Consider the following 46,707-nt stretch of genomic DNA (forward strand, 5'->3'; position numbering starts at 1 on the left):
GATTGCTAAATGTTCTCTTAAATTTACACCACTTATTTGCCCTAACCCTTTGCTCTGCTGGTAGCCAGACTCCATGATTACTTCTAATTGACACCACATAGCCTAAGTTATATCAATTTTTCTAATGAATTGGCTACTTTCACCATATAAACTATCAGCCAGTACTAATTCAATATTGAACCCTGATTCCATTAATTCTGTAATTATCTCTGATGCTAGCTCTATTTTAGTTTTATATTTATCTGACTCCTTTAATGTTCCTTTTGGTTTAAATACTTTGACGATTAATGGAAAAGTTATATTAGCATAAACTCCATAAGCATTGACTGAAACTATTCCATTATCTATTTCCCCTACGCTTCCTAAATATTGTCTAGCTACATAATCAGTCTTTTTACCTTTTTTCCTATCTCCTGTCTCATCTATTACTAATGTAATTGCACGACCATGCAATTGTTTCTTTAACTTATTTAATCTTCGTTGTTTTAATTTATTTACTGACCAATCTGAATTTGCTAAAAAATGGTGTAATGACTGTGCCGAATTTATGCTCACTACCTTTGCTATCTCTGGTAACGATTTTCGTTTTATCGTTGATATTATCCCCATGTGTAAATATTTGAAGCACTCATAATTCCTTACTTCTTTAAATAAGTCTTTATACTCTGCACAATATTCATCTACGATCTGCGCTTCGCTATCGCAACTGTTGGGTGGGCATCTCTTGCCAAATGTTTCAGGATTTGTAATTCTACATCCATTGCCATACCTACCTGAAGAGAGTTTTTTCTTCTAATCCTTTTATTTAGAATACCCGGAAAGTGACAGAAGAGGGATATTATTGGTGGTGCGGGTAATGATATCCTGACAGGTGGGAGTGGTGACGACACCCTAACTGGTGGGGCGGGCAATGATAAATTTGTTTACAACTTGAGCGACAGCTACTACTCTGACGAGAGTAACACTGATATTATCACCGATTTTGGTGGCGTGGGTAAAGGCTCAAATCCCTCAGCGGCGGTGATTGCTTCTTTAGATACCTTGCAATTTACAGGTTATGTCTTCACTGCCCAAAATCTGCAATTAATTCAAAATGGTAACAACTTAGAAATCACCTTTGAAGGTTTCACTAATAGCAGTAAAATCATTCTGCAAAACTTTAACTTAGAAAACCTGGATAATCTGCCAGCAACTTCTTCACGACCAGCTATTGGCAATATCTTGTTTTCTGGACAAACCAGCATTACTGACAGTTTTGATGTGTTTGATGTCAATTCCACTCAAACTACCCTGTTCAACAGGAACACTGTTACCTTCCTTAATGACCTCGACAACAACATTACGGGTTTTGACAACTCCAATGATGTCATCAATGGTCAGGGGGGTGATGACATCATCGACGGCAAAAGTGGTAATGACCTTTTGAGGAGTGGTGAGGGAAATGATATTCTCATTGGCGGTGCTGGTAGCGATACGTTGAATGCTAGCGGTTCAACAGGCGAGAATCTACTATCTGGAGGGGATGGTAATGACATCCTCACAGGTGGCAACGGTAATGATAGTCTAATTGGAGGAGCTGGTACTGATACTTTTGTTTTCAATACTTACAACGATGGTGTTGACAGTATTTATGACTTTAACGCCACCAATGAATTGATTCAGGTATCGGCTACTGGTTTTGGCGGTGGGTTATCATCAGGTTCACTTTTGACAAGTCAGTTTACCATTGGCACATCTGCAACCACAAGTGAGCAACGATTTATCTATGACAACAGCACAGGTGGACTGTATTTTGACCTTGATGGTAGTGCATCTGGGTCTACTCAGGTAAAATTTGCACAACTTTGGGGTGGTGTGATACTAACCGAAAACAACTTTGTGGTTGTTTAATTGTGATTAGCGTTCTGCGATCGCTCTAAGTACAGGTTGCGAGGCGCTCTTTTGGGCACCTCGCATTCTATTCATTAATGTAATGTGTTAACAGAAAATATGTGTTGGGCTCAATACTGCTCGGTTAAAGGGTAAGGGGAAAAAAAGTGGAAGGCTCGATATATAAGGTTTTTCCCCTTTAACCCTTTTCCTTTTCCCCAAAACCCGACAAGTATTGGTGTTGGGCTTGGTTTATTAATTTTGGGCATGAGTGCAGATGCTTTGCAAGCGTTTTTGGCTAAATTACATTATGTATGCGTTTGTAATTTTAGTAACATATAGCGATTTTTGCACAAATATTGTGGATATTGGCAGGCGTAGACTTAGCCCACCCGAGGCGATCGCTAAAGAAAATATATTTTTTTATTCTTTCTTCAAGCATTCCCGAAGTTAGCTTTTTGGAAGCCTCCATTCAAACTTCTTTGTCAGTGGTGCTTTGTGCGAATCAACTCTTGACCATAAACTCTAAAAATGTGAAGAACATACTAAGATAATATCTTGCCACATAGATTTCTCGGCATATAATGTAAAGAGTATGCAAAGATGGTTCTTCAACTATGGACATCTAAGTAAATATTCAGTATCTAGTTAGTATCAGGTTATTTAGATGTTCTCTATTTTAAGCTAGATATTCAGGGGCAATAGCCCACAACAAGGGTGTAAAAATCCCTTTCCCTATTAAGAGTTAACTATTCCCTATTTTTAAAATAGTAGGACTAGCCCTTTCAAGGTGTTGTGTAAGTTTCAGGCATTTAAGCTTGATTTGGCAAAGCTTTTTTAGCGGTGCCTTGATTGAGATATGCCTATACTATTCTATCAAGGATGGTTAGAAAAAACTTAAAACGACCTGTTTGAGTTCATCCCCTCGGCCATGAATTTGTACATTGCATGAGGTTTTGGTACTTAGATGGTAAGCTGCTAATTGCAAGCTGGTAAAGAAAGTAGGTTTCAGAGAAAAATTACTGTCCTTTAATAGTGACATAAAAGTATGCCGAAAGCGTTAATTTTCGGTGACTTGTTGTGTGATGAAACACCACTAATTTAGGGCTGAAAACTTAAAGTTACTGAAAAACTGATTTAGGAAGGTAAAAGTTATGGCAAATATCATTGGAACCCAGGGTAATGATACTTTACTGGGCAGTAACGACGCGGACACAATCAACGGTAAAGCAGGCAACGATATCATCATAGCCAAGGAGGGTAATGACTTCCTGACTGGTGGCGGTAGCAAGGATAAATTTGTTTACAACTTAGGCGACGGTACTGATAACATCACCGATTTTGGTGGCATAGGCAAAGGCGTAAACCCCTCGGCAGCAGTCATTGCCGAAGTAGATACCATCGAATTTCAAGGTGCTGGCTTGAGCGCCCAAAATTTGCTGCTTACCCAGAATGGCAGCAATCTAGAAATCACCTTTGAAGGGGTGCCTGATGCCGAAGTTATTCTAAAAAACTTTAAACTAGAAAACTTGGAGAATCTGAAGGCTTCTGGTCAAAGATTAGCTATTGGCAATATCCTGTTTAATGGGCAAACTAGCGTCACTGACAGCTTTAATGTCCTAGATGCTAACTCCACTGATACTAGTCTGGGCATCAAAAATATTGTCACATTCCTCAATGACCTCGACAATAACATTACGGGTTTAGACGACTCAAATGATGTTATCAATGCTCAAGGAGGTAATGACAAAATTGATGGCTTGAGTGGCAACGACTTGCTCCGCGGTGGTGCGGGAAATGACACTCTCATTGGTGGCGCGGGTAATAATACTCTCAACGGTGGCGCTGATGACGATAACTTAAGCGCTAACAGTTCAACAGGGGATAATCTATTAAATGGTGGCGATGGTAATGATTATCTCTCCGTCTCTAGTGACGGCTACAGTGAGGTATCTGGTGGTAATAATACCCTCAATGGTGGCGTTGGTAACGATAGCTTGATTGCTGACATTTCAACAGGGCATAACCTACTGAATGGTGACGATGGCAATGATTATCTCTCCGTCTCTAATGACTATTACAATCCTGTAGAATCTGGTAATAACACCCTCAATGGTGGGGCTGGTAACGATACCTTAAGCACTTTATTTTCAAAAGGCGATAACTTATTGGATGGTGGCGATGGCAACGATCGTCTTTCCGTCAATCTTGCCCTTGGTAATAACACCCTTAAGGGTGGCACTGGTGACGATTACTTGAGTGCTAACATTTCAACAGGTGATAATCTGCTCTGTGGTGGTGATGGCAATGATTCTCTTTTTGCCTCTAATTTCGAGGGCTATAGGTTTGATAACACCACTGGCAATAACACCCTCAACGGTGGGGCTGATGACGATTACTTGAATGTTAACTATTCATCAGGCGCTAACTTACTAAATGGGGGCGATGGCAATGATTCTCTCTCTGGTTCTAGCTACGGCTACGGCTACGGAGGATCTTTTTATAACACCACTGGCAAGAACACCCTTAACGGTGGTACTGGTGACGATAACTTAAATGTTGACTATTCATCAGGCGCTAACCTACTTAATGGGGACGATGGCGATGATTATCTTTCCGCCTCTGGCTACGAGTTCGACGATTACAGCAATCAGTACGGCAACGAGTACGGCAGTGAAGGAGTCTATCGCAGGGCATCAGGGGATAACACTCTCAACGGTGGCGCTGGTGCCGATAAATTGATTGTTGATTATTCAACAGGCAATAATCTGCTCTCTGGTGGTGATGGCAATGATACTCTCTCCGCATATAGCGCATTAGGTAATAACACTCTTTATGGTGGTTTTGGCAACGATGTTTTAACAGGTGGTTTTGGTAATGACACCTTCTATGGAAATGATGGTATTGATACCTTTGCCTTCAATAGTTACAACGAAGGACTTGATCATCTTTATGACTTCAATGCTACTAATGAATTGATTCAGGTATCGGCTGCGGGTTTTGGTGGTGGGTTATCTGTAGGTTTACTTCAGAAAACTCAGTTTACCCTCGGAATCTCTGCAACGACAAGCAATCAACGATTTATCTATGACAAAAGCACGGGTGAACTCTACTTTGACCAAGATGGCAGTGCAGGTGCATTTACTCAGGTCAAGTTTGCACAACTTTTGGGTGGTGTGACACTAACCGAAAACAATTTCGTGGTTGTTTAATTGTGATTAGCGTTCTTATATTACTCTAGACACAGAATGGGAGGTTCTATTTTAACCACCTCCTATTCGATTTTTCAATACAAGATATATCTTCGATAATGAATGTAGAAACGTGATATATAAGGTCTCTCTAAGGTTTTTAGGTAACGCATTATTAATTTCTGGAGATGTCTACTTACTGTTAGGTAAAGTAGATAGTGAGTTTAGTTGCTTAACTTCCGGTATAAGTGCAGATGATTTGCAAGTGTCTTTGGATTAGTTTAGCCATGTCTGCGTTTGTGATTCTGGCTTAGATACAATATATCACCATGCGTAGGCATAGCCCGCACTTCTCTAGGAGACACTGTGCGTAGCTTGCTTCCACGTTCGCGTAGCGTCCCATAGGGAAGTGGTACGACAAAGCTCAGTGACTATCGTAGACATCACAGCGTTCAAAAAGGAAAATATGTATTTTTATCCTACTTAAAACATTTGCCTACTGCTCTCTTATTGTTTAAAAGCTGGAAGAATATAAAGCAATACGGTTGGCTTTGTGAAAAATAGTAGGCTGAAGGGGTGACAAAGAGCCTATAAAGCAGACTGGATAAGAGCCATAGCACGTAAACCTTGATGAAAATAAGGTAGTTTACCAGCAGGGCAAACGCATCTAAATTACTCTTGATCACAACGAAGGTTAAGAACCAACGAAAAAATCAGGATTTCGCGCTTGATTATTTTTTAAGCCCCAAAGCGATTTTGTAGTCCCATTTTGCGAGAGGTACGACCAGCTAAAATGGCACAAGTATAAGCAATAGCAATTAATAAAATCACTGCTATTAAGCGTTTACCATCAGCATAAGTAGATTCAAGATTATAGCCACCAGTCTTGCAATCTTTGAACATGGCTTCAATACCGCTTCGCAGCTTAAATACTTTAATGGCATCTTTGAGGCTGTCAAGGTTCGTGAGTAAAAACCAACCAGCAGGCTCCAGTTGTCCACGATATTTCCGCTTGTAATATCCAGCCAGATTAAATTTAGCAAAACCCTTCTGTTTGGTAAATTGAATACCCTCTAGAAAAAACGAAATTCCTGGATTAATCCTAAAGACTGCAAGCGTTGGTATGGCTCATGTTCTTGGCGAATATAAGTGCCTTGTTTTTGGCGTAGCACAAAGTTAATTCTCTTGCTCTGTAACCAATTCGCTAGTTTGATGCTATGAAACTCTCTATCCCCTAGCACCAACATTTGATATCCTTTAAACAACCTTAATAATGGGCGAATTAACTTTTTCTGCTCACAAAGATTGCTACATCCTCTTTTTGGTAACAATAGCCAATAAACAGGTATTGCTCTTTTTTGTTCTATTAAACTGATAACGAACACATTTTCACAACGCCACTGTGTTCTATCAATGGCAAATATCAGTTGTTTCTTTGGCAGTTTTCGGCTGTTTTTTACCCATCGTTTGATTAATGGAAACCAGAGGTATTGAATTGATAACTGCGGCAACAATAAAAATCTTTGTATACTCCGTCTCCGACTTTCAAATTTTATCGGTTGAGGAAACACTGTGGCTAGTTTCTCAATCGTCACAGTTTTGTGAAATTGCAACAGCATAATCAAGATTTCTAGCATCTTGTACTGCGCTGGTGTCAGTACATTTTGAAAGCAGTTTTGGTAGAATTTAGGTAACATTATCATTTGATAGGTCTTGTTGAGAATACCTGACCTATCTTTTTTTACCCCAAAACTGTCACATTCCTCTATTTTCTTGGCTTCAGCCGCTTTGTCACCCCGTCAGAATAGTAGGTTGGGTTGAGCAATAACGAAACCCAACAAATGGTTGATAATGTTAGGTTTTGTTTCTCAACACAACCTACACCACTTTTAGTTTTTACCCTTAACCCAAGCGTATTAGAATATAAAGAATATAAAAAGTTCAGTATTCATATATACATTTATTGGCCAATCATGTGAAGACTATATAAAGATACTTATTTAAGTATAGACATTTAAGTAAAATATTGACTATGTAGTTATTTTGAGGCGTTGAGATATTCTCTAATTTCAAGCTGAGACACCCACGAAGAATAGCTCACAAGGGGGACATGAAAATCTCGTTCTCTATCAAGAGTAAACTTTTGACTATTTTTGGGCTAGTAGAACTTATACGCTGGCAAAAAACCAAATATAAAGGGTAAATTTTAGGCATTCAATGGTCATATTTTTCGATGCTTGTTCAGTAGTTTCTACTTAACAAGAATGATTAAAAAGCTTGAAATGACTAATTATCCTAGAATGCACACGCTATCAATTTTTACAGTGCCTAAGGCTTAGATAGTCCAAGATAGTTACATAAGTGTCTTGTAAAAGCCTGTGAAAGGGTAAATCTTCAATAAAATTTGCTGATTTTCATAGGTGATGTATAAACTATCCCGAAAACCCTAAATCTCGGTGAGTTGTTTGTGCCATTTTTGGGCACAAACAACTGGTTGAAAACTAAAGTTACTGAAAAAATCTCTTAAGGTAGGTAAAAGTTATGGCAAATATCATTGGAACCGATGGTAACGATACTCTAGTAGGCAGTTACGAGGCGGACACGATTAATGGTAAGGCAGGCGATGATACTATCACAACTTTTGTTGGCAATGACACTTTAACTGGTGGAATCGGCAAGGATAAATTTGTTTTTGACTACGATAGTAACGGCACTAAAATCATCACTGATTTTGGTGGGGTAGGTAAAGGGACAAACCCGACAGCAGAAGTCATTGCCGAAGTGGACACTTTAGAATTTAAGGGAGGCACTGCCAAATATTTGCTGCTAACTCAGAATGGCAGCGATTTGGAAATCACCTTTGAAGAGGGAAGTAATACCGATACCACAGTCATCTTGCAAAACTTTGCTCTGGAAAACCTGGATAATTTGAGCAAATCTAGAGGAGCTACTGTAAACTCAGGCAATATCCTGTTTTATGAGCAAACTAGCACCACAGATAGCTTTGATGTCTTCAATGCCAACTCCACCCAAAGCACTATCTTCAACTTGAACACAGTTACTTTTCTTAATGACCTGAACAATAATGTTAGCGGCTTTGACAACTCAGATGATGTCATCAATGGCCAGGGGGGTGATGACATCATTGATGGCTTGAGTGGCAACGACATGCTGAGAGGCGCTGCTGGCAATGACTTCCTGGTTGGTGGTGCGGGGAATGATACTCTCATTGACGGTACGGGGAATGATACTCTCGTTGGTGGTGCTGGTGACGATCGCTTGAATGTTGGCTCATCAACAGGCGATAACCTACTTAGTGGTGGCGATGACAATGATTATTTACTCGCCTCTCGCTCCTTCTACGCAGGATTCGCCGCTTCTGGCAATAACACTCTCAATGGTGGTGCTGGTGACGATACATTGAATATTGACTATTCAACAGGCAATAGCTTACTCAATGGTGACGACGGCAACGATCTTCTCTCCCTCTCTGGCTTCGATTACTACAGTTACTTTGGTGCTTCAGGCAATAACACCCTTAACGGTGGCGTTGGTAATGATAGGTTGACTGCTGACTATTCAGCAGGCAATAACTTACTGGATGGTGGCGTTGGTAGCGATAGCTTGAATGTTGGCTCATCAACAGGCAATAACCTACTTAATGGTGGCGATGGCAATGATTATCTATTCGCCTCTGGCACAATTACCAGATACGGCACCGATCGCTCTTTAGGTGATAACACCCTCAACGGTGGTGCTGGTAACGATACATTTAATATTGACTTTTCAGAAGGCGATAACCTACTCAATGGTGGCGACGGCAATGATTCTCTTAGCGCTTCTGGCTACACAAATTACTTATACGGAGGATTCTTCGCTTCTGGCAAGAATACTCTCAACGGTGGCGCTGGTGATGATACATTGAATGTTAACTATACGCCAGGCAATAACCTTCTGGATGGAGGTGATGGGAATGATTCTCTTAGTGCTTCTGGCTACTACCAAGAGGGGTCAGGCGACACCGAAATTATTTATCCTCTCACATCAGGCAATAATACCCTCAACGGTGGCGCTGGTGACGATACATTAAATATTGACTATTCAACAGGCAATAACCTTCTGAATGGTGGCGATGGCAATGATTATCTCTCCGGCTCTGGCATCCTCTATAATGACTCCGAGGGGGAAGATATCGTTACATCAGGCAAGAATACCCTCAACGGTGGCGCTGGTGACGATACATTAAATATTGACTATTCAACAGGCAATAACCTTTTGGATGGGGGCGATGGCAATGATACTCTATCTGCGGATGGTGCATTAGGCAACAACACTCTTTATGGTGGAAATGGTGATGATATCCTCATAGGTGGTCTTGGTCAAGATACCTTTGCTTTCAATAATTACAATGAAGGCATTGATACTATTTATAACTTCAATATCACTAATGAATTGATTCAGGTATCGGCGACTGGTTTCGATGGCGGGTTATCAATAGGTTCACTCTTAGCTAGTCAGTTTACAATTGGGGCATCTGCAACGACAAACGAGCAAAGATTTATCTATAACAATACTACGGGCGCAGTGTCTTATGACCAAGATGGCAGTGCTGGCGCATTTACTCAGGTAACATTTGCACAAATCTCAGATGGATTGTCACTAACGAAAAACAATTTTGTGGTTTTTTAATCGTAATTGTAGACATCACTACTTACTAATACAGCGACCATCCAGCGAAAGTATTAGCCCAAAACCAAGCGAATAAGTACTAATGACTTGATACTCTGAACAAAGATGTTGGGGAAAGGTTAAAGGGAAAGGGAAAATTCCATTCCTCTCCCCCTTACCCTTTCCCCACTTCTGCAAGAAAATCCTACTTTCCGGCACTTACCTCGTTATCTGGGATTCCGTAAGAAAAGCAAAAATCAGGTTGCGCCAAAAATCTTAATCAGTCAGCCAACGGCTAAAGTACTTCCCAAGAAAGATCAGCCTTTTTTAATATTGTGGCAGGATAATTTTGACGGCGATGTCTCGATTAAGTTGTACGATGGAGACAAACTTATCCAAGACATTTTTTCCCGTACTGCTAGCGATGGAGTTTATGAGTGGACACCACGTATTTCCGTCACAGAAGGCTATTTAATTCGTATTTCTAGCTGGAAAGACCGGAATATTTTTGGGCAGTTGCAATTCTAGCAGAATGGGAAAATGAAATGGATAACTAGCTAAACGCAAACCTCTCAACAAGGTTGACGGTGTGGCAGTGATTGGAATTGTCATCGTTTCTCACAGTAAACAACTAGCTTTGGGTGTGCGGGAACTCGCCGCGCAGATGGTTCAGAACCAAGTTCCCATTGCTGTTGCAGCAGGTATTGAAGATCCGGAAAATCCATTGGGTACAGATCCTATTCAGGTTTATGAAGCGATCGCTTCTGTCTATTCTGATAATGGTGTCTTGGTGTTAATGGATTTGGGTAGTGCTTTGCTGAGTGCAGAAATGGCAATTGAGTTTCTACCAGAAGCACAACAGCAAAAAGTATATTTGTGTGAAGCACCCCTAGTAGAAGGGGCGATCGCTGCTGTAGTAGCGGCGGCGGCTGGTAGAGATATTCACCAAGTTATGGCGGAAGCACGCGGCGCACTCCTAGCAAAAGCAACTCAATTAGGTGTTGTTAGTAGGCCGTTGTCACTTGTCACCCCAACAACAACCAATGTAGAATCACCAACCAGAGAAATCCGGCTGATTGTCAGCAATCGCTTGGGATTACACGCCCGTCCCGCAGCACAGTTTGTGGTGACAGCAACCCGGTTTCAATCGCAAATTTTCGTGCAAAATTTAACGAGAAATACTGAGCTAGTCAGGGGTGACAGTATTAACCAAGTTACAACTTTAGGGGTGCGTCAAGGACACGAACTGGTGATTACTGCTACTGGTGCAGATGCAGATGAGGCACTAGCGGCATTACAGGCATTATTCGCTAATAACTTTGGTGAAGATAATGTTGCCTTGAATTCTCCACCAGCATTTCACCATGAATTTACCCCAGGAACTCGTGGAGAACTTGCGGGAATTGCAGCTTCTCCAGGAGTAGCGATCGCACCCGTTGTTCATTATCAACCCACTCACATTTCTATTACGCAATACCACGTAGAGAATGTAGAATTAGAGTGGCAAAGATTACAGGCGGCAATTCACATCGCCAAACAAGAAATTCAAGCAGTTTTCTCACAAGCATCCCTGCAAATTGGTGACGCTGAAGCCGCCATTTTTGATGCCCAATTACTATTTTTAGAAGATCCAGTATTGTTGGAAGCAGCTAAAGAGCGCATCTTCAAAAACCATCTAAATGCTGAAGCCGCTTGGCAAGCCGTAGTTGATGAAGTAGCGACTTCTTACCGCACACTTGAGGATTCTTACTTGCAAGAGCGAGTTGATGATGTTGTCGATGTGGGGCAAAGAGTGCTGCGATTACTAGTTGGAAATGCAGATGCTAACCTACATCTGGAGGAACCAGCGATTTTAGTGGCGACTGATTTAAGCCCATCAAATACCGCTAGATTAGATCCGAAAAAGGTTTTGGGAATTTGTACTACTTCTGGTAGCGCCACCTCCCACAGTGCAATTATAGCCCGGACGTTGGGTATTCCCGCAGTTTTGGGAATAGATGCCCAAGTGTTGCACTTGGCAGATGGTACACTTATGGCACTTGATGGTGAAAGTGGCAGAGCTTGGGTAGAACCAGAATCACATATCCTAGATTTACTGACAGCAAAGCAAGAAGCTTGGCAAACTGCCCAACAGCAAGCACAAGCAACGGCACACCAGCCAGCGATTACTCTTGATGGTCGGCAAGTTAGCGTCTTTGCCAACATTGGTAGTATAAGTGATGTGCAAGTTGCTGTAGCTAACGGTGCAGAAGGTGTGGGGCTTCTCCGCACTGAGTTTCTTTATCTTGACCGGACAAGCGCCCCGACTGAAGAAGAACAATTAGCAGTGTATCAGGCGATCGCCCAAGTTTTAGATAATCGTCCGCTAATTATTCGTACCTTAGATGTCGGTGGTGATAAACCACTTCCTTATTTGAGAGTAGGTTTTCCCGAAGCTAACCCTTTCTTAGGTTGGCGGGGAATTCGTTTCTGTTTAGATCATTTGGATTTGTTCAAAACTCAGTTACGGGCAATTTTGAGAGCTAGTGTCGGACACCAAATTAAGATCATGTTGCCGATGATTGCTAGTGTAACTGAGGTACGTGCAGCTAAGGTAATTTTGGGTGAAGTGCAGGCTGAACTAAATCAAGCTGGTATTTCCTTTGATGCCGGGATGAAAGTAGGGATTATGGTAGAGGTTCCGGCAGCAGTTGCGATCGCAGATCAGTTAGCAGCTGAAGTAGACTTCTTTAGTATCGGGACTAACGACCTGAGTCAGTACGTCATGGCTAGCGATCGCACTAATCCCCGCGTGGCAAATTTAGTTGATGCGCTACATCCAGCAGTGCTGCGAATGGTGCAGCAAACTATCCAAGCTGCTCATGCGGCGGGAATTTCAGTAGGATTATGTGGAGAATTGGCAGCAGATACTTTAGCAACAACAATTTTATTAGGTTTAGGGCTGGATGAGTTGAGCGTGAATCCTCAAAGTATACCTGGAGTGAAACAAGCGATCGCTCGATTAAATATAGTTGAAAGTGAAGCGATCGTGGCATCAGCATTACAACAAGATTCCGCAGAGGATGTCAGAGAACTAATCTCAACTTCAGTTATCCCCCCTGCATAATTAATTCGTAATATCATGTTCGACTTAATACTTATGTCATTGCGAGCGTAGCGCGGCAATCCCAAACCTTTGCGATTGCTTCATTCCACTTCGTTGCATTCGCAATGACACATTATAAGTGATTTGCCGAACATGATATAATTCGCAATTCTTAATTCGTAATTGAATTACTTAGAGTCTAAATTCCTCACTAATTCAAGACCACCAATAAATACAATTACGCATGAGTATTTCGCCAATAATGATGTTAACGAGTCCGCGAACATCATTACAAATTACGAATTACGAATTACGATTTACGATTTAGTTAAAATCTTATTCCCAGCTGCCCGTTAAAGCCACGAATAGAATTGTAACCAGCACCAACAAAAACGTTATCAGTAGCACCTACCTGAACACCACCCGAAACTGCAACACCTTTATCCTCTGAATAAAGTCCAACTCCTACATAAGGTGAAATGACAGGCAAACTGATAAATCTCAAAACATCTACTCCCGTAGCACCATCAGGGCCAACTCCTACCTCAATCCCGAAATCTAAAGCCCTAGCACCTACAGCATAGGTTACATCACCATCTTTTCCACCGACTGAAACCCAAGGTTGCGGTATAAGTTGAGCCGATGCTTGACTTGGGGCAAATAAAGCTAGCAAACCGATGGATGTAATAAATGTTTTCGTAATAATCCCTATTTTCACGTTATTCTCCTCCACTAACTGCTGCATTTTAATTTTTTTCTCACAACTACCCTTGCTTCTGCACTATTCTTAACTAGGGTTTGTCTATGATGGCTAATCGTGACGGATTGAACGTCATTTGAGTGCCCAATGATGTCGCCAAACAAGCAAATGCTGTCGCCAAACAAGCAAATGGAGTCGCCCAACAAGCAAATGCTGTCGCCAAACAAGCAAATGGAGTCGCCAAACAAGCAAATGCTGTCGCCAAACAAGCAAATGGAGTCGCCAAACAAGCAAATGGAGTCGCCCAACAAGCAAATGCGATCGCCAAACAAGCAAATGGAGTCGCCCAACAAGCAAATGGAGTCGCCAAACAAGCAAATGCGATCGCCGAACAAGCAAATGCGATCGCCAAACAAGCAAATGCGAATGAGAAAGATATGATTAAATTATTAAAAACTTACTCAAAGGTGGATATATCCCTCAGCAAACTAGGAATTTCCCCTTGAGAGAAAGGAAACTCCAGCAAGGTTTCTCTAAGACCCAGATACCCAGATTCAGCAAACGACAAAAGCATTCGTGAAAGTGCTAGCCAAACCTCCGGTTCGTATTCCCAATCACGATAACGCGAAGCTTTACCAGCAATTGAACGTAGCGCCCAGAAATAAGAGTTCCGCACCACCGAACCACCCTTCTTAAACTCTGGCACATCTTCGTGGTGGATAAAAAGTATTTTATTTTCGATTCTGGCTCTCATGTCAATTTTAGATTTAAATGTCAAGTAGGGTGCATTTAGGCTTTAGCCTAACGCACCATCTTGAACGGCAGTGCATCGTCTTTGCCAAAAAGATCCTCTTTTCTCTGTGTTCTCTGTGCCTCTGCGGTTTAAAAGTTTTTTATTGAACCACAGAGGCGCAGAGAACACAGAGAGAAAATCAGAGATTTTACACCTAAAAATTAGCGCTTAAACCCACACGGAAAGTAAATCCAGGGCTGTATATGCGATTAACTCGCTCATATTGCTCACCCAGTAGATTTTCTAAATAGACTGTCAATCCTAAATTGCTAGTTAAAGGTACACGACCGGTCAAATCTAAATTCACGAAAGATGGTGCAAAATCTGTACTCTTATTATTGGCAGCGAAGATGGATCTACGAGCGCCACTATTGTAGGTAACATACAAGTTAGCCTGCCATCCCGCATTTTCATAACCTACACCAGTTTGAAGTACAGAGTAGGGAATTAAACCTAACTGTAAACCTCTCTCTGTACCTGTTTTTATTTGAGCATCTGTATAAGTGTAGTTAAGGAAAGTTGACCAGCCTGGGGCAATTCTTAATTGCAAAGCTGCCTCTAAACCATTGGTATCCACTAGTCCAATGTTTTCCCATCTGTTGGCGATGACTCCCAAGCGATCGCTTATACTACTACCAAAGTAAGTAAACTGTCCAATTAGATTTTGAGAAAAATTAACATCTACTCCTGCACTCCAAGTAGAGCCAGTTTCCGGGCTTAAATCAGGATTAGGTATCCAATTATGAACTGTATCATAAACATACAACTGATCTAACCCAGGATTGCGTTGTGCCCCTGCCCAACTTCCACGCACTGCTATTATTGGTGTGACAGCATAACGTAACCCAAGACTAGGGTTGAGATAATTTCCAAACTGGCTATCAAAGGTTTGCCTCAACCCTAAATCTATCAGAAAATTATCGCTAATATTCCAAGTATTGACAGCAAATAAAGCCGTATTAAACAAACTCCGATCTTCCTTTTCGTTTCCCGCAATCCTATTAGGATCTGTACTCAAAACATCACCGATTAAATCGGTGTTTTTCAAATCTAATCCCCAGCGCAATTTATTATTAGAAGTAATTTTCCACTCATGATCGACTCTGGCTGTAAGTTGTTGTGTATCTAAAGACCCTCTCCGATAAAATGATGCTCCTGTAGGGCCATAAGTACTAAAATAATCTTGGTTATAACCAATTGAGGTTGTCAGATTAGAGCTTTCGCCATTACCTAGTCGAGTTTTCCAAGATAAGCCAATGTTTAAACCATCGTGGTCTAATCTATCTCTTTGGAGAGGAAACCCAAAATAAATTAAGCCGCGACGACTGCTGAGTACAGTAACATCTAAATTCAAAGAATTTTTCTGATCTAAATCTACTCCAATGCTACCAAAGTAGGTACTTGTAGCTGTGTCTGCATTGAATAAAAATCCCTGTTCATCACGATTTGCTGCACCTAGAGGGACGCGGTAACGGTTATCTATAAAGAATCTTTCAAAGCTAAAGTTGTATTTGACATTATCAGATGAACCACCATAAGTTACTTGTTGATTATTTAAACTTAATGAGCCAAATTCTGCACTAGCGTTCAATTTAGGTTTGCCATAACCTTCTTTGGTGATAATATTTACAACTCCCCCAAAAGCAGAGGAACCAAATAGAGCGGAGGCAGTACCGCTATATAATTCCACTCTTTCAATCGCCTCTACAGGAATACTATTTAAATCAGTGCCACCATGATAAATGTTGACATTATTGTTAATTGGTCTGCCATTAATTAAAAATACAGATTGATTAATTGAAGCTCCCCGATAGTATGTACCTGTGTGAATATCTGCACCATGACCTACATCATTGATTGCAAAACCAGGCATTCGTTTCAAAATATCGGCTAAACTTGCAGCGCCTTGCTTTTTAATTTCTTCTTGATCAATTACGTAAGTTGGAGTAGATTGAGGTAGGTTATCTGGTTCTGCGATCGCTTCTATAATAATGTCTGCATCATCTGTAGAATCTGGTGTTTCTACCTGAGTTTCTTCTGGATTAACTTCAATCGGTACAGATTCTTGAGTTAATAATTCGGCATTAGTAGCGGGTAGCTCAACTTCACTCAAACTCGGAATATCTAAAATGACTTCGGTCAATTTATCAGTATTTCTCTGCTCAATTTCACTCTCAGCAGCAAAGCCAGGGAACGCTATCAGTAAACTCCCAAAAGCAACTGTTAGCAACAAAAAATCCTTTTTCACGTTCTCTTTCACACCAAGTAAAAACAGTCACCACGTAGCATTGTTGCGGTAATGGTAAAATCGTGTCAAAAGACACGCTGTCATATTTCCCCAGTTAAGATGAGACTGTTGGTCAATTCACTATGTGTTAAACCCCAGAGCGATCGCATTGGAACAAGGCTAAGAGGCAAGAGAAAATTCGACCCCTAATGATTTAGAGCCATGTAAAGAGCTTACGCTGTGGAAAGCTGAGGCAACAGTGAGGGTTTAAAATCCTTGCTTTTTAGCGTTAGTGCATCCTACTATAGATATAGTTGCCTTCTCCGTTAAATTTTTCAAACTAAAGGAATAGAGATTTCTATTACTAATGATAGAGCAGATAATATTAGTAAAAGGTTAAATTATAATATTGATGATTTTAACGAATTATTAGTAACTTCAAATTTTAACTAATTATTCAAAAAAATCAAAGTCAATTATTTACCAAAAAACTAATTATTCAAGATTAACTTATGTATGTAGCTTTATGGCCGGGGAATGTATATCCTTTAGGCGCAACTTGGGATGGTAAAGGGACAAACTTTGCTTTATTTTCGGAAAATGCAACAGGGGTAGAGCTTTGTTTATTTGATAACGATGACGAAGAAATTCGTATACCTCTGACAGAAAAAAACAATTTTGTTTGGCACGGTTACTTACCAGGAGTTGGCCCAGGTCAAAAGTATGGGTTTAGGGTGCATGGGATGTGGGCACCGGAGGTAGGTCATCGATTTAATCCAAACAAACTATTAATTGATCCCTACGCTAAGGCAATTGACGGTGAGTTTAGTAACGATCCAGCTGTCTTTGGCTACTCTCTAGATGCTGAGGAAAAAGACTTAGTTTTTTCGGAACTAGATGATGCCAAAATAATGCCCAAGTGTGTTGTCGTCGATCAATCTTTTGATTGGGAAGGCGATCAACTGCTTGGTACACCTTGGTATAGAACTGTTATTTATGAAACTCACGTCAAAGGTTTTACTAAACTACATCCAGCTATTCCAGAAGAGTTGCGCGGCACTTATGCCGGGTTAGCGCATCCTGCTGCAATTCAACATTTACTGCAATTAGGAATTACAGCAGTTGAGTTGATGCCAGTACATCACTTTCTATCTCATCCGGGACATTTAGAAGGAAAAGGATTAAGCAATTACTGGGGCTACGATTCCATCAACTATTTTGCTCCCTATTCTAGTTACAGTGCTAGTGGGACTGTGGGAGAACAAGTCACTGAATTCAAGCAAATGGTCAAAGCACTACATTTTGCCGGAATTGAAGTGATCTTAGATGTAGTCTACAACCACACTGGCGAAGGAAATCATTTCGGGCCAACGCTATCTTTACGAGGTGTTGATAATTCTGTATATTACCGTTTGGTAAAGGATGATCCTCGCTACTACATGGACTTTACAGGCTGCGGTAACTCTCTGAATGTGCGTCATGCTCAAGTTCTGAAGTTAATCATGGATAGCCTGCGCTATTGGGTAATAGAAATGCATGTAGATGGTTTCCGCTTTGATTTGGCCTCGGCGCTGGCGCGGGAATTATATGAGGTAGATAACCTATCAGCTTTCTTTGATATTATTCATCAAGACCCAATCTTGGCAGATGTGAAGCTTATTGCTGAACCTTGGGACTTAGGAGAAGGTGGCTATCAAGTCGGGAATTTTCCACTGCGTTGGTCTGAGTGGAATGGTAGATATCGGGATACAGTTAGAGATTTTTGGCGTGGTGTAGATGATAGTTTAGGACAATTTGCCTATTGTTTTACCGGTAGCCCTGACCTATATCAAACAAACGGGCGCAACCCAAATGCAAGTATTAATTTCATCACTGCTCATGATGGTTTTACATTAAATGATTTGGTCAGCTACAACGAAAAGCATAACGAGGCAAACGGGGAAGACAATAGAGATGGTGAAAGCCATAATAGATCATGGAATTGTGGAGTAGAAGGTGAAACTGACGATCCAGAAGTAATACGTTTGCGTGAACGGCAACGACGAAACTTCTTAGCAACCCTAATGCTATCTCAAGGTGTCCCAATGCTATTAGAGGGAGATGAAATTGGCTGTAGTCAAAAAGGAAATAATAATGTCTACTGCCAAGACAATGAAATTTCCTGGCGGCATTGGGACTTGCATAAAGCAAACGCGGATTTACTAGACTTTACACGCGAACTAATTAATTTTCGCCATCAGCATCCAGTATTTCGACGACGTAAATGGTTTCAAGGTCGCCCCATTCACGGTTTAGGCATTAATGATATTGCTTGGTTTAATTCTGATGGCAGTGAAATGACAGAGAAGCAGTGGCTAGTTAGTTATGCCAAAGTAATGGAGATTTTCTTGAATGGGCAAGGAATTTCCACTCCAGGCGATCGTGGTGAGCGGATTATTGATGAAAGCTTTTTGCTATTTTTTAATGCTCACTACGAGTTAATTGAGTTTGCTTTACCCAATGAATTTAAAGATAAGATATGGGAAATAGTAATTGACACTAATGAGCCTCGCTTCTTAGATCGGGGAAAATTAGTTTCAGGCTCTCAAACTGTGCCAGTCACAGATCGCTCTTTGATGCTGTTACGCCTTATTAGTTAAGTTAATGGGCGTAAACTTGCAAATGAAACGGAGCAATCCTAGAGACTTTGCACTTGCTTCGTTTCGCTCGCAATAACATCTTATATTTAATCATGTCTACCTACTTAACTTGTATGTTTAAAAAACGCTATAACGATTTTTATCGCCTCTCCTCATTGCCATAATTTAAGTTCCTATATGAGCATTTGTTAGATTTAAATACAAGTATTCAGTTTAACCGAGATGAACTCGTTGAAGTGTGATCTCGGTTCTATTGGTAATATGATCTCAATCTGGGTTGAGATATTTTTTAATCTGCTTCAGACACTCAAATTTCCATAAGTGCGCTCTTTAGGGGCTAGATATATTCGGTTTCATAAGCAATTTAACCTCCCAAAGGTGAAAGGTAATAAGCCTCAAAGCAATTACGAATTAAGTTAGCATTGAGAAAACTGGAAGCTTTGCAAACACAATAGAAGGCAATAATTTATGATCCAAGCCTTACGCAAACTAGTTACATTTGATGAATTTGTTGCTAAATATCCTGACAACACAGGAGAACGTTATGAGTTGCATGATGGAGTAATTGTAAAGATGCCGCAACCTACAGGCGACCATGAAGAGATAATTGTATTTTTAGTCCAGAAATTTCTTCTAGAATATAGTCGCATCAGTCTACGCTACGGCATCCCGAAAACAGTACTAGTAAAACCGCTTGAAAATGAATCTGCTTACTCACCAGATGTGCTGATATTAAATCTTCCCAATTTAATAAATGAACCTCTGTGGAAAAAACAATCTACTGTAAGCCAAGCGGAGTCAATACCTTTAGTAGTTGAGGTAGTGAGTAGCAATTGGCGTGATGATTATTTAAAAAAAGCTGCTGACTATGAGGCTGTAGGCATCCCAGAATACTGGATTGTAGATTATGCTGCTTTAGGCGGTAGGCGATTTATTGGCAACCCCAAACAACCAACTGTCTCGCTCTACACTTTAATTGAGGGAGAATATCAAGTTAGCCAGTTTCGAGGTAGCGATCGCATTATCTCACCAACTTTCCCCGAATTAAATTTAACCGCCGAACAGATTTTTCAAGCAGGTGCATACTCTGTATAGCTTTGACAGTTATAGACGATATTTGTGATCGCAATCTCTTCAGTAAATCAAAACTTTTTTCGTCGGCAAATCTCTTTCTTTGGTTCTCATTTTGCAAATACTCTTAATCCAAAGCCGATATATCAGCATCCTATTTGATAATTTCAACAAATATAAAATTAGCGGGACAAAAAGCCCCACTAATTGTTAATTTTGGAAACTAGATTTTAGTTTACTTCCAATCCTTATCTGCTTGTGAAAGCACATAAGCAGTTACATCTTCAATCTGGTTAGCTTTTAAACGATTGCCAAAAGCAGGCATGGCATTTTTACCTTTTGTAACTTGAGCGATAATCGCCTCCTCTGAGTACATACCATACTTTTCTAAAGCTTCCTTCTTCAGGTTTTTCGGAGCTTGAACCAGATTTTTACCTCCTGCGTGACAAGAGGCACAATTAGCACTAAATACTTTAGCTCCACTAACAGCATCTGCTGCCAATGCGGGACTACTGAAGGCAAAGGTGAAGATTGCTATGCCTAACAGCATGATTGTAATCATTTTTTTCATTTCGTGTTCTCTCTGCAATAACAGCTTATTCAGTGCAATATCTATCCTCCATAATTGTCAGTTGAGCCGCTGCCATAGTCAAATGACAAGTTGTCAAAGTTTGCTTTATTAAATAAAGTTTTTGGATTTTGAATTTTTGGGGTTTAAATTTAGTGTTGTTACTTAGTAGCAATATCTAACAAGGTGCTTCTCTACGAAATATCAAGACTTTCCTAAATCAGTCGTGAATAATAAGATCCCCGACTTCTTTGAGAAGTCGGGGATCTTAACTTATCGATTTCTACAACTTATTTAGGATTGCTATATAAAGAATTTTAGAAAAATAAAAAATAAAAATTTAAGGATGAAATATTAAAGAATAAAATTGTCCTGTTTCATCCTTTATACTTCATCCTTTGTTTTTATTTAACAGTTCCTAATTGAATAAGCGCATCTTCTGTAACGCGACAAATTCGCCAATCATCTAATATTGATGCTCCCATACTACGGTAAAATTCTTGGGCTGACTCGTTCCAATCCAAGACACTCCACTCTAACCGCCCACAATCACGTTCTACAGCTATCTGGGCTAATCTAGTCAGGATAGCTCTACCAATACCTTGTCTGCGATATTCTGGTAAAACAAATAAATCTTCTAGATAAATTCCTGGCTTAGTCAGAAATGTTGAATAATTATGAAAAAATAGGGCAAAGCCAACAGCTTGACCTTCAGATTCTGCTAAGATTGCCTCTACATACCTCCGTGAACCAAATAAATGCTCCTTAAGTGCCAGAGCATTACCTGCGATCGCGTGAGATAATTTTTCATACTCTGCAAGCCCCTCGATTAGTTTAAACAGTACGCTGTAATCAGCTGGTTCAGCAAAACGCACAATCAAATTGCTACCCGAAGTCATTAGTCTATAGTCCATAGTTTATAGTCCATAGTCTATAGGCAACTGGGCAATTTTTCTTGAGAATGACTAAACTAAGGCCGAAACAAAGTACAAAACACCCGGCTTTTGCGAATTGCAAAGCTAATTAAATCAACGAATTCTACCAATTTTGGATTTTAGATCGCACTTGAGTGCGGTGAAAGCGCAATTTGGATTTCGGATTAAATGTCTTTGCTAAAGACTGTTCCATAAATCTCAAACAATACTACTTATCCTAATTTGGTATTATCAGTGATTGTGGGGTTAAATTTTTAGATTAACCAACCTTTTAAACGTTTAGCTATGTGAGGACGACGCAATTTCCGCATAGCTTTGCTTTGAATTTGACGGACTCGCTCACGAGAAAGATTGAACATATTGCCAACTTCCTCTAAGGTACAGGGTTCGCTGGTTGTCAAACCATAGCGCAGAGAAATCACATCTTTCTCCCGTGGAGTTAACACGTCACCCAAGACTTCCCAAATCTCCTGACGCATCATGTTTTCATTCATTTTTGCTTCTGGAGACAAGTTGTCTTCATCTTCTAGCAAATCCATCAATTCTGTGTCTTCTTCTTTACCGACACGGTGATTGAGAGAAAGTGCTTGTCGCCGTAATTGTTGTAGTTGACGTAGTTGTTGAACACTTATTTCTAAAGCTTCTGCCATTTCACCTTCGGTAGGATTGCGACAGAGTTTTTGCTTGAGTTCCCGTTGTGCTTTTTTCAGCTTGTTAAGCTTTTCAACAATATGAATAGGTAGCCGAATTGTTCGCGCATCGTTAGCTATAGCTCTGGTAATAGCTTGTCTAATCCACCAATAAGCGTAAGTAGAAAACTTATATCCTTTATCGGGATCAAACTTTTCTGAAGCGCGATTTAAACCCATTGCTCCTTCCTGAATTAAATCCAGAAAAGGCACTCCCCGATTCAGATAGCGCTTGGCAATAGATACTACCAATCTCAGGTTCGAGCGAATCATTTTGCGTTTCGCTACTCTGCCTTGATACAAGCGACTTTCTAGTTGCTTTTCTGTCATTTCTAGCTCAGAAGCAACTTCTAGTTTACTGGGTTCCTGTCCCAGTTTTAACTCTAAAGCAGCTTGTATTTCTCTGACTTCTTCTACAAACCTGACTCGCCGCGCTAACTCTACTTCTTCATCAGCTTTTAACAACGGATAACGTGCCATTTCCTTAAAAAATGCGCCGACAGCATCATCATGCTCGGTTTTGTTATATCCCGAAGGACGAGCCGCCGCCATGTGATCTCCATCACGTTCGTCTGATTCCAGGTTTTCTACTACAATTGGAGCTTCTTCTTCTGCTACTGCATTTAGACTATCGAGTGATGGTTCTTCAATATCAGCAGCATTCTCCAGTATTTCCATTGTTCCGAATTCAACAATATTCATAGCTTCCTTTAGGGATTGTTGCTTTGTTTGGTAAATAATTTAGTTGCACCTACTCGTTTGAGGCTTGGTAGTTTTCCCTAATGGACGATGCACTAGTTTATATAGCGAAATACAGGCTGAGACTAATTTATCTACATAAAAAAATTGGCATCTACCTAGGATATATGGGTTGCGGTTAGATACAACCTATAATGAAACTGGTCTTAGCACCTAACAAAACTTTATTCTCAGACTCCCAACAGATATATTCTTCATTTTTTTCTGAATTATCAAATATGTCAAATCCCCCTCAACCTTTCTCAACCTTAACAAATATAAAAATCTCAGCTAATCATCGCTTTTTCTTAAACTTTCATATATTTTTCTAAATATTTATAATCTCTTAGGTGTTAGAAATCACTAATTAAAACTAAAACTTCCTACTGCGGTTATGCATTTCTGATTTAAAATTATCGACATAATACAAATTACAAGAATAGCAGCTTAATTTCCGGATGTTCTTATTTGTATAAAAGCATCTCATATACACAAAGGGTTGAATATCTACCGATAGGCGGAAAAAGGCTACTCCCTATTTAGTAGATAGAGTAACTGTTACAGCAAGAGCCGACATCCTTTTATTTGTATAGTGGGTACCAAATATTTATTGCATTTATAGTTGATACGAATTTGTCTAGTAGATTACATAAGAGGAAAATTATCAAGTATTATGAAGGATAACAGTATTGAGAAATACCATTTAAGTCTAAAGAAGCAAAAAATTAGAGTTTAGTTAGCTAGGCTCATATTGACCAGCTTGGTGAGGGAAATATCTAATTATAAAGTCAGAAACTATGTATATTAATGACGTAAATTTATCTCCTTTAGTGGTGGCCCAAGCTAGTGAATCATACCATTTAGATACAACTCTTAATCGGTGGGTTGAAGTACTGGTAGACTGTCCAGGAAGTACAGGACTATTTACTTATCGGTTGCCAGCCCAGTTAGAAATAAAACCAGGGGATATTTTAAGCGTGCCATTTGGGGCACAACAATTAGGAGCGATCGCTATTCGGTTACTGGCACAACCAAATTTTAATTTACCACCAGAAAAAATCCGGGAAGTAGAAGATATAGTCAGTGTTGGGTTTTTTCCTAGTGCTTATTGGGAATTACTCAATCGAGTTGCTGCATATTACTATACGCCCCTGATTCAAGTAATCCGGGTTGCGCTCCCACCAGGGTTGCTGGGGCGATCGCAGCGTCGTATTCGCCTTGTTGGAGATAGAGGGGCAGGGGGACTCGGGGCCCCCTCTGGGGATAGGGGGAAGAGGGGGCAGGGGGCAGGGAAAAGTAGCTATTTATTGGTATCTCCTGATCCTTCCGCTTTTTTGACTCCAACTGCGCGGCAAGTTTGGGAACTTTTGCAAGGGCAAGCGGCGGGGGATTACAGTTTTATCTACCTCCAACAAAAAGTTAAATCTGCTTATCGGGGAATTCGAGAGTTGTTGCGATTTGGTTTAGTAGAAAGCTATTTAGAACCGCCACGACTAACTCGGCCAAAGCTACAAAAAGCAGTTACCCTCACAGGTACAATTGATGACGACTTAACTAATCGCCAAAAAGAGATTTTAGAAGTGCTGCGACGACATAATGGGGAGTTGTGGCAAACTGAATTGTTGCAAATTTGCAATGCTAGTTCTTCTATCCTCAAAACGTTGGCACAAAAAGGTTACATTGTTGTTGAAGAACGGGAAATATTGCGAACAGAACAAGGCCCAGCTTTAGTAGGTGATGGTGCTAAATCTTTAACTACTGCTCAAGCTAGCGCTTTACAAACAATCCAGACACTAGATGGATTTGCTCAAGTTTTATTGCATGGGGTGACAGGTTCAGGAAAAACCGAAGTATATCTGCAAGCGATCGCACCCCTGCTCAATCAAGGCAAATCCGCTCTGGTTTTAGTCCCAGAAATTGGACTTACACCCCAGCTAACCGATCGTTTTCGCGCCCGTTTTGGCAACAAAGTCAGCGTTTACCACAGCGCCCTCTCCGATGGTGAACGTTACGACACTTGGCGGCTTATGCTCACGGGAGAACCTCAAGTTGTAATTGGTACTCGCAGCGCCGTTTTCGCCCCTTTACCAAACTTGGGTTTAATTATTTTAGATGAAGAACACGATAGCAGCTTTAAACAAGATTCACCCATACCCACCTACCACGCCCGCACCGTTGCCCAGTGGCGAGCCGAATTAGAAAATTGCCCCTTGGTGTTGGGTTCCGCGACACCTTCGTTGGAAAGTTTGGTGAGCGTGAGGGAGTTAGGAGGGAAGGGGCAGGGGGCATATTATTTAACTTTGCCTGAGCGTGTCAACTCCCGCCCTTTACCGCCCGTGGAAATAGTCGATATGCGGCAAGAGTTGCAGCACGGAAATCGCTCTATATTTAGTAGATCGCTGCAAGCAGCTTTGCAAGAGTTGCAAGAAAGAAAACAACAAGGAATTTTATTTATTCATCGCCGGGGACACAGTACTTTTGTATCTTGCCGTAGTTGTGGATATGTGATGGAATGTCCGCACTGTGACGTATCGCTGGCGTATCACCACACTGAAGAAAAAGCGCCGGAATTATTGCGGTGTCATTATTGTAATTATGTGCGATCGCACCCCAAATTCTGCCCTGATTGTAGTTCCCCTTACCTGAAATTTTTCGGTAGCGGTACTCAACGAGTAACACAGGAACTAGCGCGACAGTTCCCACATTTGCGCTTGATTCGTTTTGATAGCGATACCACCCGCAATAAAGGCTCACACCGGACTTTACTCACCCAGTTTGCCAACGGTGAAGCAGATTTATTAGTCGGTACGCAAATGCTTACCAAAGGTTTAGATTTACCACAGGTGACACTTGTGGGCGTTGTCGCCGCCGATGGATTGCTAAATCTATCAGATTATCGCGCCAGTGAACGGGCATTTCAAACCTTGACTCAAGTCGCTGGACGTGCTGGTAGAGGTGACGATCCAGGTAGGGTGATTGTGCAGACTTATACTACAGAGCATGCAGTAATTGCCGCAGTGCGATCGCACGATTATCAGTCTTTCTCTCAAGCCGAGTTAGAACAACGCCAAGCACTCAATTATCCCCCTTATGGGCGGTTAATTTTATTGCGTTTAAGTAGTCTCGACCCCATTCAAGTGCAAAATACGGCGCAAATTATTGCTACAGCCTTGAATACAGAAGAAGAATTTGAGATATTGGGCCCAGCACCAGCGAGTATTTTACGGGTAGCTAATCGTTATCGCTGGCAGATATTGATTAAATTTGCTCCCGAGGCATTGCCACAATTGCCAGATTGGGAAGAAGTGCGATCGCTTTGTCCTTCGTCTGTGAGCTTAACTATTGATGTAGATCCCATCAATATTATGTAATGCCTAGTACCGCAGGGCAAAAGTCAAAAGTTTTGTATATCTAGGCTTTTCAAGTTTTCAAATAGTAGCTTGATTTCCGCCGTGCTGTACTAGTGGTCTGTCCCATTGATTTTGAGGGATAAAAGAACGAACCGCATTCGCGTAGCGTCTCGTTAGAGAAGGACGCAAAGAACGCAAAGTTAAGAGGTAGAGAAGAGAAATTTAAAACTGATTCAGCTATCAAAACTTTTGCGACAGACTATGAGCGATTCTGTTTTAGTACAACTCATATTTCATTAACTGACAGGGTAGAGTTCCGTTGTAAACTGCAATTCGCTTCGATGATTTTAATCCAATCGATTGAGACAGTTCCTTGTTGCCACTTAGAACAAATGCAGTCCAGCCTTTGAAGCGTTGTTTTAACACATCACCCAAAAGTTTATAGAACGCCCCTAAATCAATATCTTGTCCCAGTCGTTCACCATAAGGTGGATTGCAGAATAAAACCCCACTGTCTGCGGGGGCGACAACATCGGCAAGTTCCATTTGAGAAAACCATACATGATTATCAACGCCGCAGTTTTGAGCGTTGTTAATCGCTTGCTCAATTACATTTTCATCGCGATCGCTTCCCCAAATAGGCACAGGCAGGATATCTAGTTGACTATCCTTAGCTTCTTGGAGCAGCTTTTCTAAAAGGGGCAGATCAAAATCAAGCCAATTTTCAAATCCAAAGGACTCCCGAAATAGCCCTGGTGCTATGTTAAGTGCCTTTAAGCTAGCTTCTAAGGGTAAGGTGCCAGATCCACAAAGAGGATCGTAGAACATTTGGTCTGGTTGCCAGCCCGAAAGTTGAAGAAGCGCAGCAGCCAGAGATTCTTTCAAAGGCGCGGCTCCAACAGCAGGACGGTAGCCTCGGCGGTGCAGACTATTTCCAGAACTGTCGAGTTTAACGGTACAAAAGTCGCGTTCAATATGAACATTAACCCGCACATCTGGTTCATGAAGCTCTACATTTGAACGTTCACCCAGATTTTCTTGCTGCTGATCAACGATCGCATTTTTGACTTGGAGAGATGTGAAGTGGGTGTGGTTGAGGTGATCATTTTTGCCCGTGGTATTCACTGCCAGCGTCATTTCTGGTGTGAGATAGTTTGCCCAATCAATGGTTTGAATGCCGCGATAGAGATCCTTAGCATCAAGGCATGGAAACTCATGGATATGCATCAAAATTCGGAACGGTAGCCTAGCCCAGATGTTGACGCGATAAAGTAGGGTGCGATCGCCCTCAAAGGCTACACCGCAAAACCCAGGCTCCACAGAATGGGCACCCAGTTGCTCTAACTCCTGAGCCGCGAGGGTTTCTAATCCGCGAGCAACCGTTGCAAAATAATTCATAATTCGTAATTCGTAATTCGTAATTAATGGCTACTAGTAACTAAATTTATTGGTGGAGAATAAAAAGATTATGCCTTTTTCAGAGCAAGCGATTTTTTGAACTAAAGATTAATCTAAAAATTTCTAAAATCAATCATCGTCTGGCGATAAGTATCTGGCAAACCTGTATCAAAACACTTTCCTTTAACAACATATCCTGTAATTCCCTCTTCCTGACACAATCTATCAAGAGAAGATGTTAACTGAAATTCGCCTCGTTCTCGTAAATTTTGGTTGATGTGTTCTGCTAAAAAGTCAAATATTTTCGGGCTAAGTAAATACAAACCAAATATACATAAAAAATCGTTATCTGCCATTCCCTCTACACGCAAATGTTGTTGTGCATACTCAATCGTAGGCTTTTCATAGAGTTGTGTAACTTCTAAAATCGAGTTTAACTTTTGCCAAACTCCTGTTACACACCCGGCTGTATGAAGAATTTCTGCTGGTTTTGTAGTTAAGCTAACAACGCTTTGATTAACTTGTTCATAAACATCTAAAAGTTGACTAGCACAAGATTTTTGAATATCAGATGCATAAACATGATCGCCCAACATTAGCAAAAACGGTTCATCTTGTACCCAATCTTTGGCACAAAATACTGCATGACCATAGCCTAATTGTTCCTCTTGCAATAAAAACGTAATTTTGCTACCCAAATCTTCGAGATATCGGCTATATTCTTGATTTTGCGGTGAAAGTTTCTTTAGAAGTTCTTTTTTAGGTGGTTTTTTCAATAAATCTTCAAATATTTCTCGATCGTGCGGCTGTACCACAATCCCGACTTCTGTAATTCCAGCACTAATTGCTTCTTCAATAATTGCGATAATCACAGGTTTTGCCCGACCATCTCGATCAATAATCGGGAAAAGTTCTTTTTTCACAACTTTAGTAGCTGGAAACAACCGAGTGCCAAAGCCAGCTACCGGAATCACAGCTTTTCTAACTTGATTTTTTTGCATAAACCCTCAACCTTCATCAGCTTAAAATCTCCCCTGCCCCCTGCCCCCTGCCCCCTGCTAATCACCCCAACTTCTCAAACAACTCCGCCAACACCACATTAGAAAACAAAAACCCTTGGGGATCAATCAAACGCAACCTTCCCCCTACAACTTCCACCCAACCTCGATCAAAATACTCTTGTAAACACCTGCAAATTTCCTCCACCTTCTCTTCGCCAAACACCTCCGCCAACGCCGCCAAACTCACACCCTCCGCCAAACGCAACCCCAACATTAACGTTTCTAACAATACTTCCTTTGAGGGAGTTACATCACAATCAATCACACCGCCAGCTTGTACCCATTGATAATACTCATTAGTTTTACGCGGACGAGTGAAGCGCTTTCCTTTAACATAACTCGCCGCACCCATACCAAAACCATAGTAAGGGCGGTTTTCCCAATACACTCGATTATGCCGACACTGATGACCAGGTTGAGCATAATTAGAAATTTCATAATGCTCGTAACCTGCACCAGTCAAAACTTGCTGCCCCATCTGGTACATTTTGACTGTGGCTTCATCCGTAGGCAAAGGAGTATCACCAGGTTTGTAGTAACGACCGAAGGCTGTACCTGGTTCGATGGTAAGATCGTAGATGGAAATGTGAGTGGGGACAAGCGCTACCGCTTTTACTAAGGAATCCTGCCATTGATCCAAAGACTGATGCGGCAACCCAGAAATTAAGTCTAAGCTAAATTCGGGAATCTCGACTTGGTGGATTAGTTCCACAGCTGCAAAGATATCTTCAACTGAGTGCGATCGCCCCGCCCTCTGCAATAATTCTGCTTGAAAGGCTTGTACACCCAAACTTACCCGGTTCACGCCGACAGTGCGATAGCCTACTATTTGCGCTAAATCAAAGGTGGCTGGGTCAATTTCCATAGAAATTTCTGCCCCAGATGCAATACCAAAATGCTTCTCTAGCTCTGTTACTATTCGTTGTAACTGCTCTATTGATAGCAACGAAGGAGTACCACCACCAAAGAAAATTGTCTTCAAGGGTTGACCAAATGCTGGTGTAATGCCGATTTCTTGACATAGCACCTCAACATATTGGGAGATACTACCAGATGTTTCACCCCGCAAGCGATCGCCCACAACAAACACCGGGAAATCACAATAAAAACACCGCCGTCTGCAAAAGGGAATATGCACATAAGCAGAACTCGCAATTTCAGAAGTACTAAATTTTTGACTCATTTTGAGAAAGAATGAAGTTAAGCCAACTGCGAATTAGAGACAATGAAAATGAGGAAAGAATTCAGGAGTCAGGAGTCAGGAGTCAGAATAATTGTAAAATCAAGCGTCCAATCACTTCTTGATTTTATTAAAATTATTAAGTTTGGGTATCAAAGTCTTCTTAATTCTGGATTCAGAATTCTGAATTCAGAATTCTGAATTCTTACAAAATGAGTAGTTTATTTACAGATTTTTGTCGTTTTACAACGAAACAATGAAAAATATTAAGATAAAAGCCTTTGGTTATAATAATTGCAGATATTGTCCTACTAAACCCTTAGTGTAAGTCAATATTGATGAGTTTATCTTACCGATGAAATAAAGAATACTTAATTTTATCGGTTAACACAGTTGCAGGAAAACAAGACAACCATGCTTGACGCCATTATTATTTTTTCATTTATCCTAGCAGCGTCGGGAATAGGGTTCTACAGCATTGAACTGCTACCCAATGGCACGCTAGATCAGGTGACAAACCTTGAAGCTTTACGCTTAGTTGTTGCCGTCTTTGCCGCTATTATTGGTGGTGCGATCGGACTGAGTTTCCAGACGACATATCGTCGCGTAGAATCACAAATCAAAGAAATGCCTCTGGAAGTGATTTTAACTCGTGCGATCGGCTTAGTTATTGGGCTATTACTAGCTAACCTGATGCTAGCGCCACTATTTTTGCTACCCATCCCGGCAGATTTTGGGTTTATTAAACCATTAGTGGCAGTTGTCGGTAGTATTATCCTCTCCGTCACTGGCATGAATTTGGCAGACACCCACGGGCGAGGCTTATTGCGATTCATTAATCCCAACACCGTCGAATCGATGGTTGTGGAAGGAACGCTAAAACCAGCCAATACGAAAGTTTTAGACACCAGTTGCATTATTGATGGTCGCATTGAAGCCTTACTAGAAACAGGGTTTCTGGAAGGACAAATTCTCGTACCGCAGTTTGTCTTGCAAGAACTCCAACAAGTAGCGGATGCTAGCAAAGATCAAAAGCGGGTGCGGGGAAGACGAGGACTAGAAATTCTCAACCGCATTAAAGAAGAATATCCCGATCGCATCCTGATTAATGGAATTGACTACGACGATATTCCCACAGTCGATGCCAAGTTAGTACGCTTCGCCCAAGAAATCAGCGGTACATTGCTAACCAACGACTACAACTTGTCTAAAGTCGCCAGTGTTCAGAAAGTACCTGTTTTAAATGTGAATGATTTAGTGAATGCTGTCCGTCCCAGTTATTTACCTGGCGACAACCTTGATTTGAAAATTCTCAAAGAAGGCAAAGAACCCAGTCAAGGTATTGGCTACCTAGATGACGGCACAATGGTAGTTGTTGAAGAAGGTAGCCCTTATGTGGGTGGTGAACTGCGAGTAGTAGTTACCAGCGCTTTACAAACTACAGCAGGAAGAATGATTTTTGCCAAACCCCAAGCTTCAGCATTGGCGTGAAACAATGGGATGTTCAATTCGAGTCACACTTAGTAATCGGTGCAGGTTGACTGCACCGATTATTTATTTAGGAAGAATTCTAGAAGAGCGTTAAATTCTTAAAACGACAAACCTTTAAAAGATGGTTCATATTTGAAGAGTCATTTAGATGCGGCCGCCCTCCCTGCCTTGCTAACTGTGCTTATCAGAAAGGTGTGCAAAGCACTTAGCCTATTGCTTAGGAATCAAAAATGTGCCAGTCGGCAAATACAGCATTTTGCGGCCATTCTGCTCAAACGCCACTTCGTCAACCAAGGAAAGTAGTTGCTGATTCAACTCGGAAGAAGCGTTACGTAAGTTAGCCTGAAAGAGGAAATCCATCAACACTCTACCTTCTTCCGAATTCTGCTCAAAACAAGCAGAAGCATCCAAATATTCGGGATAAGTTTCAAATTTATACGACAGACCGATGTCATCTATGGTTTTACGTAACTTATTTGCTTCTACGCATGAAGACTCTTGCCAGTATTCCTGATTACCAACTATTTCTACATATTGTTCCATCAATTTGAATATCACTGCTTCTTCTGTTTCTAGAGTGATGACAAGTACTCCTCCGTCTTTAAGCATATTAAGTGACTTAAGGATTAATTGCCTCTCTTGATTGGGCATGTGGTAAAGAGAATGCGTGTAATGAATACAGTCGAACTGCTCATCTGTATGAAAATCCTCAATAGTAACTGGATGCATTTCTAAGTCCACTTCACCAAGACCAGCAGATTGCATCGTTGCTTCAAATATCTGCCGATGAACATGATTAGGCTCTACTGTCACATATCTTAAAGTTTGCCCTTTAGGGACATATTGCTGGAGGAAGTGGATAAGTTGCTTATCGAACTCTCCAGGGCCAGGGCCAACACTTAGCACCGATGAAACTTCCGGTTGCTTAGAAAAGTTGCTTTTAAGATGCTTCTCAAGCATATCTAAAGCTGCTTGTCGCTGGATTTGCCAATTCTTTAAAAAAATGGCATACGACGAAGCATAAGCCTCATACATCTGCTGCTGTGCATCAATAGATGTTGACATTGTAGACTTCCTAATAACTTGAGTACAGCAAAAACTTGGTAAAGTATAGCAAAATTGGAGTAAGTAAGTCGGTGAAAATAAACCTAGCTATGTAACAGAATGTAAAATCGACATAAGCATTGCGATTGCTTCATTACACTTCGTTTCATTCGCAATGACATAGCGTCAATTATTTAAGCTGTTCTACTTAAAATATTTGTAACCTTTTAGAGGATTTCAAACGTTAGCGATAAATTTAGGTACATAGAGATGGTGGATTAAAAAGCATGGATAAAAACTGCCTTTAGCTAATAATTTGCAGATATTATCAACATTTACAAATATTTTTCCATTACATAGTTTTGAAACCAGACTCCCCGTCGTTCTACTTGCTGTTCTCTGACTACGCTAAATCCCTTCTTTTCAAAAAAGGGCTTTGCAGTAATACTTGCTTCTGTATATAGTCGTTTAATCCCTTGTAATTTTGCAGTACTTTCTATATGAATTAAGAGTTTTGAACCAATACCTTTCCCTTGATATTTGCTATGACAATAAAAACAATCAATGTGACCATCCGCTTCTAATTCTGCGAACCCAACTATCTCACCATTATTTTCTGCAACGTAAGGAAGCTTGGCTTGTAATCTTTTGTGCCAAACTTCATAATCCATATTTACAGGTGCCCAAGCATCAACTTGTTCTTGAGTGTAATCGCAAATATTGATTTCATGAACTGTATCATAAAACAGCTTCATGATTAGCTTAGTATCAGACAGTTTGTATTCTCTAATAATCATACTGAATCTTAATTCTCATAAATCTCTAATGGTAAATTATCAGGGTCTTTAAAGAAAGTAAATTTTTTATTTGTAATTTCATCAACTCTGATATTTTCTACCTCTACTCCTTTCGATTTTAAATAAAAAACAGTTTCCTCAACATCATCAACTTGAAAAGCAAGATGTCTTAAACCACAAGCCTCTGGTTTACTGGGTCGTTCTGGAGGATTTGGGAAAGAGAATAGCTCTATTTGAGCATTTTTTCCAACTCGTAAATCTAATTTATAGGAATTTCTTTCGGTGCGAAAAGTCTCTTGAATAATCGAAAAGCCTAAAGTTTCGACATAAAATGTTTTGGAGCGATCGTAGTCAGAACAAATAATAGCAATATGATGAATGCCAGTGGTTTTCATGTGTACTTTTCAAGTTACCAATTATTTACCTGTAGCACTTTTAGTAAAATTTTACTATAGTAATCCTAAATTATTGGTGAGAAAATAAACCGCTGAAATACTTATAGCTACTACTGTATGCTTACGCATTTTGTAACGTTTTAATTTGGATTGCTATAGTAGGCTGTAACAGAAGTCTACCTAGCTTTAACAAGGTAAAAGGTGCTTTTTATAAATTAAATTCATCAAATCCTAGTTAAAATAAGAGTTAATCTGACTGAGCAAATTACTAACATTCTTTTTGACCGACTCCTAAATTTTAAGAAGTCGGTTTCTTCTGTTGATTTCCCGTTGCAAGGAAGGGATCGCAGATATTACCGCACAAAGAAGTTACGCCATCGTTCCTAACCTTATGAATGCATGACAATCCGTTTATCAAACTTGATAAAAGAAGACCAAATTTATCCCTTGCAATTAGTTGAAATCACTTACTTTGAAAAAAACTTGTTTTATTTGTTTTGGAAGATAATTCCTTTTTAAATGAATATTAATGTTTCCATAACTTTTTATTTACCCAAGCTTAAACTTTGCAATTTTTTGCAATTTAATATAATTACTCATGGTTATAAAAAAACAGGCTAAAAAATTGTAAAAAACAAAGTCAAGAAAAGTAAAGTTCCTGTTTCAAGTTTTTATAATTACCAGATAGCAAATTATGATTTACATATTGATCATACACTATATATGTCAAGATGTAAGTCATGTTTAGTAGCCTTTTGAGAGCTAGATTTTTTTTTATAAATAATCTCTAAAGACCAAAATCTGCACTGTAAAACACTAATGTTATTAACTAGATTTTGACATTTTTGCGAATGTGATCGCTTAATTTCTAGTGCAAAAATTTGGAGTTTAATGCAGAGATTATTGATTCTATTTTGGCTTGTAGCTGAAATGTTGCCAAAAGCCAAAAAGTTGATATTAAATACGCTCACTTGAAAAGGGCTAGTTAAAGCAAGGATTGAGTAAATTACTCTGTCCTCAGTTTGCTTCTGCAACACAACCATTCATCCCGAAAGATATCCTTCATCTATATATTCTGCAAGAAAATAATACAAACTCATGGCATCTCAGCTAAATACGATCTTCCACTTTCTTTCGTTCTCTATCAAGAGCGTGGTAACTGCATCTGTAATTGGTACAGCGTTTATCCCAGCAGCTTATGCTCAGACAACCAAGCCAGTACCAGATATCCAAATCAGATTTAGTAACAGTAAATTTCAGAGACCTACACTGTTAGGGGAAGCAGTTAAACAGGGTCAATTTAACCTAATTGTTACTAATAACGGCACAGCAATTTTTCAAGGAGCTTTAAATCTCAAGATATACGTGTCCCCGGATTCAATCCTCGATAAAAACCCCCTCAGTACCCCTAGAGTCATCACTTTAGTATCGACTTTGGGTACCACATCAAATTCCCCTTTGGTGGGCACAGATGAACTGCTCGGGACTCAAAGCCTTCCAAGTGTTAGCTTATCTCCTGGTGCTTCCCAAACCGTCACCGTGGACTTTACTAGTTCTGCTTTCCGTAGTCCAAGTGTTGTAGCACCTGGAGCGTACCAGCTGATTGCTGAGGTTGACACCACCATCCCCCAAGCTACTACAAACGGTAAAGTAGTCAGTCAGTTGGTTAATGCTGGTGATCCCGTAATTGTTTGGAATGCAACGCTTCTGAATTCCATCCTTGTCTCAGGAATTTCCCGTGATGCAAATGGCGTTCTTACAGCCAGAGGTGGGACTGCACCCCCAATAGGAGCACGCAATCAGGCGATCGTTCACTTGGCAGTTTATGATGCTGTAAACGCCATTAACCGGATTGGTCGGCCTTACGCTGTGAGGATAAGTCCCTCTGATCCTCGGCTTACGGGCGGTGCGTCGGCACCAGCAGCATCTGTCCAAGCAGCGTATACAACGTTACGCAATCTATTCACTGTTGCAACACCACAAGATTCAGCGCAAACTCAAGCAGCTAAAACAGCTATAAGAAATCTACTCGACCAACAGCTAAAAACCTCTTTGGCAGCAATACCGAACGGTACGGCTAAGAGCAACGGTAGGTCTATAGGAAGAGAAGTTGCTGGGATAATACTAGCCTTGCGGAGAAACGATGGCTCGGCTCAGGCGCAGATACCTTACACAGGAGGAAATAGCGCAGGCGAATGGCGACCAACTTTCCCCGATTTTACACCTGCATTATTGCCAGGGTGGGGAGCAGTTCTTCCCTTTTCACCTGATATACCCGATCGCGACCCAGCAAATCCTAGACCTCGCCTGCTACAGTTCGGACTGTCTGGCCCCACACCATTTGGTAGCCAACAGTTCGCAGACCAACAGAACCTTATCCGGCAGGTAGGGGCCTTCTCGAACACTAGCGCTACTACAATTACTCGCACTTCTAACCAAACGAAAAATGCTATCTTCTGGGCACTCGATCGCCCAAATACCTTCAGGCCTCCCGGTCAGTGGAACCAGTATGCACAACAAATCTCTTTGAATAGGGGCAATAATCTATCTCAGAACGCCCTCTTGTTTGCTCAGTTAAACCTTGCACAAGCTGATGTGGGTATTCTAACGTGGGATTCTAAATATTTTTACAATCAACTACGACCGATTCAAGCAATCCGCCAAAACAATAGCCTCGACGTGTCAGCAGGAGTAGTTCGTGATGTGAACTGGCTACCCCTGCTATCGTATCATCAGCCTGAAAATTTCTTTAATACTCCTTTAACCCCATCGTTCCCAGACTACAACTCAGGACACGCTGCATTTGGTTCGGCAGCAGGTCAAGTATTGATTAACTTCTTCGGGGACAACACACCTTTCACAGTTCCTTCGCAAGACTTACCAGGTCAGGCTTTGACGTACAACACCATTTCTGAGGCAATAGAGGACAATGCCGCAAGCCGCATTTTCGGCGGGGTTCATGTCCCATCCTCTGGAGTAACTCAGGTACCAGTAACAAGCAAAACACCTACAACCCAAAATGCTATAACCATAGACGGTAAAGTAACGCGCAATACTGTCACTACTTCTGAAGGTAGTTTTGCTATAGATCCCACAAAAGATCCCGATATCCAATTAGGTAGGCAAGTGGGTAACAGCGTAATTAAATCGTTCGCTCCTGAGGTAAATCAGACAATAAACCAACCTTTGATTTTGATAGACCAATCTTCGCTCAAGCAATCTTTGATAGATGAACCTTTGTTAGCTGAACCTTCGTTAGCTGAACCTTCGTCATAGCAACGCACTGGTTCCCCTACAAGGAAGGGGAGTAAGACTCAAACTCCTCTCCTTATAGGAGCTACGGTGTACACACAAGTCTTTTAAAGTTGCAATGCGATTGTTTCGGTTAACAATGCGATTGTTTCGATTGACAATGCTCACTTTTCACGGAATCTAGAAAAGCTCACTTCCATTCCTCTCTCCTTTTAAAAGGCTACAGTGTACACACAAATGATTTAATCACCCCAAATCATCTTTTGTAGGGTGTGTTATGCCGTAGGCTAACGCACCATTCGAAATTTTTGGTACGTTAGCACTAAAGCGTGGCTGCACCAGTGCGATCGCCTTGTTGCAATTTCGCCTCGGCTAACTGGGTTTGATGATACTTCGCTGAGTTATCAAGTTTTAGTGTTTTCCGCACCTAACCGCTATGAAATTGTTGCCCCGTCGGGGATTACCACTCTCTGCGGCAGCATTGCTACGTAATGCAGGGATTGACACTATCCATCTGGGTGAAATTGAGATGTCTGAAGTTGAAGATGCAGAAATTATTCAGAGAGCTAGAGAAGAGAGAGGTGTTGTCTCAACACATTAGGAAACGCCATAATCTAATACGGTTCGGATAAGCATTTTTCACAATCGAGTGTGATTTGGGGAAAGGATGTATTCAAAACATGAGTCCCTTTCCCCTTTAACCCAATACGCTTGGGGCTAAAACTCTGTTATCCAAGTCAATTTTTTAACGAACCGCCAACGCGTAGCGTCTCGTAGAGAAGGCGCAGAGGACGCAGAGAGAAGAAAGAGAAGGAAAAAATTGCTTAACTGAACTGTATTGCGCTAAAATCGGGAATTTGCTTATACAATTGGGCGCAAGTAAGAAACAAAAATAAGCAAGGGAACTTCTAACTCGCTTCAAAGTTTTATTTATAAGGTTTTTCAGCAGCCATTACTTCGTACTTTTGTTGCATAGAATAGACTCAAAAAATCCGTTTTGGCACAGTGACCCCATGTGTGCCATCAAAGATCGCCCTGCTCAAACTCCCCCCTTTGTGCCGTGGTTATTTTTTAAGTCCAATTGCTCCCTGTATATATGTATCCGTCAGGTCAGTACCCGTAAGATTTGCACCGCGCAGGTTTGCACCGCGCAGGTTTGCACCGCTCAGGTTTGCACCGCTCAGGTCTGCACCGCGCAAGTCGGCACCCTTGAGGTTAGCACCTTTGAGGTTAGCACCACCCTGGTAAGCACCCCGCAAGTCGGCACCACTTAGATCGGCATCCTCTAAATTAGCGTCTAGTGTTGCACCACCCAGTCGGGCATTGTTGAGTCGGGCATGGGTGAAGTTGACACCACTCAGGTTTGCACCGCTCAAGTTGGTACGGATGAGGTAAGCACCGCTGAGGTTTGCACTTCTACCGAAGAACGGGAGGTAGCTCAAGCTGGCACCGCTCAGGTTGGCATCGCTCAAGTTGGTACGGCTCAGATTAGCATTGGTTAAAAAGGCATTACTCAGGTTAGCACCACTCAGATTGGCACCGCTTAAATCAGCATTGACCAGATAGGCGCTACTCAGCCTGGCATCGCTCAAGTTACAATTTGGACATTTGTTAGAAATTTGCAACCAAAAAGCTTCCCTACCTCCATTCATTTGAGTTACTGTCCATCCCAGCCAAAAGATCAACCAACCCCACCACAATAATTTTCTAAATTTGTCCAACTTAGCTCCTTTACCGCGAATCTAATATTATTGGCTGTCGCGGCGGCTGTACTTAGCTTATAACGCACTATTCACACACCAAGCAACCTGCGCCTAATTGCATGAATGGACAACCCTCTATTCGTAATCTTTCAAGTTCAATTTCATCAACGTTTACGAAGTTGCAATCCAGCAGCGATCGCTCGTTGTCAGATCGACCATAATTTTTTGGCTAAGGGTGTTTGTGGCACAAAATCAGATTCGGGGGGTGTTGTTTCTGACTCACATTTGAGTAGTTCAACAAACTCCAAAACTTTTTGTTGCTTTTGGGGTGTGAGTTCTCGCCAGTGATTGAGTTATTAGCTACCTACCCTAATCGAGAAGAACTGCGCCAGGAGTTTCCCGAATTAGAAGATGAAGATATTCAGCAAGCCTTAATTTTTGCATCGTCCTACTTGGGCGATCGCATCATTGAACTACCTAACCGCTATGAAGCCGTTACAGTTGAGCCAAGCCATATTCGTATCCGTTGTTTACCATTTTTGCCTGATGTCTAAACTTTCGCATATTTAACTTAAATTTATATTCAATCAGCAAAAAGCCATATTACTTTCTCAAAACTTCATATTTAATAAGCAGAAAGCCATATTACTTTCTCAAAATGCCGTTTTACTTTCTCAAACCCCAGTTTGCTTATTTATTTAAGTAATTCGCGCATTGATTTTGGTATATAGTTGAGCCGAACTTAGGTTATCTGTAAGGGCGCAATCGCAAACTGCTTGGTGGGACTTAAGATTAGAGTATGTATACTAACCAAGATGTTATGGGAAAAATGCAGGATAACATCTATGACTACATAGCGAAAGCTGCCTTTGTACAATATGATATGGCTCAAGGAGAGCGTTATTTTTTAGGTAATAGTGGAAGCGTAACCTTCTGTATAAAAACACAAGCGGAAAAATTTCTTCTCCGTATTCATCAACCAATATCTAAGCTACAAGGTGATGTATGGCAAAGACCACAGGTGATTGAGTCAGAACTTTTGTGGCTTACTGCCTTGCGTCATGACACAGAGATTGTTGTGCAGGAGCCAGTAAAAAATCTACAAGATAGATGGCTCACTCAAGTTTTGGCAGATGAGACCGGAGAAATGTTTTATTGCTCACTGCTGCGTTGGATTGATGGCAACAACCTCAACGGAGAACGAACTCCAGAACAAGCTTACCAACTCGGTTTGTTGCTAGCTAGATTGCACCAGCATAGTAGTCAGTGGCAACTGCCAGAAAACTTTGTTCGCCCAGCATACGACAAGAATCGGCTGCAAGCAGCACTTTCGGCACTTTATCCAGCAGTATTACAAGAATTGATTTCAGCAGAAGATTACAAGATCCTCGAAGTGTCGGCTTGTCAAGTTCAAGGAATGATAGAAACACTGGGTCAAACACAAAATGTCTGGGGACTGATTCACGCTGATCTTCATGAGGGCAACTATTTATTGCACAACGAGGAATTCTGTCCAATCGATTTTGCTCACTGTGGCTTTGGATACTATCTTTACGATATTGCAAGTTCGCTTCAATATTTACTTCCCACTGTCAGACCTTCCTTTTTTAAAGGCTATCAAGCTATTCATAAGCTACCTGAACATTACTTACAGATTACAGAAGGTTTCTTTATCATGGCGCTGATTGAAGTACTTTCTTTTCATGTAAATAATCCACAAGAGCATAAGTGGATTTCGGAAACCGTGCCGTATATCGTCAAAGAACACGTTCATCTGTATCTTCAGGGCGAATCATTTCTGCTTGATAAATACTAAGGCTCCATAGCCATCAGTGACCAACCATCCCACAAACGCCTCGCTTATCAGGTGCAATAATTCCTCTTTCCGACGACTACCAATGTGGAAAACCGCTATTGTACTTGTGATTGCTACCCATAACCACCGAGATTTTCCTCTCTCATACCAGGGTGTTTCATCAAGGTGGATTATTTCTGCCGATTGTAATTCAACAATAAGTTCCTCGACTACCGCCGAACAAGCTATTCCTACTTCTCGAATGCATCTGTCGATTGTTCCCACCGAAAGCGATACCCCAACCCAATCATTCAACAATTCCCTAATTTTGGGTCGAGACATTCGATTTTACATTACCACACGATTGTCACCCCTACTTTTACCTACACTGCAAACTCTTGTTTTAGGGGGGAGAGTGAAAAACTACGAGTTATCTGGTTCAGAACCATTCATAGGTAGGAATTTATTATATGTTTATACGTAATTCTGAATTCTGACTCCTGAATTCTTTCTTGTTAAATTCATTTGTTTGCCAGAATTTTTTGGTAGGCTTGGATTGTTTGCTTTGCGATCGCATCCCAGCTAAAATTTTCCAAGGCATATTTTTGGGCGTTTAATCCCCGTCGTTGGCGTTCTGCGGGGTTTTCCAAAGCTTCTTGTAGTAAATTTACCAGTTCTTGTACATCTGTTGTACCCACCCAACCCGACTCGCTATCACGTATCTGTTGACAAATATGTACTTGATCAGAAATGACTACGGGTACACCTGCAACCATCGCTTCAGCTACAGCAATCCCAAAGTTTTCGTAGTAGGAAGGTAAGACAAATAAATCAGCAGCTTGTAGTAAACTAACTTTTAATTCACCAGTGACAAAGCCAGTAATTTTAGTGTGCGATCGCAGTGGTGAATTTTGAATTTGGGATATTATCTTTTGTTCGTAATCTGGATCTTGAGGATTAGTACCGGCTAAGACAAAATGAAACTTATAACCAATCGCTAATAACTTTTCTAGCGCCGGAATCAACAAATTTAATCCTTTTTTTGGATCAATTCGTGACATAAACAACACCAACGGTATATCCTTTGGTATTTCTAACTGACTACATACATTTTTAATAGAGGATTGAGGTGGAATCACACCCAAGGGAATCACTAAATCTGGCGTAGATACTCCAAATCGTTCTGATATTTTAGCTTCTTGATCGCTAGTAAAATGAATAGCCGCCGCGCCAGCTAAATTTTGGCGTTCTATAAGTGCAACATAAAGCTGTTTTAATTGCTTTTTTTTCCGCAAATCAGCCGGATCAAGAGTACCCAAAGGACGGAAAATATAAGGTAGCTTTTGCTGACGACACACCATAGCAGCAGCACTACTTATAGGGGAGAATAGAGCATGAATATGTGCTATGTCAAACTTGTGAGCATGAAGTTTTAGCCAGTTTAATAAATCGAGTGAAAATTTGTAGCGACGAAACGGGGCACAAGGAAAGTAAATTATTTCATAGCCATCTTGTTTAATTGGACAATTTAAAGGAACATCCAGAGGCGTTTGACCATTATCGCCATTACTATCAGTTGTGAGAATTGTAACTTCTACTCCTTCTTTTACCAACGCTGGAGCTAGCCCTAGCACCATTTGGCTGGGGCCACCGTAAATCAAAGAAATTGAGGGGACAATTTGTAATATTTTCATTTTTTTATCATTTGTCCTTTGTTATTCACTAATGACCAATGACTAATGACTATTAACCAATTCTTGATAGAACTCTAATTGCTGTTTAGCCAAAGCTTTATTTGTATATTTAATCATTGCTTTTTGATAACCCATTTCACCCAAAGTATGAGCAAAATCTGGTTTATCCATTAATTGAACTAAGCAATTAGCAAGGGCTTGAGCATCACCTTCGGGAAATACTAAACCCGCATCACCAATTACATAGGGAATTTCACCAGAATCAGAACCAATCACAGGAACTTGGCAAGCCATTGCCTCAATGATCACATGACCAAATTGTTCTTTCCAGCCAACAGAAGTTAAGGTTTTAAACTTGTAAGTTGTTTCTGAAGGTAGTACTAAAGTACTCATTAAATTGATATAGTTTGCAACTTCGTCATGAGGGACACTTTCTACCAAAATTAATCTGTCTTCAATATTGTTTTCTGTGGCTATCTTAATTAATTCTCTTTGTAACTCTCCTCGTCCAAGTAGCAGTAATTTCCAGGGTTTCTCTTTCAACTTGACTAAGGCATCTAAAAGCGTTAATAAACCCTTTTCTTGCACAAACCGCCCAACAAAGCCTACTACAAAGTCTTCTTTTTTAATGCCAAATTTAGCTGCTAGTTCTGATTGCAGTTTGGGAGTAAATAGGCTTTCATCTACGCCTAGTTGTGGCATGACCTTAATTGTCCCCTGATATCCCCTTTGTCGTAAAACTTCTGCTCCATCCTGATTGCCAGAAATGATACCGTGGCTGTGATTGAGGTTATATTTTTCTAATAAAGCAATTGGCAATTTGAGATTATATGGTAGGTTCCACCAAGTAAAAAATACATTTTTTGCCTTAAGCCCTAATAGTTTATTTAAGGCAATCATCTGAGTATAAGCCAGTCCTCTAGATCCTTGTTCTACTTGGATAACTTGAGGGCGGAATTGTTTTAGCAAAGATATTAAATCAGCACCAAAGGTAAGCAGTCCCTGATGATTTTGACTGAAATTAGAAATGGGAACTATTCTAAATGTGCCTTCATCGCGGTATTCAGGTTCAATAATTCTATTTTGCACGCCGCCTGGTTTCCAGCGCTTTGGAACTACAACTGTTACTTGAATTCCCGGTTCGAGTTGAGATAAAGCACGTAATTTTTCACAGTTGAGGTCTACGATATAAGTATGACTAGCAACTAAAATTCTCATTTTTCATTTATTTTTTGTTATTCACTAATGACCAATGACAAATGACTCATGCCTAAACTTGTTCATCCAAATGAGTGTAAATTTGACCATCGTTCCATAGTGATTGGATGACAGTACCCAAGGCTTTGAAAAAACCCAAAATGTAGAAAATAGCGCGAGTAGCAATTTTAATGGGGGAACCGCTTTTGTGACAAGGTGGACGTCCCAGTACGTGACAATCAAATAAACGGGCGTATAGGCGTAAAGCTTGAGTCGCAGTGAGGTTTTTCAGCCCCAGCAAGAAATGGTTGTGGTAAAAGGTGAGTTGATATTTGAGCGATCGCATACTAATATCATGACAACCCCCCGTTTCTTCGCCTAAATGCACCAAATGGGCTTCTGGGTCGTACCAAATCTTATACCCTGTCTGTCTCACCCGCAAACAAAAATCTGACTCTTCGCGCACTGCACTACCGCGAAACCTCTCATCAAACCTCAATCCGTATTTAGTAAAAATTTCGCGGCGAAATGACATATTGCAACCCCTCGCTGTCAATACTTGCTGGGGTTTGGTGGTATGAACTAAATCAATATGATACCAAGCAATTCCTGGATCCATAGCTTGAGGGGGCAAATATTCAATTTGTAAATCTCCCCCAGAATCACCTAATTTCATTCTGTCAAATACCCGTCCAGCCACAGCCCCCACCTCTGGGTTTTGCAAATAATTTTTCGCATGGGCTGCTAATAATCCAGGGGTTAGCTGAACATCGTCATCAATAAATAATATTATTTCACCAGAAGATCGGCGGATAGCATAATTCCGCGCCCCTGGCAAACTTGCCCAATCTAAACGCAACCATTTAATTTTACCGACCTCCGCCATTTTCTCTAGGTAGGCTTGAATTTCTGGTTGATGTTTTGGGGTTTGGTCTACAACTAAAACTTCAAAATTTGGATAGTCTTGTTTTAAAACATCCACAATGCTATCTTGTAACGGTTCTTCCCGCCCGTAAGTCGGGATTATTACACTAATTAATGGCCAATCATTCATAATTTTTATTAAGTAATTTTATTACTTTTATAATAGCCTTGTAAAAATTAGTTTTCATGAAGCTTAGTAAGCAGCCATTGCTTTTATTTACACTCAGTCAATTGTTTACGCTGCTGCATAAAGATTATCAAATAACTCATTTTGCTTTTCAGAGTTATGCAACATTTGTGCTTAAGCTAATGCTCCCGCACTTAAAAACTCATAATGTTCTCGTTTACCATTTCTATCTAAAAATTGGCTGATTTGTTGCAATGCTTGCTCTGCCAAATACTTATGTGTGCTTTTGACAATTTGCCAATATTCATTTGTTTTACTTTTTTTTTCACGATCATCTTCAAAGGTGAGAAACCAAGGTTTTTTGTATATAAAATTCTGTTGAAAGAATGAATTGCTTGGTATCTTATGCACACAGGTTGCCATGCGATAAAGCTGCCTAAAGGATACCAAATTTTTTCTATAGGATATCTACCTCTGGGAAAAGGCTTAGGGCGGATGAGTGTATGCCGAGAATTTAGAGGTAGGTTTGGAATGCTGAGGTGTTGTTGACCTCCTATAATAACTTTTGCCATTTTTATTTCATTTAAATTGTTTTTAGACGTTTTTTCTTGTTTTTTTGCTGAGGATCGGCATCTTCCTTGTCTTGTTTCTCCAGTTCTGGCAGTTTAAAAAGAACTCCCGCATAAAACCAATAATAGACAGCAACTGGATCAACATCCAAAGGATAGTAGTAGGTGTTGTAGCTAATAAACAATATAAACACCCACAAAGCTGCTCCGTAACTGCGGAAATTACGGTTCTTTATGGAGCGATAGGTTTTAAAGCCAAGAATTGTTAAAGTTGTTACCAAACTTAGAAACGCAAGTACTCCAAAAATTCCAACTTCATAAAGTACTTTGGGGTAGTAAGTTTCCACAAGCTTAGTTTTACCCATTGCACGGGTAGAGTTAGTTGCTCGACCTAAGCCACTTCCTAGTGGCCCATCTACGTTTTTCCAATTCTCTTCAAATTGCTGGACGATAAAATCTTGAGGTGGTGAAGCCTCCCATCGACCTGTAAAACTCTCGGTTCTCTGTTGCACGACATCAGGGTTAGTCACCATTGCAATTCCCAGAACTAGGGCAAGCCCTACCCCTATGGGGATAAATCGTTTAAGGTTGCCAAGTTGACCAGTGAGCAATAGCAAAATCACGAAGCAGATTGGTACTAAAGCTAAAGCAATTCTTTGTCCAGAGATTACAGCATTGATAAAGACTGCCGCTAAAGAACCTAAACCGATCAACCGCCATATTGGGTAAGGATCAGTGAAGGCGGTGGCAAATGTAAAAAAGGTGCTGGAAATTAAGAACCATGCCCACTGCCAAGGAGCTACAAACGTCCCTGGTAGGCGAATGACTCCTTCTTCAGGACTATATACTAGTGCTCCACCAAAATAACACCTAGCTTCGAGTGTTGCTCTAAATAAGGCATCTCCTTCAAGACCTCTAGTGCCTTGACACACACCAGTTAGTAATAAAAGGTATTGTATAAATCCCAGCACACAGCAAACCAGTATGAGGGCAATCTGGAGGCGCGATAAAAATAGAAAATCCCGCTTATCTCGAATTAGATAGTAGGCACAACCAATCAGGGGGACATAGCCTAAAAATACTTTCAGTCCCAGAATGCCCATACCTAATGGTATTTCTTGGGGTGCTTTTTCCAATAGTCCCACACTAGGCGGGTTAAACTGCTGTCCACCATTGATAAATAGCAGCGTTAGCAGACTGCAAGCCAAAACAAGATAGAGTGGTATTTTTATCCCTTGCGGAATAATTATCGGTAGTCCCTGTTTACGACACGTCTGCCAAAGCCCAATTAGCGCTGGAACATAAAAGGCATCTTTAGCTAATTGGAGTATGGGACTATTGCCCAAGTAGTAGGTAATAGTACCTCCAATGGGTACGTAAATGATGAAGGCATATAGGGCTTGGCGTGGGTATTTGTAGGAAAGGGATATGACAAGTATCCCTAAGAGGGTGTTTGAAAAGTTTTAGGGAGTCAAAATTTAAGCAAGTCGCCTCACCATAATACGGATCATGGAAAGGTAGATAAAAGTCTCAGAGGTTTCGGGCAATAACTCATAA

Annotated in this window: 33 protein-coding genes and 4 pseudogenes; 15 read left to right on the forward strand and 22 right to left on the reverse strand. The window is 40.8% G+C overall.

Annotation, left to right across the window (positions count from 1 at the left end; genetic code table 11):
• A pseudogene (locus H6G97_RS22810) lies at positions 1–761 on the reverse strand (IS701 family transposase); the annotation flags it as partial.
• A 79-nt stretch (positions 762–840) separates the two neighbouring features.
• Between H6G97_RS22810 and H6G97_RS56050 the strand changes: the two are divergent.
• From H6G97_RS56050 to H6G97_RS22820, 3 genes and pseudogenes are all read left to right on the forward strand, one after another.
• Positions 841–903, forward strand: a pseudogene (locus H6G97_RS56050) (hypothetical protein); the annotation flags it as partial.
• A gap of 27 nt (positions 904–930) precedes the next feature.
• Complete coding sequence (locus tag H6G97_RS55450; RefSeq protein WP_422394216.1) at positions 931–1,890, forward strand: calcium-binding protein; 960 nt, start codon at positions 931–933, stop codon at positions 1,888–1,890.
• A 1,133-nt stretch (positions 1,891–3,023) separates the two neighbouring features.
• On the forward strand, positions 3,024–5,081 hold the full coding sequence (locus H6G97_RS22820; RefSeq protein WP_190942929.1) for a beta strand repeat-containing protein: 2,058 nt from the start codon (positions 3,024–3,026) through the stop codon (positions 5,079–5,081).
• A gap of 717 nt (positions 5,082–5,798) precedes the next feature.
• On the opposite strand, the gene H6G97_RS52800 is transcribed toward H6G97_RS22820, so the two are convergent.
• A complete protein-coding gene (locus H6G97_RS52800) occupies positions 5,799–5,963 on the reverse strand; it encodes a hypothetical protein (RefSeq protein WP_242055113.1) in 165 nt (54 codons plus the stop codon).
• Between the two features lie 170 nt (positions 5,964–6,133).
• Complete coding sequence (locus H6G97_RS52805) at positions 6,134–6,763, reverse strand: hypothetical protein (protein ID WP_242055115.1); 630 nt, start codon at positions 6,761–6,763, stop codon at positions 6,134–6,136.
• 838 nt (positions 6,764–7,601) lie between these two features.
• Between H6G97_RS52805 and H6G97_RS22830 the strand changes: the two genes are divergently transcribed.
• The 3 genes from H6G97_RS22830 to ptsP all read left to right on the forward strand — a co-directional run bounded on the left by H6G97_RS22830 (position 7,602) and on the right by ptsP (position 12,834).
• Positions 7,602–9,749 carry a beta strand repeat-containing protein gene (locus H6G97_RS22830; protein ID WP_190942930.1) on the forward strand — a complete coding sequence of 716 codons (2,148 nt, stop codon included), beginning with the start codon at positions 7,602–7,604 and terminating at the stop codon, positions 9,747–9,749.
• A gap of 312 nt (positions 9,750–10,061) precedes the next feature.
• Positions 10,062–10,256, forward strand: coding sequence for a hypothetical protein (locus H6G97_RS22835; protein WP_190942931.1), 195 nt, complete (start codon positions 10,062–10,064; stop codon positions 10,254–10,256).
• A 67-nt stretch (positions 10,257–10,323) separates the two neighbouring features.
• Positions 10,324–12,834 (forward strand): phosphoenolpyruvate--protein phosphotransferase, encoded by a 2,511-nt coding sequence (gene ptsP, locus H6G97_RS22840; protein ID WP_190942953.1) that lies wholly within the window; start codon positions 10,324–10,326, stop codon positions 12,832–12,834.
• 307 nt (positions 12,835–13,141) lie between these two features.
• On the opposite strand, the gene H6G97_RS22845 is transcribed toward ptsP, so the two are convergent.
• Entirely contained in the window at positions 13,142–13,558 is a 417-nt protein-coding gene (locus tag H6G97_RS22845) for a hypothetical protein (RefSeq protein ID WP_199349558.1), read from the reverse strand.
• Between the two features lie 95 nt (positions 13,559–13,653).
• Here H6G97_RS22845 and H6G97_RS22850 point away from each other — a divergent pair, with 95 nt between their 5' ends.
• Positions 13,654–14,019 carry a hypothetical protein gene (locus H6G97_RS22850; protein WP_190942932.1) on the forward strand — a complete coding sequence of 122 codons (366 nt, stop codon included), beginning with the start codon at positions 13,654–13,656 and terminating at the stop codon, positions 14,017–14,019.
• On the opposite strand, the gene H6G97_RS22855 is transcribed toward H6G97_RS22850, so the two are convergent.
• Together H6G97_RS22855 and H6G97_RS22860 are read right to left on the reverse strand one after the other, a co-directional pair.
• Positions 13,971–14,267, reverse strand: a complete 297-nt coding sequence (locus tag H6G97_RS22855; protein ID WP_190942933.1) for a hypothetical protein — start codon at positions 14,265–14,267, stop codon at positions 13,971–13,973. The two genes, H6G97_RS22850 and H6G97_RS22855, sit on opposite strands and share 49 nt — an antisense overlap.
• 193 nt (positions 14,268–14,460) lie before the next feature.
• Positions 14,461–16,554: a TonB-dependent receptor domain-containing protein gene (locus tag H6G97_RS22860; RefSeq protein ID WP_190942934.1), complete on the reverse strand. Its 2,094-nt coding sequence runs from the start codon at positions 16,552–16,554 to the stop codon at positions 14,461–14,463.
• Between the two features lie 491 nt (positions 16,555–17,045).
• Here H6G97_RS22860 and glgX point away from each other — a divergent pair, with 491 nt between their 5' ends.
• Together glgX and H6G97_RS22870 are read left to right on the forward strand one after the other, a co-directional pair.
• Positions 17,046–19,172 carry a glycogen debranching protein GlgX gene (gene glgX, locus H6G97_RS22865; protein WP_190942935.1) on the forward strand — a complete coding sequence of 709 codons (2,127 nt, stop codon included), beginning with the start codon at positions 17,046–17,048 and terminating at the stop codon, positions 19,170–19,172.
• 468 nt (positions 19,173–19,640) lie between these two features.
• Positions 19,641–20,267: a Uma2 family endonuclease gene (locus H6G97_RS22870; RefSeq protein ID WP_190942936.1), complete on the forward strand. Its 627-nt coding sequence runs from the start codon at positions 19,641–19,643 to the stop codon at positions 20,265–20,267.
• Between the two features lie 211 nt (positions 20,268–20,478).
• Here H6G97_RS22870 and petJ read toward each other — a convergent pair whose 3' ends face one another.
• From petJ to H6G97_RS22885, 3 genes are all read right to left on the reverse strand, one after another.
• On the reverse strand, positions 20,479–20,814 hold the full coding sequence (petJ, locus tag H6G97_RS22875; RefSeq protein ID WP_190942937.1) for a cytochrome c6 PetJ: 336 nt from the start codon (positions 20,812–20,814) through the stop codon (positions 20,479–20,481).
• A gap of 401 nt (positions 20,815–21,215) precedes the next feature.
• A complete protein-coding gene (locus tag H6G97_RS22880; protein ID WP_190942955.1) occupies positions 21,216–21,710 on the reverse strand; it encodes a GNAT family N-acetyltransferase in 495 nt (164 codons plus the stop codon).
• A gap of 290 nt (positions 21,711–22,000) precedes the next feature.
• Positions 22,001–23,173, reverse strand: coding sequence for an RNA polymerase sigma factor, RpoD/SigA family (locus H6G97_RS22885; protein ID WP_190942956.1), 1,173 nt, complete (start codon positions 23,171–23,173; stop codon positions 22,001–22,003).
• A gap of 797 nt (positions 23,174–23,970) precedes the next feature.
• On the opposite strand from H6G97_RS22885, the gene priA reads away from it, so the two are divergent.
• On the forward strand, positions 23,971–26,544 hold the full coding sequence (priA, locus tag H6G97_RS22890; RefSeq protein ID WP_190942938.1) for a primosomal protein N': 2,574 nt from the start codon (positions 23,971–23,973) through the stop codon (positions 26,542–26,544).
• Positions 26,545–26,799: 255 nt separating this feature from the next.
• Here the strand turns inward: priA and H6G97_RS22895 are convergent, their stop codons facing one another.
• The 3 genes from H6G97_RS22895 to hemW all read right to left on the reverse strand — a co-directional run bounded on the left by H6G97_RS22895 (position 26,800) and on the right by hemW (position 30,165).
• Positions 26,800–27,921 carry a THUMP domain-containing class I SAM-dependent RNA methyltransferase gene (locus H6G97_RS22895; protein WP_190942939.1) on the reverse strand — a complete coding sequence of 374 codons (1,122 nt, stop codon included), beginning with the start codon at positions 27,919–27,921 and terminating at the stop codon, positions 26,800–26,802.
• Between the two features lie 113 nt (positions 27,922–28,034).
• Positions 28,035–28,922, reverse strand: coding sequence for a sugar phosphate nucleotidyltransferase (locus H6G97_RS22900; protein ID WP_190942940.1), 888 nt, complete (start codon positions 28,920–28,922; stop codon positions 28,035–28,037).
• A gap of 61 nt (positions 28,923–28,983) precedes the next feature.
• A complete protein-coding gene (gene hemW / locus H6G97_RS22905; protein ID WP_190942941.1) occupies positions 28,984–30,165 on the reverse strand; it encodes a radical SAM family heme chaperone HemW in 1,182 nt (393 codons plus the stop codon).
• Positions 30,166–30,576: 411 nt separating this feature from the next.
• Here hemW and H6G97_RS22910 point away from each other — a divergent pair, with 411 nt between their 5' ends.
• Positions 30,577–31,653: a PIN/TRAM domain-containing protein gene (locus H6G97_RS22910; RefSeq protein WP_190942942.1), complete on the forward strand. Its 1,077-nt coding sequence runs from the start codon at positions 30,577–30,579 to the stop codon at positions 31,651–31,653.
• A 210-nt stretch (positions 31,654–31,863) separates the two neighbouring features.
• On the opposite strand, the gene H6G97_RS22915 is transcribed toward H6G97_RS22910, so the two are convergent.
• The 3 genes from H6G97_RS22915 to gloA2 all read right to left on the reverse strand — a co-directional run bounded on the left by H6G97_RS22915 (position 31,864) and on the right by gloA2 (position 33,889).
• Positions 31,864–32,718: a methyltransferase domain-containing protein gene (locus tag H6G97_RS22915; RefSeq protein WP_190942943.1), complete on the reverse strand. Its 855-nt coding sequence runs from the start codon at positions 32,716–32,718 to the stop codon at positions 31,864–31,866.
• A gap of 314 nt (positions 32,719–33,032) precedes the next feature.
• Positions 33,033–33,494 carry a GNAT family N-acetyltransferase gene (locus tag H6G97_RS22920; protein ID WP_190942944.1) on the reverse strand — a complete coding sequence of 154 codons (462 nt, stop codon included), beginning with the start codon at positions 33,492–33,494 and terminating at the stop codon, positions 33,033–33,035.
• A gap of 8 nt (positions 33,495–33,502) precedes the next feature.
• Positions 33,503–33,889 (reverse strand): SMU1112c/YaeR family gloxylase I-like metalloprotein, encoded by a 387-nt coding sequence (gene gloA2 / locus H6G97_RS22925; protein ID WP_190942945.1) that lies wholly within the window; start codon positions 33,887–33,889, stop codon positions 33,503–33,505.
• Between the two features lie 1,152 nt (positions 33,890–35,041).
• Between gloA2 and H6G97_RS22930 the strand changes: the two genes are divergently transcribed.
• Positions 35,042–37,165, forward strand: a complete 2,124-nt coding sequence (locus H6G97_RS22930) for a vanadium-dependent haloperoxidase (protein ID WP_190942946.1) — start codon at positions 35,042–35,044, stop codon at positions 37,163–37,165.
• Positions 37,166–37,577: 412 nt separating this feature from the next.
• Complete coding sequence (locus H6G97_RS22935) at positions 37,578–37,742, forward strand: DUF5615 family PIN-like protein (RefSeq protein ID WP_190942947.1); 165 nt, start codon at positions 37,578–37,580, stop codon at positions 37,740–37,742.
• A 463-nt stretch (positions 37,743–38,205) separates the two neighbouring features.
• On the opposite strand, the gene H6G97_RS22940 is transcribed toward H6G97_RS22935, so the two are convergent.
• Complete coding sequence (locus H6G97_RS22940) at positions 38,206–38,862, reverse strand: pentapeptide repeat-containing protein (RefSeq protein ID WP_242055119.1); 657 nt, start codon at positions 38,860–38,862, stop codon at positions 38,206–38,208.
• A gap of 326 nt (positions 38,863–39,188) precedes the next feature.
• Here H6G97_RS22940 and H6G97_RS22945 point away from each other — a divergent pair, with 326 nt between their 5' ends.
• The gene (locus tag H6G97_RS22945; RefSeq protein WP_338421828.1) at positions 39,189–39,398 is read left to right on the forward strand and encodes a DUF433 domain-containing protein; all 210 of its coding nucleotides are present in this window, start codon (positions 39,189–39,191) and stop codon (positions 39,396–39,398) included.
• Positions 39,399–39,643: 245 nt separating this feature from the next.
• Entirely contained in the window at positions 39,644–40,660 is a 1,017-nt protein-coding gene (locus tag H6G97_RS22950) for a phosphotransferase enzyme family protein (protein WP_242055121.1), read from the forward strand.
• Here the strand turns inward: H6G97_RS22950 and H6G97_RS22955 are convergent.
• From H6G97_RS22955 to hpsL, 6 genes and pseudogenes are all read right to left on the reverse strand, one after another.
• A pseudogene (locus H6G97_RS22955) lies at positions 40,655–40,984 on the reverse strand (IS66 family transposase); the annotation flags it as partial. The gene H6G97_RS22950 and the pseudogene H6G97_RS22955 sit on opposite strands and share 6 nt — an antisense overlap.
• 176 nt (positions 40,985–41,160) lie before the next feature.
• The gene (hpsP, locus tag H6G97_RS22960) at positions 41,161–42,333 is read right to left on the reverse strand and encodes a hormogonium polysaccharide biosynthesis glycosyltransferase HpsP (RefSeq protein ID WP_190942949.1); all 1,173 of its coding nucleotides are present in this window, start codon (positions 42,331–42,333) and stop codon (positions 41,161–41,163) included.
• A gap of 42 nt (positions 42,334–42,375) precedes the next feature.
• On the reverse strand, positions 42,376–43,551 hold the full coding sequence (gene hpsO, locus H6G97_RS22965; protein WP_190942950.1) for a hormogonium polysaccharide biosynthesis glycosyltransferase HpsO: 1,176 nt from the start codon (positions 43,549–43,551) through the stop codon (positions 42,376–42,378).
• 52 nt (positions 43,552–43,603) lie between these two features.
• Positions 43,604–44,584 (reverse strand): hormogonium polysaccharide biosynthesis glycosyltransferase HpsN, encoded by a 981-nt coding sequence (hpsN, locus tag H6G97_RS22970; RefSeq protein WP_190942951.1) that lies wholly within the window; start codon positions 44,582–44,584, stop codon positions 43,604–43,606.
• A gap of 171 nt (positions 44,585–44,755) precedes the next feature.
• The gene (locus H6G97_RS52810; RefSeq protein WP_242055124.1) at positions 44,756–45,004 is read right to left on the reverse strand and encodes a hypothetical protein; all 249 of its coding nucleotides are present in this window, start codon (positions 45,002–45,004) and stop codon (positions 44,756–44,758) included.
• Positions 45,005–45,164: 160 nt separating this feature from the next.
• A pseudogene (hpsL, locus tag H6G97_RS22980) lies at positions 45,165–46,598 on the reverse strand (hormogonium polysaccharide biosynthesis protein HpsL); the annotation flags it as partial.
• Between the last annotated feature and the right edge of the window lie 109 nt (positions 46,599–46,707).

Origin of the sequence: Nostoc flagelliforme FACHB-838, from assembly GCF_014698065.1 — a bacterium.
In the GTDB taxonomy this organism is placed as follows: Bacteria; Cyanobacteriota; Cyanobacteriia; order Cyanobacteriales; family Nostocaceae; genus Nostoc; species Nostoc flagelliforme_B.

What these genes read in the sequence shown, in the direction of transcription:
- H6G97_RS22820 (WP_190942929.1), top strand. Translation starts at nt 3,024, where the DNA reads ATGGCAAATATCATTGGAACCCAGGGTAATGATACTTTACTGGGCAGT.
- H6G97_RS52800 (WP_242055113.1), bottom strand. Translation starts at nt 5,963, where the DNA reads ATGTTCAAAGATTGCAAGACTGGTGGCTATAATCTTGAATCTACTTAT.
- H6G97_RS52805 (WP_242055115.1), bottom strand. Translation starts at nt 6,763, where the DNA reads ATGATAATGTTACCTAAATTCTACCAAAACTGCTTTCAAAATGTACTG.
- H6G97_RS22830 (WP_190942930.1), top strand. Translation starts at nt 7,602, where the DNA reads ATGGCAAATATCATTGGAACCGATGGTAACGATACTCTAGTAGGCAGT.
- H6G97_RS22845 (WP_199349558.1), bottom strand. Translation starts at nt 13,558, where the DNA reads ATGCAGCAGTTAGTGGAGGAGAATAACGTGAAAATAGGGATTATTACG.
- H6G97_RS22855 (WP_190942933.1), bottom strand. Translation starts at nt 14,267, where the DNA reads ATGAGAGCCAGAATCGAAAATAAAATACTTTTTATCCACCACGAAGAT.
- glgX (WP_190942935.1), top strand. Translation starts at nt 17,046, where the DNA reads ATGTATGTAGCTTTATGGCCGGGGAATGTATATCCTTTAGGCGCAACT.
- H6G97_RS22870 (WP_190942936.1), top strand. Translation starts at nt 19,641, where the DNA reads ATGATCCAAGCCTTACGCAAACTAGTTACATTTGATGAATTTGTTGCT.
- petJ (WP_190942937.1), bottom strand. Translation starts at nt 20,814, where the DNA reads ATGAAAAAAATGATTACAATCATGCTGTTAGGCATAGCAATCTTCACC.
- H6G97_RS22880 (WP_190942955.1), bottom strand. Translation starts at nt 21,710, where the DNA reads ATGACTTCGGGTAGCAATTTGATTGTGCGTTTTGCTGAACCAGCTGAT.
- priA (WP_190942938.1), top strand. Translation starts at nt 23,971, where the DNA reads ATGTATATTAATGACGTAAATTTATCTCCTTTAGTGGTGGCCCAAGCT.
- H6G97_RS22895 (WP_190942939.1), bottom strand. Translation starts at nt 27,921, where the DNA reads ATGAATTATTTTGCAACGGTTGCTCGCGGATTAGAAACCCTCGCGGCT.
- H6G97_RS22900 (WP_190942940.1), bottom strand. Translation starts at nt 28,922, where the DNA reads ATGCAAAAAAATCAAGTTAGAAAAGCTGTGATTCCGGTAGCTGGCTTT.
- hemW (WP_190942941.1), bottom strand. Translation starts at nt 30,165, where the DNA reads ATGAGTCAAAAATTTAGTACTTCTGAAATTGCGAGTTCTGCTTATGTG.
- H6G97_RS22910 (WP_190942942.1), top strand. Translation starts at nt 30,577, where the DNA reads ATGCTTGACGCCATTATTATTTTTTCATTTATCCTAGCAGCGTCGGGA.
- H6G97_RS22915 (WP_190942943.1), bottom strand. Translation starts at nt 32,718, where the DNA reads ATGTCAACATCTATTGATGCACAGCAGCAGATGTATGAGGCTTATGCT.
- H6G97_RS22920 (WP_190942944.1), bottom strand. Translation starts at nt 33,494, where the DNA reads ATGATTATTAGAGAATACAAACTGTCTGATACTAAGCTAATCATGAAG.
- gloA2 (WP_190942945.1), bottom strand. Translation starts at nt 33,889, where the DNA reads ATGAAAACCACTGGCATTCATCATATTGCTATTATTTGTTCTGACTAC.
- H6G97_RS22935 (WP_190942947.1), top strand. Translation starts at nt 37,578, where the DNA reads ATGAAATTGTTGCCCCGTCGGGGATTACCACTCTCTGCGGCAGCATTG.
- H6G97_RS22950 (WP_242055121.1), top strand. Translation starts at nt 39,644, where the DNA reads ATGTATACTAACCAAGATGTTATGGGAAAAATGCAGGATAACATCTAT.
- hpsP (WP_190942949.1), bottom strand. Translation starts at nt 42,333, where the DNA reads ATGAAAATATTACAAATTGTCCCCTCAATTTCTTTGATTTACGGTGGC.
- hpsO (WP_190942950.1), bottom strand. Translation starts at nt 43,551, where the DNA reads ATGAGAATTTTAGTTGCTAGTCATACTTATATCGTAGACCTCAACTGT.
- hpsN (WP_190942951.1), bottom strand. Translation starts at nt 44,584, where the DNA reads ATGAATGATTGGCCATTAATTAGTGTAATAATCCCGACTTACGGGCGG.
- H6G97_RS52810 (WP_242055124.1), bottom strand. Translation starts at nt 45,004, where the DNA reads ATGGCAACCTGTGTGCATAAGATACCAAGCAATTCATTCTTTCAACAG.